At 70.5% G+C, this 55,400-nt stretch carries 37 protein-coding genes (1 of these 37 cut by a window edge); 18 read left to right on the top strand and 19 right to left on the bottom strand.

Annotated features, from left to right (window positions below; genetic code table 11):
* Positions 1-597: 597 nt before the first annotated feature.
* From tyrS to infC, 15 genes are all read right to left on the bottom strand, one after another.
* Positions 598-1,911 (bottom strand): tyrosine--tRNA ligase, encoded by a 1,314-nt coding sequence (tyrS, locus tag DEJ02_RS06655; RefSeq protein ID WP_111032412.1) that lies wholly within the window; start codon positions 1,909-1,911, stop codon positions 598-600.
* A 63-nt stretch (positions 1,912-1,974) separates the two neighbouring features.
* Positions 1,975-2,673: a DNA-3-methyladenine glycosylase gene (locus DEJ02_RS06650; RefSeq protein WP_111032411.1), complete on the bottom strand. Its 699-nt coding sequence runs from the start codon at positions 2,671-2,673 to the stop codon at positions 1,975-1,977.
* Positions 2,670-4,106, bottom strand: a complete 1,437-nt coding sequence (gene argH / locus DEJ02_RS06645) for an argininosuccinate lyase (RefSeq protein WP_017887965.1) — start codon at positions 4,104-4,106, stop codon at positions 2,670-2,672. The genes DEJ02_RS06650 and argH overlap by 4 nt, the downstream gene beginning before the upstream one ends.
* A gap of 38 nt (positions 4,107-4,144) precedes the next feature.
* Positions 4,145-5,341, bottom strand: a complete 1,197-nt coding sequence (locus DEJ02_RS06640; protein WP_111032410.1) for an argininosuccinate synthase — start codon at positions 5,339-5,341, stop codon at positions 4,145-4,147.
* 18 nt (positions 5,342-5,359) lie between these two features.
* On the bottom strand, positions 5,360-6,283 hold the full coding sequence (gene argF / locus DEJ02_RS06635) for an ornithine carbamoyltransferase (protein WP_071405139.1): 924 nt from the start codon (positions 6,281-6,283) through the stop codon (positions 5,360-5,362).
* Positions 6,280-7,503 (bottom strand): acetylornithine transaminase, encoded by a 1,224-nt coding sequence (locus DEJ02_RS06630; RefSeq protein WP_111032409.1) that lies wholly within the window; start codon positions 7,501-7,503, stop codon positions 6,280-6,282. Before DEJ02_RS06630 ends, argF begins: the two co-directional genes overlap by 4 nt.
* Complete coding sequence (gene argB, locus DEJ02_RS06625; protein WP_110865442.1) at positions 7,500-8,552, bottom strand: acetylglutamate kinase; 1,053 nt, start codon at positions 8,550-8,552, stop codon at positions 7,500-7,502. The genes DEJ02_RS06630 and argB overlap by 4 nt, the downstream gene beginning before the upstream one ends.
* On the bottom strand, positions 8,552-9,751 hold the full coding sequence (gene argJ / locus DEJ02_RS06620; RefSeq protein ID WP_111032408.1) for a bifunctional glutamate N-acetyltransferase/amino-acid acetyltransferase ArgJ: 1,200 nt from the start codon (positions 9,749-9,751) through the stop codon (positions 8,552-8,554). The genes argB and argJ overlap by 1 nt, the downstream gene beginning before the upstream one ends.
* Positions 9,748-10,845 carry an N-acetyl-gamma-glutamyl-phosphate reductase gene (locus DEJ02_RS06615; protein ID WP_111032407.1) on the bottom strand — a complete coding sequence of 366 codons (1,098 nt, stop codon included), beginning with the start codon at positions 10,843-10,845 and terminating at the stop codon, positions 9,748-9,750. Before DEJ02_RS06615 ends, argJ begins: the two co-directional genes overlap by 4 nt.
* Positions 10,846-10,922: 77 nt before the next feature.
* A complete protein-coding gene (pheT, locus tag DEJ02_RS06610) occupies positions 10,923-13,415 on the bottom strand; it encodes a phenylalanine--tRNA ligase subunit beta (RefSeq protein WP_111032406.1) in 2,493 nt (830 codons plus the stop codon).
* Positions 13,415-14,455 (bottom strand): phenylalanine--tRNA ligase subunit alpha, encoded by a 1,041-nt coding sequence (gene pheS / locus DEJ02_RS06605; protein ID WP_071405145.1) that lies wholly within the window; start codon positions 14,453-14,455, stop codon positions 13,415-13,417. The genes pheT and pheS overlap by 1 nt, the downstream gene beginning before the upstream one ends.
* A gap of 96 nt (positions 14,456-14,551) precedes the next feature.
* Positions 14,552-15,403 (bottom strand): RNA methyltransferase, encoded by an 852-nt coding sequence (locus tag DEJ02_RS06600; RefSeq protein ID WP_111032405.1) that lies wholly within the window; start codon positions 15,401-15,403, stop codon positions 14,552-14,554.
* Positions 15,404-15,468: 65 nt separating this feature from the next.
* Positions 15,469-15,852 carry a 50S ribosomal protein L20 gene (gene rplT / locus DEJ02_RS06595; protein WP_017887975.1) on the bottom strand — a complete coding sequence of 128 codons (384 nt, stop codon included), beginning with the start codon at positions 15,850-15,852 and terminating at the stop codon, positions 15,469-15,471.
* A gap of 27 nt (positions 15,853-15,879) precedes the next feature.
* Positions 15,880-16,074: a 50S ribosomal protein L35 gene (gene rpmI / locus DEJ02_RS06590; protein ID WP_017887976.1), complete on the bottom strand. Its 195-nt coding sequence runs from the start codon at positions 16,072-16,074 to the stop codon at positions 15,880-15,882.
* A 60-nt stretch (positions 16,075-16,134) separates the two neighbouring features.
* Positions 16,135-16,809 carry a translation initiation factor IF-3 gene (infC, locus tag DEJ02_RS06585; RefSeq protein WP_081827403.1) on the bottom strand — a complete coding sequence of 225 codons (675 nt, stop codon included), beginning with the start codon at positions 16,807-16,809 and terminating at the stop codon, positions 16,135-16,137.
* A 314-nt stretch (positions 16,810-17,123) separates the two neighbouring features.
* Here infC and DEJ02_RS06580 point away from each other — a divergent pair, with 314 nt between their 5' ends.
* Entirely contained in the window at positions 17,124-17,474 is a 351-nt protein-coding gene (locus DEJ02_RS06580; protein WP_027466553.1) for a DUF1844 domain-containing protein, read from the top strand.
* Positions 17,475-17,549: 75 nt separating this feature from the next.
* On the opposite strand, the gene DEJ02_RS06575 is transcribed toward DEJ02_RS06580, so the two are convergent.
* Entirely contained in the window at positions 17,550-18,875 is a 1,326-nt protein-coding gene (locus tag DEJ02_RS06575; RefSeq protein WP_220038365.1) for a phosphotransferase, read from the bottom strand.
* Positions 18,876-19,003: 128 nt separating this feature from the next.
* On the opposite strand from DEJ02_RS06575, the gene DEJ02_RS06570 reads away from it, so the two are divergent.
* The 4 genes from DEJ02_RS06570 (at position 19,004) to DEJ02_RS06555 (ending at position 24,308) form a co-directional block, all read left to right on the top strand.
* Positions 19,004-20,476 carry a CHAD domain-containing protein gene (locus DEJ02_RS06570; protein WP_111032404.1) on the top strand — a complete coding sequence of 491 codons (1,473 nt, stop codon included), beginning with the start codon at positions 19,004-19,006 and terminating at the stop codon, positions 20,474-20,476.
* A 20-nt stretch (positions 20,477-20,496) separates the two neighbouring features.
* Entirely contained in the window at positions 20,497-20,952 is a 456-nt protein-coding gene (locus DEJ02_RS06565; protein ID WP_111024335.1) for a MaoC/PaaZ C-terminal domain-containing protein, read from the top strand.
* 90 nt (positions 20,953-21,042) lie between these two features.
* Positions 21,043-22,929, top strand: a complete 1,887-nt coding sequence (locus tag DEJ02_RS06560; RefSeq protein WP_181440286.1) for a glycoside hydrolase family 2 protein — start codon at positions 21,043-21,045, stop codon at positions 22,927-22,929.
* 149 nt (positions 22,930-23,078) lie between these two features.
* On the top strand, positions 23,079-24,308 hold the full coding sequence (locus tag DEJ02_RS06555) for a hypothetical protein (protein WP_181440285.1): 1,230 nt from the start codon (positions 23,079-23,081) through the stop codon (positions 24,306-24,308).
* 105 nt (positions 24,309-24,413) lie between these two features.
* Here the strand turns inward: DEJ02_RS06555 and DEJ02_RS06550 are convergent, their stop codons facing one another.
* Entirely contained in the window at positions 24,414-25,472 is a 1,059-nt protein-coding gene (locus DEJ02_RS06550) for an amidase domain-containing protein (protein WP_258378675.1), read from the bottom strand.
* A 105-nt stretch (positions 25,473-25,577) separates the two neighbouring features.
* Here DEJ02_RS06550 and DEJ02_RS06545 point away from each other — a divergent pair, with 105 nt between their 5' ends.
* Positions 25,578-25,961 (top strand): hypothetical protein, encoded by a 384-nt coding sequence (locus tag DEJ02_RS06545; RefSeq protein WP_071405149.1) that lies wholly within the window; start codon positions 25,578-25,580, stop codon positions 25,959-25,961.
* A 121-nt stretch (positions 25,962-26,082) separates the two neighbouring features.
* On the opposite strand, the gene DEJ02_RS06540 is transcribed toward DEJ02_RS06545, so the two are convergent.
* Positions 26,083-26,910 (bottom strand): hypothetical protein, encoded by an 828-nt coding sequence (locus tag DEJ02_RS06540; RefSeq protein ID WP_111032403.1) that lies wholly within the window; start codon positions 26,908-26,910, stop codon positions 26,083-26,085.
* 241 nt (positions 26,911-27,151) lie between these two features.
* Between DEJ02_RS06540 and DEJ02_RS06535 the strand changes: the two genes are divergently transcribed.
* Positions 27,152-27,484: a PadR family transcriptional regulator gene (locus DEJ02_RS06535; protein ID WP_111032402.1), complete on the top strand. Its 333-nt coding sequence runs from the start codon at positions 27,152-27,154 to the stop codon at positions 27,482-27,484.
* Positions 27,481-28,326, top strand: coding sequence for a permease prefix domain 1-containing protein (locus tag DEJ02_RS06530; RefSeq protein WP_111032401.1), 846 nt, complete (start codon positions 27,481-27,483; stop codon positions 28,324-28,326). The genes DEJ02_RS06535 and DEJ02_RS06530 overlap by 4 nt, the downstream gene beginning before the upstream one ends.
* On the opposite strand, the gene DEJ02_RS06525 is transcribed toward DEJ02_RS06530, so the two are convergent.
* Positions 28,327-36,762: a non-ribosomal peptide synthetase gene (locus DEJ02_RS06525; protein ID WP_181440284.1), complete on the bottom strand. Its 8,436-nt coding sequence runs from the start codon at positions 36,760-36,762 to the stop codon at positions 28,327-28,329.
* A 257-nt stretch (positions 36,763-37,019) separates the two neighbouring features.
* Here DEJ02_RS06525 and fabD point away from each other — a divergent pair, with 257 nt between their 5' ends.
* The 10 genes from fabD to DEJ02_RS06480 form a co-directional block, all read left to right on the top strand.
* Positions 37,020-38,300: an ACP S-malonyltransferase gene (fabD, locus tag DEJ02_RS06520; protein ID WP_111032399.1), complete on the top strand. Its 1,281-nt coding sequence runs from the start codon at positions 37,020-37,022 to the stop codon at positions 38,298-38,300.
* Between the two features lie 13 nt (positions 38,301-38,313).
* On the top strand, positions 38,314-42,951 hold the full coding sequence (locus tag DEJ02_RS06515) for an SDR family NAD(P)-dependent oxidoreductase (protein WP_111032398.1): 4,638 nt from the start codon (positions 38,314-38,316) through the stop codon (positions 42,949-42,951).
* Positions 42,952-43,021: 70 nt separating this feature from the next.
* Positions 43,022-47,938, top strand: coding sequence for an SDR family NAD(P)-dependent oxidoreductase (locus DEJ02_RS06510; protein WP_111032397.1), 4,917 nt, complete (start codon positions 43,022-43,024; stop codon positions 47,936-47,938).
* 2 nt (positions 47,939-47,940) lie between these two features.
* Positions 47,941-48,960, top strand: a complete 1,020-nt coding sequence (locus DEJ02_RS18425; RefSeq protein WP_181440282.1) for a hypothetical protein — start codon at positions 47,941-47,943, stop codon at positions 48,958-48,960.
* Complete coding sequence (locus DEJ02_RS06505) at positions 48,950-50,869, top strand: polyketide synthase (protein WP_181440281.1); 1,920 nt, start codon at positions 48,950-48,952, stop codon at positions 50,867-50,869. Before DEJ02_RS18425 ends, DEJ02_RS06505 begins: the two co-directional genes overlap by 11 nt.
* Positions 50,866-51,636: a thioesterase II family protein gene (locus DEJ02_RS06500; RefSeq protein ID WP_181440280.1), complete on the top strand. Its 771-nt coding sequence runs from the start codon at positions 50,866-50,868 to the stop codon at positions 51,634-51,636. The genes DEJ02_RS06505 and DEJ02_RS06500 overlap by 4 nt, the downstream gene beginning before the upstream one ends.
* A complete protein-coding gene (locus DEJ02_RS06495) occupies positions 51,636-52,577 on the top strand; it encodes an ABC transporter ATP-binding protein (protein ID WP_111032394.1) in 942 nt (313 codons plus the stop codon). The genes DEJ02_RS06500 and DEJ02_RS06495 overlap by 1 nt, the downstream gene beginning before the upstream one ends.
* 7 nt (positions 52,578-52,584) lie before the next feature.
* Positions 52,585-53,721, top strand: coding sequence for an ABC transporter permease (locus DEJ02_RS06490; RefSeq protein WP_111032393.1), 1,137 nt, complete (start codon positions 52,585-52,587; stop codon positions 53,719-53,721).
* Positions 53,718-54,839: an ABC transporter permease gene (locus tag DEJ02_RS06485; RefSeq protein WP_111032392.1), complete on the top strand. Its 1,122-nt coding sequence runs from the start codon at positions 53,718-53,720 to the stop codon at positions 54,837-54,839. The genes DEJ02_RS06490 and DEJ02_RS06485 overlap by 4 nt, the downstream gene beginning before the upstream one ends.
* A gap of 2 nt (positions 54,840-54,841) precedes the next feature.
* Positions 54,842-55,400: the 5' portion of a CPBP family intramembrane glutamic endopeptidase gene (locus DEJ02_RS06480; protein ID WP_111032391.1), read on the top strand. Its footprint extends 338 nt past the window's final position; only the first 559 of its 897 coding nucleotides appear in the window; its start codon is at positions 54,842-54,844; the stop codon falls past the right edge of the window.

Here is a 55,400-nt window from a genome sequence, read left to right as displayed (position 1 = left end):
TCAAACTCTCCGTAAAAAAATACAGACCCAACACCCGAAGGCATCAGACCGAGTTGATTCTGACTGTTGACTGTCTACTGACAATCTTCAATCCAAAAGGAATTGCTTCATGACCCAGTCAGCAAGCCGACCAGGCACGAGGTCAATCAATAAATTGGCATTGACAATGTGCACGCTGTTGAGTTCTCAAGGACCAGACGCACTTGCTCCTCGGCTCGAGTTCGAGCTTCAGCCACAAGGCTTGTGTTCTTGGCTTGCCACCGGTTGTTCGTCGGACCCGGAGGTCCAGTGGCTCATCCCGAGGGGAGAGAACCGGTGGGCTTGTCATCCTAGGCGTCGAAGCGATCCGGCGCAAGGCCCGATCTGAACTTCAGTGGAGGATGGTCCCGCTTGAGGGCCGACGTGCTCTGGGCTTTCGCTCCAGCCGCTCCGCCGCACCTTTGGGGTGACGAGTAAGAACTATACGCAGCCCTGAGCGAGTGCGCCAAGCCAGCCCCCATCCCGGGCGTGTCGCGTTGTGCAACACACGTCGCCCGGACGCAGTGATGCCCGGTTCCACAGGGGAACCGGGCATCACAGACGGTGGAGCAACCGGGATCAGGCGAGCGTCACTCCGGCGAGGGTCTTCTTGCCACGACGGAGGACGAGCACTCCCCCGGGCAGGGCGAGGTCGGACAGCGGGGCGGCCGGGTCTTCGGCCCGGACGTTGTTCACGGAGACGCCGCCCTGGTCGATCGCGCGGCGGGCCTCGCCGAGGGACTTCACGAGTCCGGTCTCCACGAGTGCCCGTGCGACGTCCGCTCCGGAGTCGAGCGTCACCGACCCCGGCAGCGCGGCGATCGCCGACCGCAGGGTCTCCGGGTCGAGCGCACCGAGGTCACCGTTGCCGAACAGCGCGGCCGCGGCATCGATCGCCGCCTGGGTCGCCGCCACTCCGTGCACGATCGAAGTGACCTCGAAGGCCAGGGTCCGCTGGGCCTCTCGTCGGAAGGGCTCGTCGGCGACGGCCTGCTCGAGTCGTTCGATCTCGGCGCGCGTCAGGAACGTGAACTGCCGCAGTCGGGCGATCACGTCGGCGTCCGTCGTGTTGAGCCAGAACTGGTACATGGCGTAGGGCGAGGTCATCTCGGCGTCGAGCCAGATCGCGTTGCCCTCGCTCTTGCCGAACTTCGTACCGTCGGAGTTCGTGATGAGCGGGGTCCCGAGGGCGTGCACCGTGGCACCTTCGGCACGACGGACGAGCTCCGTGCCCGAGGTCAGGTTGCCCCACTGGTCCGAGCCACCGGTCTGCAGCGTGCACCCGTACTGCCGGAAGAGTTCGCGGTAGTCGAGCCCCTGCAGGATCTGGTAGCTGAACTCGGTGTAGCTGATCCCCGCATCGGAGTTCAGGCGCGCGGCCACCGCGTCCTTCTTGAGCATCGAGTTGACGCGGAAGTACTTGCCGACGTCGCGCAGGAAGTCGATCGCGGACAACGGGGCGGTCCAGTCGAGGTTGTTCACCAGCCGGACGCCGTTGTCGCCGTCCGGACTGAGGAACCGGGACACCTGGGTCTGCAGCCGGGACACCCACTCCGCCACGGTCTCCGGCGTGTTCAGCGTGCGCTCGGCCGTGGGACGCGGATCGCCGATGAGACCGGTCGAACCACCCACCAACGCGAGCGGCTTGTGCCCGGCGAGCTGCAGCCGTCGCATGGTCAGGAGCTGCAGGAGGTTGCCGCAGTGCAGTGACGGCGCGGTCGGGTCGAACCCGCAGTAGTACGTGATCGGCTCACCGTCGAGGGCCTCTTGCAGCGCGGTCTCGTCGGTCGAGACCTGCACCAGACCGCGCCACTGCAGTTCGTCCCACACCGAGTCGAAGGCGGGGTCGTTCTGCTGGCGCGTCAGGACGTCTTGAGCGGTATCACTGGACACCCCGCCATCGTAGCGGCGACGGACGTCCGGCAGGCGCGGCGGCCGGGAGGCCCGTGGCCGGGTTCACGAGTCGAGGGCGCCCTTGTGCCGCCGGTACGTCGAGACCGTGGGGTCACCCGTCAGCCAGAAGCGCCAGGGGTACCGCGCCCCGCCGGCGATGCCGCCGACGCCGGTGCGCGGCCCGCGGGAGATCCGCGGGACCGCAGCGCCCGCGGGCGGACCGGCCAGGGTCTCGGACAGGAGCTCGTCGATCACGTGGGCCGGTCCGGCGGAGGCGAGCCGGGCCTCCAGGCCGGGTGCCAGGGTGAGCACGAACGGGCCGGACCCGTCGAGGAGCGACGTGCCGTCGTCCTGCCCGAGGACCGCTCCGAGCGCACCACCGAGGTTGCCGGGCCCGCGTGCCAGGGCGACGTCCGCGACCTTCGACCCGCGACGCGCTCGCGCGACGTCGAGTCCCTCGACGACCTGCGCACCGCGCAGCAGCGAGCCCGACGAGGAGCCGGCCGGCCCGCTCACGACGTTGACGCAGGTGTGGATGCCGTACGAGCGGTAGGCGTACAGCGTGCCGGGCGGACCGAAGAGGTGGCGGTTGCGCTCCGTCATCCCCCGGTGTCCGTGTGAGCCGGGGTCGGTGGGGCCGGAGTAGGCCTCGACCTCGGTGATGCGGAGCGCCACGCCGCGCCCCGCGATCGTCGCACCGAGCAGGGCCGGCGCGGCGATCGGGGCGGGCTCGGCGAGCAGCGCGGCGATCCCCTCGGTCATCGCGAGAAGGGTGCACCCTCGGCCAGGTCGCGGACGCGGCGGGTGACGGACGCGAGCTGCTCGGCGACCCGGTCGGGTGCGGTGCCCCCGACGCCGGAGCGCGATGCGACGCTGCCCTCGATGGTCAGGACGGAACGGACGTCGGGCGTGAGGTGCTCGGACACCGACCGGTACTCGTCGTCGGTCGGCTCGTCGAGCTCGATGCCGCGCTCCTCGCAGTACCGGACGAGCGCGCCGGAGACCTCGTGCGCATCCCGGAACGGGACGCCCTGGCGGACCAGCCACTCGGCGACGTCCGTCGCGAGCGAGAACCCCTGCGGCGCGAGCTCGGCCATCCGGTCGGTGTCGAAGGTCAGGGTCGCGATCATGCCGGTGAACGCGGGCAGCAGGACCTCGAGCGTGGCGACGGAGTCGAAGACCGGCTCCTTGTCCTCCTGCAGGTCGCGGTTGTAGGCCAGCGGCAGCCCCTTGAGGGTCGCGAGGAGCCCGGTCAGGTTGCCGATCAGTCGCCCGGACTTGCCCCGGGCGAGCTCGGCGATGTCCGGGTTCTTCTTCTGCGGCATGATGCTCGAGCCGGTCGAGAAGGCGTCGTGGAGCCGGACGAAGCCGAACTCCTTCGTGTTCCAGAGGATGACCTCTTCCGACAGACGCGAGACGTCGATGCCGATCTGCGCGAGGACGAACGCGAACTCGGCGACGACGTCGCGGGCGGCCGTGGCGTCGATCGAGTTGTCCGCCGGGCGGTCGAAGCCGAGCTCCGCGGCGATCGCGGCGGGGTCGAGGCCGAGCGAACTCCCTGCCAGCGCACCGGCACCGTACGGGCTGACGCTCGCGCGGCCGGCCCAGTCGCGGAGGCGCTCGAGGTCGCGGACGAGCGGCCAGGCGTGCGCGAGCAGGTGGTGGGCCAGGAGCACGGGCTGCGCGTGCTGCAGGTGCGTGCGGCCCGGCATGATCGCGGCCGGGTGCTCGGTCGCCTGCTGGGTGATCGCGTCGACGAGGTCGATCACGAGCCGGCCGATGCGCCGCCCGTGGTCGAGCATGTGCATGCGACCGAGGGTGGCGATCTGGTCGTTGCGGCTCCGACCGGCACGGAGCTTGCCGCCGAGCTCGGGACCGAGGTCGGCGATGAGCAGGCGTTCGAGGGCGCCGTGGACGTCCTCGTCGGAGTCGTCGGGCTGCAGCGTGCCGTCGGCGTGCGCCGCTTCGAGCCGGTCGAGGCCGGCGAGCATGCGTTCGAGCTCGTCGGCGGTCAAGTAGCCCGCGGTGTGCAGCGCTCGGGCGTGGGCTCGGGACCCCGCGATGTCGTACGGCGCGAGCTGCCAGTCGAAGTGCGTCGACTTCGAGAGCGCGGCGAGGGCCGCACTCGGGCCGTCGGCGAAGCGGCCGCCCCAGAGGGCACCGGTGTTGGTGGCGTCGGTCTTCTCGTCGGTCATGTCGTCCTGCGTCGTTTCGTCTGTGGTGCGGCTGTTGGTCAGTTCGCCGCGTCGCGGCGGGCGGAGATCTTGCTGGGCAGTGACCAGAGCTCGATGAACCCCCTGGACACGGACTGGTCGAACGCGTCGCCGGTGTCGGACGTCGCCAGGTCGAAGTCGTAGAGGCTCTGCTCCGACCGACGGCCCGTCACGGTGGCACGCCCGCCCTGCAGCCGCAACCGGACGTCGCCGGACACGTGCTGCTGGGTGTGCTCGACGAAGGCGTCGAGGCTGCGCTTGAGTCCGCCGAACCACAGGCCGTCGTAGACCAGGTCGGCCCACTCGGACTCGACGCCGCGTTTGAACCGGGCGACGTCGCGCTCGAGGGTGAGGCTCTCGAGCTCCTCGTGCGCGGCGATGAGCGCGATCGCGGCCGGCGCTTCGTAGACCTCGCGCGACTTGATGCCGACCACCCGGTCCTCGACGACGTCGATCCGCCCGACGCCGTGCTTGCCGGCGACCGCGTTGAGCTCCTGCACCATGCGCAGCACGCTGAACCGCTGCCCGTCGAGGGCGACCGGGACACCGCGGTCGAAGGTGATCGTGACCTCGTCGGGCTGCTGCGGGAGCGCCGGGTCCTGCGTGGTCGCGTAGAGGTCGGCGGCGGGGGCGGTCCACGGGTCCTCGAGGAGCCCGGTCTCGACCGCTCGGCCCCACACGTTCTGGTCGACCGACCACGGCTCCCGTTCCGAGTGCTGGATCGGCAGCCGGTGCTCCTGCGCGTAGGCGATGGCGCGGTCGCGGGTGAGGGCGAGGTCCCGCACCGGTGCGACGGTCCGCAGGTCCGGGGCGATCGCCGCGACGGCTGCCTCGAAGCGGACCTGGTCGTTGCCCTTGCCGGTGGAGCCGTGCGCGACGCTGTCGGCACCGAGTTGCTTCGCCGTCAGCGCGAGGTGCTTCGCGATGAGTGGGCGGCTCAGTGCCGAGACGAGCGGGTACCGCTTCTGGTAGAGCGCGTTGGCCCGGAGCGCCGGCACGATGTACTCGTCGGCGAACTCGTCCTTGGCGTCGACGACGAGTGACTCGACGGCGCCGCAGTCGAGCGCACGCTGCCGGACCGCCTCGAGGTCCTCGCCGCCCTGGCCGACGTCGACCACGAGTGCGACGACGTCCTTGCCGGTGGCGTCGCGCAGCCAGCCGATCCCGACGGAGGTGTCGAGACCGCCGGAGTACGCGAGGACGACGCGGTCAGCCACTGGTGTCCGATCCGTCGGCTAGTCGTTGGCGAGCAGCCAGGCCAGCAGCGCCTTCTGGGCGTGCAGACGGTTCTCCGCCTCGTCCCAGATGATGCTGCGGGGGCCGTCGATGACGTCGGCGGTCACTTCGAACCCACGGTCGGCCGGCAGGCAGTGCATGAAGACGGCGTCGTCGGCGGCGTGCGCCATGAGCGCGTCGTCGACGCGGTACCCCGCGAAGGTGTCGAGGCGCGACTGCTTCTCGGACTCCTTGCCCATCGACACCCAGGTGTCGGTGACGACCACGTCGGCACCAGCGACCGCGGCAACCGGGTCGGTCACCACGAGGACGGAGCCGCCCGTCACGGCGGCGCGTTCCTCGGCGTCGGTGACGACCTGCGCCGACGGGGAGAACTCGGCGGGGGCGGCGACGCGGACGTGCATGCCCGCCGTCGCCCCGGCGAGCAGGTACGACTGCGCCATGTTGCTCGCACCGTCGCCGATGAACGCCACGGTCTGCCCGGCGAGGGCGCCGCGGTGCTCACGGATGGTGAGCAGGTCGGCGAGGAGCTGGCAGGGGTGGAAGTCGTCGGACAGCGCGTTGACGACGGGGACCGTCGTGCCGGCGGCCATCTCCTCGAGCCCGGCCTGACCGTAGGTGCGCCACACGATCGCCGAGACCATGCGCTCGAGCACGCGGGCGGTGTCCGACGGGGTCTCCTTGCCGCCGAGCTGGCTGTTCGCCGTCGAGATGATCAGCGGGCTGCCGCCGAGGTCGGAGATGCCGACGTGGAAGGACACCCGGGTGCGGGTCGACGACTTGTCGAAGATCACCGCGACGCTCTGCGGACCGGCCAGCGGCTTCTCCGCCCAGCGGTCGGCCTTCATGCGGTCGGCGATGTCGAGGATCGCGGACTGCTCGGCCTGGCTCAGGTCGTCGTCGCGGAGGAAGTGGCGGGTCATGCGGTGGGCTCCTGCGCTGCGGCGACGGCCGCGAGGCTCTGGGCGAGGATCGACAGGAACTCGTCGATCTCGGCGTCGGACACGATGAGCGGCGGCGCGATGCGCAGGCTCGACTCGTTGGGTGCGTTGATGATGAGGCCGCGCTCGAGGGCGGCTGCGTTGACGGCCGGACCGATCGGACCGGTCAGACCGACGCCGATGAGCAGGCCGGTGCCACGGACCTCTTCCACCAGCGGGGAACCGATGGCGCGGATGCCGTCACGGATCCGCTCGCCCTTGACCACTGCGCCAGCGACGAGTTCCGCACGCTCGATCTCCTCGAGCACCGCGTTGGCGACGCGGGTGCCGAGCGGGTTGCCGCCGAAGGTCGACCCGTGCTGGCCGGCCGAGAACAGGTCGGACGCCCACCCGAACGTGACCAGGGCGCCGATGGGGAAGCCGCCGGCGATGCCCTTCGCGACGGTGATGGCGTCCGGCGTCACCCCGTGGCCCTGGAACGCGAACCAGTTGCCGGTCCGGCCGACACCCGTCTGGATCTCGTCGAGGATCAGCAGTGCGCCGTGCTCCGCGGTCAGTCGGCGTGCCGCCAGCAGGAAGCCCTCGGGCAGGTCGACCACGCCGGCCTCGCCCTTGATGGGTTCGAGGATCAGGGCTGCGACGGAGTCGTCGATCGACGCTTCGAGCGCCTCGATCGAGGTGTCGATGTGCTCGACGCCCGGGATCATCGGCAGGAAGTCCTGCTGCAGCGCAGGCTTGCCGGTGAGCGCGAGGGCACCCATCGTGCGCCCGTGGAAGCCCTGCTTGAGCGCGAGGATCCGGGTCTTCGTGCCGTCCGCACCCTTGTTGAGGCGGGCCAGCTTGAACGCGGCCTCGTTCGCCTCGGCGCCGGAGTTGCCGAAGTAGACACGGCCAGCGTCGCCCGCACCGGTGATGCGCTTCAGCCGCTCGGCGAGTTCGAGCTGCGGCGGGGTGGCGAAGTAGTTCGACACGTGCACGAGCTTCGCGGCCTGGTCGGCGATCGCCTCCACCAGGGCGGGATGCGCGTGGCCGAGCGAGTTCACCGCGATGCCGGCGAGGAAGTCGAGGTACTGGTTGCCGTCGACGTCCCACACGCGGCAGCCCTGGCCACGCTCGAGCATGATCTTGGGCGGGGTCAGGGATCGCATGAGCGACGCCCCGAACCGGTCGTTCCAGGTCTCGGTCTGCGTCTCGGTGCTCACTGCTGGTGTCCCTTCTCGTCCGTACCCGCCACGTGCTGGCCGGTACTGCTGTCGATCGACGGCGACGCCACGCGACGGCCGATCTCGGCGTGGGTCATCTGGTTCTCGGTTCGTCGGCTCGGGTCCGGGATCACCTCGGTGCCCGCACCCCGCAGGGTGAAGACCTCGAGCAGGATCGAGTGCGGGATCCGGCCGTCGATGATCGTCGCACCGCCGACCCCGCCGACCACGGCGTCGAGGCACGCGGTCATCTTGGGGATCATCCCCGACTCGAGGCTCGGCAAGAGTTCGCGGAGCTCGTCGACCGCGATGAGGTCGACGATCGAGTCCCGGTCGGGCCAGTTGCGGTACAGCCCGGGGACGTCGGTGAGCATCATGAGCTTCGAGGCGCGGAGCGCGATCGCCAGGGCACCCGCCGCAGCGTCCGCGTTCACGTTGAGTGCCTGGTCGGGGTGCGCGTCGTCGATCGCGATGCTCGAGACCACCGGGATCCGGCCGGCCTCGATCGCGGCGAGCACACCGGACGGGTCGACGTGGGTGATGTCCCCGACGTGGCCGAGGTCGTACTCCTGCCCGTCGACGACGACGCCCTTCTTCTCGCCGGTGAACAGCGAGCCGCCGTCGCCGAACACGCCGACGGCCAGGCCCTCACCGTGTTCGTTCATCAAGTCGACGATCTCGCGGTTGACCTCGCCTGCCAGGACGTCGCGGACGACCGTGATCGCCTCGGTCGTCGTGACGCGGTAGCCGCCGCGGAACTCGGACTCGATGCCCTGTTCCTTGAGGGCCGCGGAGATCTGCGGGCCGCCGCCGTGCACGACGACGGGGTGCAGACCGGCGTAGCGCAGGTAGACCATGTCCTCGGCGAAGGCGCGCTTCAGGTCCTCGTTCACCATGGCGTTGCCGCCGAACTTGACCACGACGACCTTGCCCGAGAAGCGCTTCAGCCAGGGCAGCGACTCGATGAGCGTCGCGGCCTTGACCGCGGCGAACTCGTGTTCTTCTTCCTTCGTGAGGGGCGTGCCGGCCCCGTTCGTGTCCGCCGCCATCAGCTGGAGTACGCGCTGTTCTCGTGCACGTAGTCGTGCGTGAGGTCGTTGGTCAGGATCGTGGCCGAGTGCGTGCCGACACCGAGGTCGATGCGCACGTGGGTGTCACGCGGGGTCAGGTCGACGGTGTCGCTCGGCTCATCGGGTGCGCCCGCGTGGCAGACCCGGACGCCGTTCATGCTGACGTCCACCGCGTACGGGTCGAACTCGGCATCGGTGGTGCCGATCGCCGCGAGCACCCGGCCCCAGTTCGGGTCGTTGCCGAAGACGGCCGCCTTGAACAGGTTGTTCCGGGCGACGCTCCGACCGACGGTCACGGCGTCGTCCTCCGTCGCGGCGTGCACGACCTCGATCGCGATGTCGTGGCTCGCACCCTCGGCGTCCTGCTGCAGCTGGCGGGCCAGATCGGCGCAGACCGCGGTCAGGGCCTCCTGGAAGTCACCGACCTCGGGCGTCACGCCGCTCGCACCCGACGACAGCAGCACGACGGTGTCGTTCGTGGACATGCAGCCGTCGGAGTCGACCCGGTCGAACGTGATGCGGGTGGCGGCACGGAGCGCCTGGTCGAGCTGGTCCGGCGTCTGCACGGCGTCGGTCGTGATGACGACGAGCATCGTCGCGAGGCCCGGGGCGAGCATCCCGGCACCCTTGGCCATGCCGCCGACGGTCCAGCCGTCCTCGGTCACGACGGACTGCTTGGCCTTCGTGTCCGTCGTCATGATCGCGGTCGCCGCATCGGGACCGCCGTCGCTGCTGAGTGCAGTGCTCGCCAGGTCGACGCCACGGAGCACGTTGTCGCGGAAGGTCTGGTCGCCCACACCGATCAGCCCGGTGGAGCAGACCACGACGTCGCCGGCCCCGATCCCGAGGGCGTCGCCCACGGCTTCGGCCGTCAGGTGCGTGGTCTGGAAGCCGAACGGGCCGGTGAAGCAGTTCGCGCCGCCGGAGTTCAGGACGACGGCACGCGCGACGCCGTCCCCGACGACCTGGCGGGACCAGATGACGGGGTGCGCCTGGGCTCGGTTGCTGGTGAAGACGGCGGCCACGGCCGCGTCGGGGCCGTCGTTGACGACGAGGGCCACGTCCGGCTTGCCGCTCGTCTTGAGGCCTGCGGTGACACCGGCGGCGCGGAAGCCCGCTGCCGCGGTGACGCCCTGGAGGCCCGGCTCGGTCTGGGTGGTCGTGCCTGCGTCGGTCACGGTGCGACTCCGTCCACGCTGAGGCCCGTGGTCTCGGGGAGACCGAGGGCGATGTTCGCCGACTGGACGGCGGCGCCGGCCGTGCCCTTGGCGAGGTTGTCGAGCGCGGTCACCGCGACGACGCGGCCTGCGGACTCGTCGACGGCGATGCCGACGAGCGCGGTGTTCGCACCGATCGTGTCCGCGACCCGGGGGAACTCCCCCTCGGGCAGCAGGTGGACGAAGGGCTCGTCGGCGTACGCCTGCTCCCAGGCGAGCCGGACGTCGCGTGCGCTGACGCCGGGCGAGAGCTTCGCGGTGGTGGTCGCCAGGATCCCCCGCGACATCGGGACCAGGACCGGCGTGAACGAGATCGTCACGTCGGCGGCCCCCGCGACCTGCAGGTTCTGCTGGATCTCGGGGACGTGCCGGTGCGAGCCACCGACGGCGTAGGCGCTGGCGGACCCCATGATCTCGGAGGCCAGGTAGGTGGTGCTGAGCTTCTTGCCGGCACCGCTCGGGCCGACGCTGAGCACCGCGACGAGGTCGTCGGACTCGACGAGACCGGCCTGGATGCCCGGCTGGATGCCGAGCGTCACCGCGGTGACGTTGCAGCCGGGGACCGCGATGCGCTTCGTGCCGACCAGGGCGGAACGCTGCTTGCCCTGCGACGCGATGTCGTCGACCTCGCGCCATTCATCGGCCGAACCCGGGGTGGGCGCCGCGAGCAGGAGCTCGGGCAGACCGTACGTCCACGCGCCGAAGTAGTCACCGCCGTAGAACCGCTCCCACGCCGCCGGGTCCGTCAGCCGGTGGTCCGCGCCGCAGTCGATGACGAGCGCGTCGTCGCCGAGTTCCGCGGTGATCGATCCCGACTGCCCGTGCGGCAGCGCCAGGAACACCACGTCGTGCCCGCGCAGCGTCTCGGCCGTCGTCTCCGCCAGCGTCAGGTGCGACAGTGAACGGAGGTGCGGCTGCGTCGCGATCAGGGGCTGTCCGGCGTTCGAGAACGCCGTCACCGTCCTGACCTCGAACTCGGGGTGGGCGGAGAGCACACGCAGGAGCTCACCACCCGCGTAGCCGGAGGCTCCCGCCACGGCGACGGATACGGACATGGGATTCCACCTTTGGTCGGACTGGTCGTCGAGAGAGTCGGAGGCGGCGACCCCGGGCGGTGCTGATCCCGTGTGGGTCAGTCGCGCAGGGTCGCCCCGAATCGCTCGCCGGCACGTCGGACAGCGCCGTCACGGGCCTCGGTGGCCTCGGCAGCGGTCAGCGTGCGGTCCGTGGCACGGAAGCGCAGCGCGAACGTCAGGGACTTCTGTCCCTCGTCCACGCCGGAGCCCCGGTAGTCATCCACGAGCCGAGCATACTCCAACAGGTCTCCGGCGCCAGAGCGCACCGCATCCAGCACGTCACCGGCCGGCACGCTGGCATCGACGACGAGCGAGAGGTCCTGCGTGGCCGCCGGGTAGGAGACGATCGGCGCGACCGCGACGAGTTCCGGGGCCGCGGCGACCAGCGCGTCGAGGTCGAGCTCGACGACCGCCACCACCCGGGGCAGGACGGCGGCCTCGGCCAGTTCGGGCAGGAGCTCACCGGCGACGCCCACGACCGTGCCGTCGACGAGCAGCGACGCGGCCCGGCCCGGGTGGAGGGACGGGTGGGTCGTCTGCGCGACGGTCAGTTCGACACCGACGGCCCAGGCGACCTGGCGGGCCGCATCGATCGCGTCGGCGATGCCGAACGGCTCTGCCGTGGTGCCGGGCTGCTTGACGACCCGGTGGCCGGTGAGCAGTGCGGCGACGTGGAAGGGCTGGGCGGGCAGCGAGGCGTCCAGCGCCTCGAGCGTCGCACGGTCGGGCCGGGCGGCGCCCGCCGGGACCTCGTCGGTGCCGAGCGTCACGCCCGTCACCGGCAGGAACACCCGGGACGTCTCGTAGAGCGCGACGTCCACGAGCCCGCGCGACACGTTGCGACGGGCGGCGTCGACCAGGGCCGGAACGCCGCTGCGGCGCAGGAGGTTCTGCTCGCTGTCCAGGGCGTTCGCGAGCACGACGCTCGGTCCGCCCTGCGGGTCGATCCCCGGGTAGGCGTCCTGCGTGGCCGCCGACACGAACGGTGCCGTGACGACCTCGGTCAGGCCCGCCGCGGCCAGCGCCGAGGCGACCCGACGACGAGCCTGCTGGTGCCGGGTCAGGCCCCGGCCGGGCGGCGCGACCGGCAGCACGCTTGGGATCCGGTCGTAGCCGACGATGCGCGCGACCTCTTCGACGAGGGTGGTGTCGTCGGTCAGGTCGGGACGCCAGGTGGGCGGAGTGACCGCGAGCTGCTCACCGTCGGCCTCGACCGTGGCGCCGATCGCACGGAGCGTGTCGATGACCTCGGCGTCGGTGTAGTCGACGCCGACGAGCTCGGACGGACGCGAGAGCCGCATCGTCACGGTCGCCCGCGGCTCGGTGTCGACGAGCGTGGACCCGAGGGCGTCAGCGGTGCCGCCGGCGAGCTCGACGAGGAGCTCGACGGCACGGTTCGCCGCGGCCTCGGCCACCTGCGGGTCGACCCCGCGCTCGAAGCGACGGGATGCCTCGCTGGGGAGCTTGTGGCGACGAGCGGTGCGGGCGATGGAGACCTGGTCGAACCCGGCGGCCTCGATCAGGACGTCGGTGGTGCTCGCCGAGATCTCGGTGCGGGCTCCGCCCATGACGCCGGCGAGGCCGACGGGACCGTCGTCGTCGGTGATGACGAGGTCTTCGGGGTCGAGCTTCCGGACCGTGCCGTCGAGGGTCTCGAGCGTCTCGCCAGCGGTCGCCCGGCGCACGCCGAGGCCGCCCGCGATGGTCTGCAGGTCGTAGCCGTGCAGCGGCTGGCCGAGCTCGAACATGACGTAGTTCGTGATGTCGACGGGCAGGGAGATCGAGCGCACCCCCGCCAGCGAGAGGCGCGACACCATCCAGGACGGTGTCTTGGCGGCCGGGTCGATCCCGCGGACGACGCGGGTGACGAACGTCGACGCTCCGACCCGACCCCGCACCGGAGCCTGGTCGTCGATCGTGACCCGGAACCCCTCGGCCGCACGCGGCGCGACGCGGTCGACGGGGTCGTGGAAGCTGGCTCCGGTGGCGTGCGCGTACTCACGGGCGACCCCGCGCATGCTGAGGACGTACCCACGGTCGGGCGTGACGTTGATCTCGACCGCGGCGTCATCGAGGCCGAGGAGCGCGATGGCGTCGGCACCGACGGTGGGGTCCATGCCGAGGTCGGCGAAGCGCAGGATGCCGTCGTGCTCGTCGCCCAGCCCGAGCTCGCGGGCCGAGGCGATCATGCCGTCGGACACGTGCCCGTAGGTCTTGCGGGCGGCGATCGGGAACGGCCCCGGCAGGACTGCGCCGGGCAGCGTGACGACGACGAGGTCGCCGACGTCGAAGTTGTGCGCGCCGCAGACGATGCCGCGAGGCTCGGCTTCGCCGACGTCCACCTGGCACCAGTTGATGGTCTTGCCGTTCTTCTGCGGCTCGGGGACGCGCTCGAGGACCCGACCGACCACGATGGGGCCGGTCAGGTCGAAGGTGTGGACGTCCTCTTCCTCGAAGCCGACCGACACGAGCGCCGCGTGGACGTGCTCGAGCGTGACGTCCTCGGGGAGGTCGACGGACTCACCGAGCCAACGGAGTGGGACGCGCATCAGACCACCGTTCCGAACTGCTGCGAGAAGCGGATGTCGCCCTCGAGGAAGTCACGCATGTCGTTCAGGCCGTTGCGGAACTGCAGAGTCCGCTCGATGCCCATGCCGAACGCGAAGCCCTGGTACTCGTCCGGGTCGATGCCGGCGGCACGCAGGACGTTGGGGTTCACCATGCCGCAGCCACCCCACTCGACCCACCGCGCGCCACCCTTGGCGTTCGGCTGCCAGACGTCCATCTCGGCGCTGGGCTCGGTGAACGGGAAGTAGTTCGGGCGGAGCCGGATCTGCGCCTCGGCGCCGAACATCTGCCGGGCGAAGTGCTCGAGCGTGCCGCGCAGGTGCGCCATCGTCAGGCCCTTGTCGATCGCGATGCCCTCGACCTGGGTGAAGACCGGCAGGTGCGTGGCGTCGAGCTCGTCGGCACGGTAGACGCGACCCGGCGCGATGACGTACAGCGGGAGGTCACGCGACAGCAGCGACCGCACCTGCACCGGCGAGGTGTGGGTGCGCATGACCAGGTGCCGGTCGACGGGCTCGACGAAGATCGTGTCCGCCATGGCCCGGGCCGGGTGGTCCTGGTCGAAGTTCAGGGCGTCGAAGTTGAACCACTCGTGCTCGAGCTCGGGGCCTTCTGCCACTTCCCACCCCATGCCGACGAAGATGTCGGCGACGGCTTCGTTCAGCAGCGAGAGCGGGTGGCGGGAGCCGGTGGCGCGGTGGACCGGCAACGCGGTGACGTCGACGCGCTCAGCTTCGAGCCGTGCGTGTTCCTCGGCCACCGCGAGGACGGATTCCTGCTCGGCGATCGCCGCGTTCACCCGCCCACGGGCCTGCCCGACGAGCTTGCCCGCCGCGGCCTTCTGCTCCGGCGGCACACTGCGCATCGATGCGTTCATCCGCGCCAACGGTGACTGCTCACCGGTGTGCTCGGCCCTGGCCTGCTTCAGTTCGGCGACCGTCGTCGTGGCACGGACGGCGGCGAGGGCCGCGTCCACCGCGTCGGCGACGGCCGATTCGCTGATCTCGAGAGGTTCTGACACGAGACCCAAGCCTACCGGCCGTCGGGATACCACCCACCTGCACCGAGCGGACGGTGGATGACCGATGCCGACGACCGGCCTGGGGAGGGAGGAGCGTCAGCTCCGGAGCGCGAAGGCCGACTCGTAGAGGCACACCGACGCGGCCGTGGCGAGGTTCATCGACTCCGCCTGCCCGTAGATCGGCACCTTGACGGCCCGGTCGACGAGCGCCAGGTCGTCGGCGGTGAGTCCGCGGGCCTCGTTGCCGAAGACCCACGCGGTCGGACCGTCGAGCATCCCCTCAGCGCGGACCACCGGCAGGTCGTCGCCGGAGACGTCCGCCGCGAGCACCGTGTAGCCGAGGGCCTTCGTCCGCTCAATCGTGTCGGCCAGGGTCACGCCGACGGACACCGGGACGTGGAACAGGGACCCGGTCGTCGACCGGACGACCTTCGGGTTGTACGGGTCGACCGAGCGTCCGGTCAGCACCACCGCGTCGGCGCCGGCCGCGTCGGCGGCCCGGATGATCGTGCCGGCGTTCCCCGGGTCCCGGACCTCTTCGAGGATGGCGACCAGTCCGGGCAACGCGGCCTGCTCGTCGGACGCCTCACGGGCCTCCCGGTCGGCGGCTGCCGCAGCGCGGTCCGGGAAGACGTCCTTCACCGACGTCGGGAACTGCTGGCACACCGCCACCACGCCCTGCGGGGTGACCGTGTCGGCCATTGCGTCGAGCACCTGCTCGGTCACGAACCAGGTGTCCACCGGCGCGTCGTCCAGCCCGTAGCGGGCTGCGGCGGTCGGGGTCACGTAGAGCTCGCGCAGGAGCTCCGGGGCGTATTCCAGGGCTTCGCGGACCGCTTGGGGCCCTTCCAGCAGGAACAGGCCGGTCTCGGCCCGGACGTCCTTCTTGGCCAGGGCCGCAACGGCCTTCACGCGTCCGGCACGGGGGTTCTCGAGGAGATCGCTCACGACCCAAGTCTAGGAACGACGAAACCCCCGCCGTGCGGCGGGGGTTTCGCGAGCAGAAGAACTGACTACGCAGCCTTCGGGGCCGAGGTGTCGGCCGGGAGGGCCTTCTTCGCGGTCTCGACGAGCGCGGTGAAGGTCTCGGGGTTGTTCACCGCGAGGTCGGCGAGGATGCGACGGTCGACCTCGACGCCGGCCAGGTTGAGACCCTGGATGAGGCGGTTGTAGGTCAGGCCGTTCGCACGGGACGCAGCGTTGATGCGCTGGATCCAGAGGCGACGGAACTCGCCCTTCTTCGCGTGACGGTCGCGGTACGCGTAGACGAGGGAGTGGGTGACCTGCTCCTTGGCCTTGCGGTACAGGCGCGAACGCTGGCCGCGGTAGCCCTCGGCGCGTTCGAGGATGACGCGGCGCTTCTTGGCGGCGTTGACCGCTCTCTTTACTCGTGCCATTGCACTATTCCTTTACGATCCGGGGGCTCAGTGGCCGAGGAGCTTCTTGACGTTCTTCGCGTCACCCTTGGAGAGGACCTGGTCCTCGTTCAGGCGGGCCTTGCGCTTGGAGCTCTTGACCTCGAGGTTGTGACGCATACCGGCCTGCTGCTTCATGATCTTGCCGGTACCGGTGACCTTGAAGCGCTTCTTCGACCCGGAGTGGGTCTTCTGCTTGGGCATGGTGGTGCCTTTCCGTGGGATGGATGGGGGGCCGCGTCGTTGCGGGTTCGGTCCGGGGACCTATTCGGCCGCGGCGTCCGTGGATTCCGCAGCTGCCTCGGACGTGGAACCGGCCTCGGCCTCGTCCTTGCCCTTCGCGGCGTGCTCGGTGGCACGCCGCTCGGCCTTCTGTGCAGCACGCTTGGCGTTCTGCTCGCCCTTGACGTCGGACTTGTTCTTGAGCGGGGCGATGATCATCGTCATGTTGCGACCGTCCTGGGTCGGACGCGACTCGACGACACCGAACTCGGCGATCTCTTCCGCGAACTTCTGGAGGAGACGGACACCCTGCTCCGGACGCGACTGCTCGCGGCCACGGAAGAGGATCATCGCCTTCACCTTGTCGCCGCCGAGGAGGAACCCCTCGGCGCGCTTGCGCTTCGTCTCGTAGTCGTGCACGTCGATCTTCAGGCGGAAACGGACCTCTTTCAGGTCCGTGTTCACCTGGTTGCGACGGGCTTCCTTGGCCTTCTGAGCGGCTTCGTACTTGAACTTGCCGTAGTCCATGATCTTGGCCACGGGCGGCTTCGAGTTCGGCGCGACCTCGACCAGATCCAGTTCGGCTTCCTGCGCGAGACGCAGTGCCATGGCGATCGGGACAACGCCGACCTGCTCACCCTGCGGACCGACGAGTCGGACTTCGGGAACGCGGATTCGGTCGTTGGTACGGGGATCGGTGATGCGGAGCTCCTTCAATCAGGTGGTGGCCGTCCGGGGCGTTTGCCCTGGACGACAGCACGAGAGAGGAGATCTGACGCACGGGATGTCGACCCGTTCGGCAGCCGCCCTGCATCGGATCCGTGGGATCCGACCGACGGGTGCAACACGTGCACTCGCGGAGCGGTGGTGACCCGGTAGCCTGGTGGAACGCGGCCGCGGGTGGGAGAGATTCCTCTTTCGTGACACCGTCCGGGTGTTGTCGAGGATCTTGATCTCAGGAGAACTGATGTCAAGGGAACTGACGGCACACGGACAGCATCTGCCGCGAGCAAGCCTAGCAGAGGAGCACCGTGAGCGACACCCCGATCGACGACACCGGCATCGACGCCGCCAGGGACATCGCGGAGGTGCCGGCGGTCGAACTCATCAACACCGTTGCGGTGCACCTGCTCAGTGCCGCGGCCGTGAAGGTGGGCCTGGCAGACGACCCGCAGGAGCAGACCGACCTGGACGAGGCGCGGAAGCTCATCACCGCGCTGGCCGGCCTGGTCACCGCAGCCGCGACCGAGATCGGCGACCACCACGCCCGTCCGCTCCGCGACGGGCTGCGTTCGCTGCAGCTCGCCTTCCGCGAGGCGTCGGCGATCCCGGACCCGATCGGTGCCGGACCGGGCGAGAAGTACACGGGTCCCGTCAACTAGACGACGTCACCCGGTGACGGACGGGAGGCCCGTGGCGGTGTCGCCACGGGCTTCCCGTCCGTTCGTGGGTCGCGGTCAGGACCCGCTGTCGCCGACCAGGCGCGCGACGGCCGCGAGCGGGATGCCGACCCAGTCGGGTCGGTTGCGGGTCTCGTAGACGACCTCGTAGACCGCCTTGTCGAGCTCGAAGGCGTCGAGCAGTGCGCTGTGGGCGGCGAGGTCCGCGCCGGTGCCCCGCTGGTAGCCCTCGAGGAAGCGTGCCCGCGCCTCGGCCGCCCAGGCGGCCGCGTCGACCGGTTCGGCATCGTGCGCCAGCGCACCCGCGACGTAGTCGAACGAGCGGAGCATGCCCGCGACGTCGCGCAGGGTGACGTCCGGCAGCGAGCGTTCATCGAGGGGGCGGAGCGGCTCGCCCTCGAAGTCCAGGAAGACCCACCCGCGGGGGTCCGGTGCCGACAGGACCTGTCCGAGGTGCAGGTCACCGTGGATGCGCTGCAGGTCCGGCCACGTCGCGTCGGCGGCACGGGCGTAGACCGCGCGGACGGCGTCGGCGTGGTCGGCGACGGCCGGGGCCTCGCGGGCGGCGGTGTCGAGTCGGGCGTGCATCGTCGCGACGGCGGCGTCCCGTCGGGGAGCGTCTGCCGGTTCCGTCGGCAGCGCTCCGGCGAGGGTGCGGTGCACGTCGGCGAGCGCGGTGCCGAGCTGCTCGGCGCGGTCACCGAACGGCGTGCCGGCCTGCGCCTCCTGCAGGGCGACGCGCCAGGCGTCGTCGAGCCCGGGCAGGAACTCCTGGGCGAAGGCGAGGTGCCCCGTCGCCGTGCCGTCCGGGCGTCCGACGTCGGGCCAGTCGGCGCGGAGGGCGCCGTAGACCCGCGGCACGCGCGTGCTGCCCGCCGCCGTGAGCGCGAGCTGCGTGGTCACGTCGGGGTTGTCGCCGTGGTGCAGCACGCGGAAGACCTTGATGATGACGCGGTCGCCGGACTCGGTGTCGCAGATGACCGACGTGTTGGACTGCTCACCCGTCAGGACGCGGGCGGCGGTGACCCGACCGATCGGGCTGAGGCTGTCCGGTGCCGCGTCGATGCGTGCGGCGAGTGCCGACACCCACGCGAGATCGGTGGTGGCGTCGACGACCGTGCCGTCGGGGCCGCTGGTGATCGGCGACTGGTAGAGGACGGGGGCCGCGGGGGCCTCGTCGAGCACCAGCCGGGTCCCGTCGTCGGTCGAGATCGTCCGGAGGCGTGGCACGGACCCCTTCGAGGCGTACCAGCGGCGGTCGGCGATCCAGGACTCGAGGTCGCGGTCGCTCGGCGTGCTGGTGTCGGGGGCGCTGGTGTCTGCGCTGGTGTCCGCGCTCGTGTCTGCGCGGGTGTCGGGGGCGCTGGGTGCTCCGTCGCTCATGCAGCGGAACCTACGCGCCGGGGCCTGGCGAGGTGCCGAGTCCCCCACAGGACGGGCCGCGGAGCACTCCGTCCACAGAACCCCGTTGCCCCCGGTCTGACACGGGTGCGCCGGACGACACTTGCGGCATGCCCCGATCCGCTGCTGCTCCTCCCCCCGCCGCTGACGCTGCACGTGCGCTCCCCGACCCCCGCCGGACCTGGCGGATCCTCGACGACCGCAGGCTCCCCGCACTCGAGCCGTTCGCCGCCGACGTCCGCCGCCACGGAGCGGTGACGGTGCGCGAGACGGTGTGGGACTCCGACGACCGGGTGCTCGCCGCCGAGGGCGTCGTGCTCACACGCTTGCCGGACGACACCTGGACGATCGACCGGGGTGCCCACGGGGTCGGCCCGGAACCGCTCGACGGCGCGTCCGACGATCCCCCACGGGACGCGGTCGAGGTGTTCCTGCGTGGTCGCCCGCTGCGGACCGTCCGGGTCCGTGACACCACCACGACGCTCGTGACCCTCCGCGGCAGGGACGGCCGGGTGCGGGCCGAGGTCGCCGACGTGCGCGTGGACGACGGTGACCCGGACACCAGCGTGCTGCGGTCGTCGCGGTGGTGGGCCCTGACCGACGACGGACGCGACGGTGCCACGGCACGAGCGGCCGAACGAGCGCTGCACGACGCGGCGACGGACCCGGTGGACGTTTCGTCGGTACCGCTCCCCCGGGGCCCGGAGCCGGCGCCGGAACGCCGACGCGGCCGAGCGAAGCGCCCCCGGCCGGACACCGCCGCCGGGCTCGTCCTCCGGGTGCTCGATGCCCTGCGGCGCGACCTCGTCGCGGCGGACCCCCGGGTACGAGCCGACGAGCCCGAGGCCGTGCACGACCTGCGGAAGGTGCTGCGCCGCCTGCGGAGTGTGCTCGCGGCGTTCCGCGGCGCGCTCGACCGCCAGGCGACCGAGGACCTCCGTGCCGCCCTGGCCGAGACCGGACGGATCGCCGGAACCGCTCGCGACGCCGAGGTGCTGCACGCCGGCCTTTCCCGGTCGGCCACACACGCCCCCGACGGGTACGTGGACGCCGAGACCCTCGACCGCATCGCTTCGGAGACCGCGGAACGTCGCAGCGTCGCCGCTGCTGAACTCCGGCGAGCGCTGCGCTCCGACGCCTGGTTCCGGACACTCGACGCCCTCGACGACCTGCTGCTCCGGGCACCGGCAGGCCCGCACGCGGACGACGACGCGGCCACGTTCACCGCCCGGCGCATCCGGCACGAGCGGGTACGCGTCGGTCGGCTGCTGGGTGAACCCAGCGATGACCTCGACACCCTGCACGAGGTCCGGAAGGCCGCGCGCCGGTTGCGCTACGCACTGCAGGCGGCCGGTGACGTGCCCGACGTCGGGAAGCGCCGGCTCGGTCGACTGCGACGGGTGCAGGAGACCCTCGGCGAGACGCTCGACGCCGCACACGCAGCCGATGCGTACCGACGGCTGGCCGCCGTGGCAGCGCAGCACGGCGAGGACACGTTCGTGTACGGCGTCCTGGCAACGACCGAGCAGGTGGCCAGCACGCAGGGCCTGCGCCGATCGCGGAAGCTGCTCGCGCGGCTCTGACCGGGTGCGAGAATCGGGCCGTGCCGCACTACTTCGAGGACCTCGCTGCCGGACAGACCTTCACGACGCCGGGGCGCACCATCACCGAGGCGGACGTGGTGTCGTTCGCCTCGTGGACGAACGACAACAACCAGGTGCACACGGACGTCGAGTTCGCGGGGAAGACCCGGTACGGCCAGCGGATCGTGCACGGGTTGCTCGGCACCTCGCTGTGCCTCGGGCTCATCGCGCGCACCGGCGTCTTCGAGGGGTCCGCGGTGGCACTGCTCGGGATCGACCAGTGGCGGTTCACCGAGCCCGTGTTCATCGGCGACACCGTCACCTGCACCGTCGAGGTCCTGGGCACCCGGCTGACGAGTTCGGGCACGACCGGGATCGTCGAACGAGCGGTGGCCCTGCGGAACCAGCACGGCGTGGTCGTCCAGCAGGGACGGATGGACGTCATGGTGCTCACGCGCGACGCTGCGATCGGCTGAGCAACCGTTCGACGAGCGCCCCGCGGCACCTGCTCCGCGCAATCCCGACTCCCTCTTTACAACGATGTACCAGCACGGGAGCATGGACGCATGAGCACGCTCGACGGCATCGTGGCCGCACCTGACTCCGCTTCCGCCCCCGGCCTCCCCCTCGCTTCGCGGCAGGACGGCACGTACCCCCGGCCGCAGATGCTCCGCACCGCGTGGGCCGACCTGGACGGCACGTGGTCGTTCCGGAACGACGGCGACGACGACGCCTGGCGCACCGGCTTCACCGACGCCCGGGACATCGTCGTCCCGTTCCCGCCCGAGTCCCCGGCGTCGGGCATCGACGAGCCCGGCTTCCACCCCGTGGTCTGGTACTCCCGCGCGATCACCCGCTCGGAGCTCGACGCCGCCGGGTTCGGCACCGGCGCGCCCCGGCTCGTGCTGCACTTCGGCGCCGTCGACCACCGTGCCCGCGTCTGGATCGACGGGCAGTTCATCGGCGGGCACGAGGGCGGCCACACCCCGTTCTCCTTCGACGTCACCGAGGCGCTGACCACGGACCCCGACGCCGTGCACACCCTGGTGGTCCGCGCCGAGGACGACCCGCACGACCTGACCCAGCCGCGCGGCAAGCAGGACTGGCACGAGGACCCGCACGCGATCTGGTACCGCCGGACCACCGGGATCTGGCAGACGGTCTGGCTCGAGGCCGTGCCGACCGCCTCGATCGCGTCCCTGCGCTGGACGAACGTCGACCACGCGACCATGCGGCTGACGGTTCGGCTCGACGGTCACCGCACCGGCGGCGAGCGCCTGCGCGTCGAGGCCCGCTGGGACGACCGCGACGAGCACCTCGCCACGATCGAGACCGCCATCGGCGAGACCGGGGACGAGTTCGACGTGGTCGTGCCGATCGCGCGGCAGACGAACGGGCAGGCCGAGGACGAGCTGCACTGGACGCCGGACACGCCCCGGCTGATCGACGCCACGGTCACGCTGCTACCGAGCGCCGGCAACGGCAACGGCACGACGGTGGGCACGGGCGCGCTCGACGCCGTCGCCAGCTACTTCGGGATCCGGACGGTCGGGGTCGACGGGGGCGCGTTCCTGCTCAACGGCCGACGCCACGACGTCCGCAGTGTCCTGAACCAGGGCTACTGGCCCGAGTCGCACATCGCCGCCCCGTCCCGCCGGGCACTCCGCCGCGAGGTCGAACTCATCAAGGAGCTCGGCTTCAACGCGGCCCGCAACCACCAGAAGATCGAGGACCCCCGGTTCCTGTACTGGGCCGACCGGCTCGGACTCATGGTGTGGGGCGAGGCCCCCGGCGCCTACGCGTTCTCCCCCCGCGCCGTGCAGCGTCTGATGCGCGAGTGGATGGACGCCGTCGAGCGTGACGCCTCGCACCCGTCGATCGTCACGTGGGTGCCCGTCAACGAGAGCTGGGGTGTGCAGCACATCGCCACCGACCCGGCCCAGCAGGCCTACGCACGGGCCCTCGCCGACGTCACGCGGGCGTTGGACCCGACGCGTCCGGTGATCTCCAACGACGGGTGGGAGCACACGAACTCCGACATCGTCTCGATCCACGACTACGAGGGCGACGGACCCCGGCTCGCTGCCACCTACGCGGACGAGACCGCACGGGCCCGACTCCTCGGTGGCATCGGCCCGGCGGACCGCCGCATCCTGGTCGGCGGCGCCGAGGACCTCGGCCAGCCGGTGATGCTCACCGAGTTCGGCGGCGTGAACTACCAGCCGGGCGTCCAGCGCGAGGACGGCTGGGGGTACACGTCGGCCACTGACGGCGACGACTGGGTCGCCCGCATCACCGCGCTGTACGACGCGATCCGCGCGAGCTCGTTCCTCGCCGGGTCGTGCTACACGCAGCTCACCGACACCATGCAGGAGACGAACGGCCTGCTCAACGCAGACCGCTCCCCGAAGGTCCCGATCGAGCAGATCCGTCGCGCGGTCACGGGGCGCTAGCCGGGAGGCCCGCACTTCGTGAGCAGGAATGGTCGGGTCCGGCAGACGGACCCGACCAGTACTGCTCACGATGCACACGGGTTGGCTCGCGCCGGGCGGTGGCTGCCCTCGATGCGGGGCGCGGCCTGCGATCTGGGAGGATCGGGCGGGTGACGAGCGTGGCGGAAGCGAGCCGGGCCTCCAGGCGAGGGTTCCGCAGCCTGCTGACCGGACGGCGCAGCGCCTGGACCGCGCCGCTGCTGATCTGGGCGGGCTCGCGGGTGGTCAGCACCGTGCTGCTGGCGACCGTGTACCTGCTGGCGACCGCGAACGGCTGGCCGTTCGCCTCGTACCGACAGGACCCCTCGTTCTTCACGTTCTCGGGCTCGTGGGACGCCTCGTTCTACCGGACCATCGCCGAGCACGGGTACCCGGCAACGCTGCCGGTCGATGACTCCGGGCACGTCCTGCCGAACGCGTGGGCGTTCCTGCCCGTCTTCCCCGCGGTCGTGCGGATCCTGATGACGCTGACCGGCGCCTCGTTCTGGGTCGCCGGGGTCGTGGTGGCGTCGATCGCCGGAGCGGGCGCCTGCGTGCTGCTGTACCGGCTGGTGCTCGCCGTCGGCTGCTCGCACCGGGCCCGCTGGGCGACGGCCCTGTTCGCGTTCGCGCCGACGGGGTTCCTGCTGCAGGTCGCCTACGCGGAGAGCCTGCTGCTCGTGCTGCTGTTCGGCGCGCTGCTGGCGCTGGTGCGGCGACGGTACTGGCTGATCGCGCCGCTCGGTGTCGTGGCGGCGTTCACGAAGCCCGGGGTCCTCGCGCTGGCGCTGGCACTGGCCGTGCACCTGGTCGTGCGGTGGGTCGGAGCGCACCGCTCGGGGCGCGCTGCCGAAGTGTTCCCGTGGGGTGACCGGATCGCGATCGTGGTGACCGGCCTGGTCGTCGCGGCTGCCGGACTGGCGTGGCCCGTCATCGCGACGGCCGTGACCGGGCGACCGAACGCGTACCTGGACACCGAGCTGTCGTGGTGGGTGGGGTTCGTCGGGCGGCAGCACTTCGCGCCGCTGACACCGTGGTTCACGATGGCGTCGACGTGGCTCGGGCCGCTCGGCATCGTGCTCGTCGTGGTGGTGCTCGCCGGCGCGGTGTGGTTCTTCTCACGCAGGAGCACCCGGGCCCTGGGGACCGACGTGCTCGCGTTCACGGCCTCCTACGGGCTGTACCTGGTTGCGGTGTTCCTGCCGCAACAGTCGTTGCCGCGGTTGCTCATGCCGATGGCGCCGTTGCTCGGGTCGGACGTCTTCGTGGGGACACGGCGGCGGGCGGTGACGTGGCTGGTCGTCGGGGTGTGCCTGCAGCCGCTCGCGATCGTGCTGCTGTGGTTCCTCGGGTACCCGTGAGCGGCGCTGTCCGTCGGCGCTGCAAGACACCGGTGTTCGCCGGTTGAACACGCGCAGACCGCGGTGCCACGCGCGAACACCGGTGTCTTGCGGGCCGCGACAGCGCTACGCGTCGAAGGTGTGGAACCAGGCCGATCCGCCGGGGTGCTGCACCGTGATCATCTCGTCGAGGTCGCGGTATGGGCCGTCCTGGTTGTGGCTCGCCGACTTGATGCGGATGGTGCCGTCGGACTCGGTGAAGACCTCGGACACGATGGTCGTGTGGTCCGGTGAGCCGTTGGCGTTCCAGTCGAAGAACACGATGTCGCCGACCTGCACCTTGTCGCGCTCGTCCGACGAACGCCGGGTGAGTCCGAACTCGGCCGCGTTGGTCTCGAGCCACGGGTCCATCGTCGGGCAGTAGGTCCACGTCGCACTGTGCTCGGCACCGGCCGCGCGGTTGTACCAGTCGGACCGCTGCTCCCACCCGCGGGCGATGAGCGTCTGGCTGACGTAGTTCGCGCAGTCGCCGCCGATCGGGTTCATCGTGCCGTACTCGGCGAGGTTGTAGTCCCTCCAGTACCGCATCGCGTAGGCGAGCTGCCGGTCGACGTCGGTCAGTGCGGCGTAGGCCAGGGTGGTCGAAGCGACCGCGCTGCCTGCAGCGGGCGTCGCGGCGGCGGTCGGGGTCGGCGTGGTCGTCGCGGTGTCCTGGGTGGCGCCGCTCTGCCCGTCGTTCGCGGCGCTGCCGTTGCCGTCAGAGGACTGGTTCGCCGACGCGGTGGGCTCGATCACCGAGGTGAAGAGCGCGACGTCGGCGTCACCGGCCGTGTACATCGCCTGGTGCGGGGCCATGAAGGTCACCTTCGACGCGGTCGCCGTGACGTCGCGCGCAGCAACACCGCCGACGGTGACGCCCTTGACGGCGGCGAGTCCGGTCCCCGTCACGGTGATCGTGACGCCACCGGCGAGCGGGACCTGCGCCGGAGTGACGGCCTTCGCGACGGGCTTCGCCGTCGGGGTGGACGATGCGTCCCCACCCCCGGAGCTCCCACGCCCGCCGCCCGAACCCTTGCCCGAGTCGCCGCCCTTGTCGCTGCCGGAAGAGCACGCCGCGACGGCGAGCCCGATCCCGGCGACGCCGGCGAGGGACAGGAGTGCGCGGCGGTTCATCGAGGCAGTCATGACACGACCAGCGTAAGCGACACATCCGTCGTTCCGACACGGCATGATCGTCTTCGGGGGCGAGCGTCCTCCGTGTCCCAGCGGACCCGTTCGGAAGGAACACACATGCCCGAGAGCCACGACTTCTTCGTCGCCACCGACCCCGAGACCGCCCGTGCCCAGGTGCGTGAGGCGCTGTCACGCGAGGGCTACACCGTCGACGACGCCGAGCAGGGGGCACTCCGTGCGACCCGCGGCAGCCTCGGCCTGACGCTGCTCATCGGCGGCATGGCGAACGACCGCACGTTCCACACCCGCCTGGACGTGCAGATCATGATCGCCCCGGACGGCCGCACGGTCGCCCGACTGCTGCGCGGCTCGGGCAAGTCCGCGATCAAGGGTGGAGCGCTCGGCATCTCCCGCGGCAACCGTGCCTTCGAGCAGGCCGCGAACGCGATCCACACCACCTTCGCGCAGTCCGGCGTGCTGACGGAGAGCATCGCCGGCTGACACGTCGACGGCGGGGACTGGTCCGACGCGACCCTCGGACGGACGGGAGGCCCGGTGCCAGCTGGCACCGGGCCTCCCGTCCGTCAGGGGGTCACGACGTCACGACGTCACGACCGTGCGATCACGTGCAGGAGACGTTGCGGTCGATGCTGCCGGACCCGTAGGGCACCACGACCTGGACCATCGCGATGGTGCCGCCAGGCAGCGGGGTGCCGGAGCAGGCCTTCCGCGCCTTGGTGACCGTGCTCTTGCCGAGCGCGATCCAGTTCGACCGGCCGTAGAGCGGGCTGTTCGACTTGACCGTGCCGGCGATGGTCTTCCACTGCGAAGTGGTCGAGTAGAGGCCGATCCGCTTCACGCCGGCCGTCTTGAGCCCGACGATCATGCCCTGCATCGCCGCGCGGTTCTGGGCGGTGTCGCGCTGGTAGGACAGACCCGTCTCGACGTCGATCCACCAGCGGTAGGCGGACGGGTTCGGGACGCCACGGCTCTGGACGTCGTCGTACCCACGGGCGTAGCCGTACATGAACGAGCACGCCAGGGTGACCTGCTTCTTGCCGCCCTTGGTCACGCACTTGCCGAACGGGTTGGTGGGCACCGTGCCCTGGTACCGGTTCGAGGTGGGCCAGACCGACGCCTTGAGGCCCGGGTTGGCGAACAGCGCGTACAGCTGCGTCTTCGGTTGGGCCGAACCCCCGACGGACTTCGCCGACCAGGCGAGCTGTTCGGCGAGGCACGGGTTCGTGGTGTTGCCGAGGGACTCGTTGACGCCCACGATGCCGAACGCCTGGTCGGTCGGCACCTGGCTGCCGCACTGCGGCCAGGAGATGTCGACACCCAGCGGCGTGACCACTGCGGATGCACCCGACGACGGGCCGGCAACGGCGATGCCGGCGGCCACCACCACCGTGGTCGCGATGGTCGCGACGAGACGACTGATACGGAACATGCTCTCCCCCTGATCTGGCCGGACGGGCCGACCGCGCCCCACCGGCGCACGGGGAGTCTAGGTGGAAGCTTCGGACGACACACCGGCTCTGTCCGTCGACTGTGTCGAACGACGCACTGCACTCGGTCTGTGGAGGACTTCGCGGAGCAGTCGACACCGCACACCCTGGAAGATCACCTTGCTCGGCGTACTACGTCCGGCGTACTATGTGCAGCACAGTGCGCAACGAGAGGGGGTCCCGGTGATCAGCGCCGATGCCATCCGCGGGTACGTCGACCTCATCGTGCTCTCGCTCGTCCGGTTCGAGCCGTCCTACGCGTACGAACTCGCGCAGCGGATCAGCACCGTGACCGGGGCCGACTACACGATCAAGCAGACGACCCTGTACTCCGCCGTCAAACGCCTCGAACTCGCCGGGCTCGTGACGTCGTTCCACGGCACCTCCGAGTCCGGCAAACTCCGCACCTACTACCAGATCACCGGATCGGGTCGCGCGCACCTCGACGACAAGACCGAGGAGTGGCGCGACACCAAGTCCGTCATCGACCGCTTCGTGGAAGGGACCAACGCATGAACGAGATCAGCGAGTACCTGGAGACGATGTTCCGCCCCTACCCGCAGACCCCCCGCCTGCGCGAGGCGAAGGCGGAGCTGCACGGGATGATGGAGGACGCGTACGCCGGACTCATCGCCGACGGTGCGACACCGAACGAAGCGATGGTCCAGATCGTCAGCGACTTCGGCAGCCTCGACGAGCTCGCGCTCACCCTCGGCATCACCGCGGACCTGGAGCCCCGGGCGGGCGGTCCGGTGCGCCCCTCCGACGAGCGGGTGCCCGTGCACGCGCCCATCTCGATGGACGAGGCGAAGGGCTTCACCGAGGCGCACCGTCGGACGGCGCCACGCCTCGGTGCCGGAGTCGCGCTCTACGTCCTCGCCGCGATCCCGCTCGTGCTGCTGCTCGGCGCGTCGGACCAGCCGGGTTTCCCCCTGGACGCCGGCGTCGCGATCGCGATCGGGCTCGTCCTCGCACTCGCCCTCGGAGCGATCGCGACGGTCACGATCGTACGGGTCTCGGGCGCGTTCGCTCCCTTCGCCCGGATCCAGGAGCGCCGTTTCAGCCCGGACGCGGACGTCATCCGCTGGGTCAACGAGGTCGCCAGGGCGAACGAACGACGTCAGACGAGGTCGCTGACCGTCGGGGTCCTGCTCTGGGTGCTGTCGCCCGCAGCCCTCATCATCGTGGTGCTCGCACCGCCCACCTCGCTCCAGAGCGTCTGGATCGGGGCGAGCACGGCGTTCCTCCTGCTGGTGGTCGCGATCGGCCTGTTCGTGTTCCTCCGTGAGACGTGGGCGAGCAGTGCCGCCGGCGCCATCAACCGCGGCGTCCCGAGGACCGCCACCGTGCCGGTCTGATCACCCCGTCCGGGCGAGGAGCCCTTCGAGGAGGGTCGCGTACCGTGCCGCGATGAGCGTCGCAGGTCGCAGGTCGACGCGCGTTCCCTGCGGCTCCACGGCCAGCGTCACCCTCGAGTCACCGGTGTCGAGCACCACGGTGACGTCGACCGTCTCGTGCGCCGTGGTCGGTGCGGACACGGAGCCGAGCCGGACGGCGACGACCTGCCCGCCGCCCTCGACCCGGACGGGCGTGTGCCGCGTGACCGGGGTCGCCGTGACGAGGTGCCGCTCGATCTGGTCGACGTTCGCGTGGTGGTCCGCCGACTCCGGGAACGGGACGCTCCGCAGCCCGTCGTCCTCGTGCACGAGGACCGCCTGCGGAACCCGCGTCGCCGTCAGCCGGAGGGCGAGCATGAACGCGTACACCGCCCGCGCCCGGTGGCGCTGGTCCCAGGACACGTCGACGACGATCCGACCGAGGAGTTCGTCGACGCCGTCGAGCTCCGGAACGGTGACCCGCTCGACGACGAGTCGACGGTTCCCGGACGCTCGGACGCGGTCCGCGAGAGCCCGCAGGTCCGGGCAGGAGAACAGGTCACCGATGGTCAACGCCCCGGGGAACGCGGCATCGAGCTGCCCCTTGACCTGCATGATCGTGAGCGAATCGCCACCGATCTCGAAGAAGCTGTCGGTGACCGCGACACCACGGATGCCGAGGACGTCCGACCACACCGCCGCGATGCGCTGCTCGACGTGGTCACCCTCCGCCGTGGACGTCGGCAGTGCATCCCCGTGCGGGCCCACGTCATCACCCGCCGGCCACGGCAGCGCACCCGTGTCGAGCTTGCCGTTGACGTTGAGCGGGAGGGCCGCGAGCGGCACGATGTGCCGCGGCACCATGTAGTCGGGGAGCAGCCGGCGCAGCCCCTCGCGCACCGTCGACGCGGTGACGTGTGCCGCGCCGACGACGAAGCCGGCGAGGACCGTCGGGGAGCCCACGACGCTCCGCGCCACGACGACGACGTCGCGCACCCCGTCGACCTGCGCGATGGCCGCTTCGACCTCGCCGAGCTCCACGCGGAACCCACGCACCTTCACCTGGGCGTGCTCGGTCACCCGGCCGAGGAAGACGAGCGTGCCGTCGGCCTGCCACTGGACGCGGTCGCCGGTGCGGTAGCCGACGACACCGTCGAGCACCGGGAAGCGCTCGGCGGTCCGGTCGGGCATCCCGAGGTAGCCGAGCGCGAGGCCGAGACCCGTCGCGACCAGCTCGCCCTGCTCGCCCGGTCCGCACAGCGATCCGTTGCGGTCGAGGACGACGACACCGCCACCCGCGATCGGCGCACCGATCGGCACGGTGCGCCCGACGGGGAGCACCCGAGGGATCCGGTACGCCGTCGTGAAGGTGGTGTTCTCGGTCGGGCCGTACACGTGGAACATCTGCAGCGCACCGCTCGCCCCGTACAGCTGCCGCATGCGCTCGGCGTCCGCTCGCTCGCCGCCGGTCATCACGACGCGCAGGGCCGCCAGGACGCCCGGGTCCTGACCCACGAGCGAGTTGAAGAGTGACGTCGTCACGAACATGACCGTCACACCGTGGCGAGCGAACAGCTCGGCGAGCGCCGACGCGTCGACCAACGTCGCACGGTCGGCGATCACCGCCCGGCCGCCGTGCAGCAGCGGCCCCCAGAGCTCCAGCGTCGCGGCGTCGAACGCGACGGAGCTCCCGGCGAGCACGACGTCGTCGCCCGTGATGGGGATGTCCGCGTTCTCCCAGGCGATCCGGAGCACCGCCCGCTGCGGCACCACGACCCCCTTCGGGCGTCCCGTCGTCCCCGAGGTGTACATCACGTACGCCTCGTCGTCGCCCCGTCGCTCGACCGGCACCATCGGCGGTGCCGTCCGCCCCTGCTCGACGCCGATCACCGGCAGCGGGAGCCCCGCCTCGTCGGTGAGCCGCCGACCGGCGGCATCGACCGCGAGGACCGCGGTGACGCCCGCGTCGTCGAGGACGAGCCGGGCGCGGGCCGACGGCGCGTTCACGTCCACCGGCACGTACGAGCCACCGACGAGCACGACCCCGACGAGCGCCACGGTGGTCGCGATCGATGCCTCCCCCGCGATGCCCACGCGGTCACCGGGGAGCACACCGCCTCGGCGGAGGTCCAGCGCAACGGCGGAGGCGCGGGCCCACAGCTCGCGGTACGTCAGCGACTCCAGATCGTCGGCGATCGCGACTCGGTGCGGCACCCTGGCGGCGACGGCGACGAACGCCGCGCCGAGCGCTCCCGGCAAGCGCGGAGCGACCGCGCCTGACGTGTCCTGTGGCAGGGCGGCGAGGACCCGTTCCGGAGTCGCGCCGGCCTGCGCCACCGACATCCCGTCGTCGTGGCAGAACGCCTCGAGCACGTCGATCACCCGGTCACCGAGCCGGTCGATGTCCGAGCCGCCGAAGTGGCCGGCGTCGTACAGCCAGACGAGCAGCAGCTCGTCGCCGGTCCGCTGCGCCGTCAGCGTGAGTGGAGTCTCGGTCTGCTCTCGGCCGCGCACGAAGGCGAGACCGGCGTCGTCGAGGGCGTCCGCGTCCAGGCCGTAGTTCTCGAAGGTGTAGAGACACGACACGAGTCGGTCGTGACCGACGAGGCTCTGCACCCGCGCGAGCGCCGTGTGGTCGTGCTGCATCGCGGCGACGGCCTGCTCCCGGACGTCGTCGAGCAGTGTCCGCACGGTCTGCGCCGGCTGCCAGCGGACGCGCGCCGGGATGGTGTTGATGAAGAGGCCGGTGGCGTTCTCCAGGCCGGCGGCCGTGCCGTCGCGGCCCGACACGACCTTGCCGATGACGACGTCGTCGACGTCGAGCGCTCGACCGAGTGTGAGGGCGAGTGCGGCCTGGACGAGGTGCGCCAGCGTCGTCCCCGTCGCCTGGAAGCGGGCGGTCAGCCGCGCTGCGAGCGCCGCATCCGAACTGCGGCGGGCACGGGCAGCCGTCGACGACGCCGCGAGCGACTCGGTGAAGGGCAGAGCGGTCTGCAGCTCCGGCGCTCCGTCGTACCCGTCGAGGACGTTGCGCCAGTACGTGTCCGACGCGTCGAGCGGTCGGCGAGCCGCTGCGGCGATGACGTCACCGAAGACCGTGCGCTCCGCCGGTCCGATCGCCTGGAGCTCCTCGCCCCGCAACAGTGCGACGAGTTCGTCGAGGATCCTGGCGAGACTCCACCCGTCGAGGATGATGTGGTGGTAGGTGAGCACGAGCGTCTCGACGTCGTCGGCACGGGAGGTGTCGGTGACAACGGTGACCCGCATCAGCGGTTCTGCGGCGAGCACGAAGCCGCGCTCGACGTCCTCGTGCAGGAGGGCATCGAACGCGTCCCCGCCGTCGACCGACGCGGAACGGACGGACGGCCCGGAGTGCTCACCCGCTGCGAGCACCACCTGCCGGGGCCGGCGCAGACCGTCCGCCGCGAAGCGGGTCCGCAGGACCGGGTGTCGTGCCGCGAGCTCGGCGACGGCCGCTCCGACCCGGGCGGAGAGGCCGCCACCGGAACCGCGCCACGGTGTCGCGGAGGTGCGCCGGAGCGGCTCTCCGACCTCGAAGACCTGCTGCACGACGGAGGCGCGACTGCCCGGCTCCCGGAGGTGGTGGAGGAGCATCCCGTGCTGCAGGGGACTCAGGTCGATCACGTCGTCGACGTCGCCGTACGCGCGTTCGATCGCCTCCTGCTCGTCCAGGTGCAGGTCGGAGGCCCGCACGAGGTCACTGGGCGTGCGTACGCGAGCCGACCCGCGCCTCCCGGCCGTGGCGAGTGCCGCGAGGCGGGGGCCGAGCTGCTCGACGGCGGTCACGATCACCGGGTCCGCACCCGGGCCCACGGACGTGAGCACCCGCAGGCGTCCGTCGGCGACGAAGGCGTCGACCTGGACGCCGACGGGGACGCGGTTCCCCGGAGCCGATGCGGTGCCTGCGGCATGCAGACGGTAGGCGCCCGAACCGGCGCCCCGGGCGGCGGCACCCTGGTCGCCGATGTAGTTCACGGAGATCGACGGCCGGGCACGGCGATCCTGGTCGTCGTCGACGCGGTACCCGACGCCGCCGAGCGGGACGCGACGGACCGCCTCCTTGGCGAGCACGATCGAGCGGTGCGGTGATGCTGCGTCGCACTCCACGAGGACCGGGTGGATCGCGGTGAACCAGCCCACCGTCCGCGACACGTCGGGCAGGAGCGGGTGTTCTGGTCGTCCGTGCGCCTCACGCTGGACGACGATCGACGACCGTCCGTCGACGGCCGCGACCGCCGCGCCGACAGCGGCGAGCAGCAGGTCCTCGATCGTCGCTCCGTAGGCGACGGCCACCCGCTTCAAGCGGGCGGTCTGCTCGGCGTCGAGCACGATCGGCGCCGGTTCGGCCTGTTCGGCCGGTTCGGCCGGTTCGGCCGGTCCTGCCGGTGCGGTCGATCCGGCCGGTGCCGTCGGCAGGTGGTCGACGGGCGGGTCCTCCGGACGCTGCTCCGCCACGAGGGCGCGATCGATGTCGCTCCACACCGTGCGGTCCGACGCCGACTGTGCGCGGACCGCCGACACGATCGCCTCGGACCACTCCCGGAGCGAGGCCGTCGAGGGCGGCAGGGTGACCTCACGGTGTGCACGCGCCGCGTGGACAGCGCTGACGAGGTCCTCGACGAGGACGTGCCAGGAGACCACGTCGACGACCAGGTGGTGCGCGCAGAGCAGCAGCGTCGCACCGCTCGGGGCCTGCACGAGACCGGCTGCGAGGAGCGGGCCGGTCCCGAGGTCGAAGCCTGGCTGCAGCTGCCGCGCCAGGTCGGCCACCGCGCCGTCCACCTCGGCATCCGCCGCGACGTGCACCTCGGCGAAGACGTACCGCGCGTCGTCCGGACGTCGGACGGTGAGCTGCTGCCCGTCGAGGACCGCCCGCAACGCGTCGTGGTGGACCCAGACGGCGTCGAGCGCCACGCGCACGTGCGCCGTCGACACCCTGCCGAGGTCGACCACGGCGTCCTGGTTGAAGTGCGCGGGCTCGGCGAGACCCCAGGCGAGGAACTCGTCGACCATCGGGAGACGCCCCACCGGCCCGTGCAGGTGCCGGACCGGGGCGGCCGCCGGTGCCGCCACGTCGATGTGCCGAGCGATCTCGTCCACTGTCATCGACTGCATCACCCGGCTCACCGAGCAGTGGTAACCCGCTTTGCGGAGCAGCGAGACCGTCCGGATGGCCGTGATGGAGTCACCGCCGAGCTCGAAGAACGAGTCGTTCCGCCCCACACCCGCCAGCGACAGGACGGTGGCGAAGGCGTCCGCGACGGCCTGCTCCGCGCGGGTCCGCGGAGCAGCGTCGGCCGCGGCCACGGCCGGGTGCTCCGCATCGAGGGCCTGCAGCGCTGCGACGTCACGCTTGCCGTTCCCGGTGAGCGGGATCGACGGGGTCCGGAAGGCACGGGCGGGAACCATGTACGAGGGCAGGACCCGCGCCGCACGTTCGCGGAGGTCGGCGGCATCGGTGTCGGCGACGAAGTAGGCGTGGAGGCGGGTCGTCCCCGAGTCGTCGCGCCGCGCCGCGACGACCACGTCGTCGACGCCGTCGAGGGCCAGCAGGGCAGCCTCGACCTCGGCGAGTTCGACCCGGTGCCCCCGGACCTTCACCTGTCGGTCGTCACCGATCCGGCCCAGGTACTCGACGGTACCGTCCGCCAACCAGCGACCACGGTCACCGGTGTGGTACTCGAGACCGTCGGACGTGCGCAAGAAGGACTGCGCCGTCAGCTCCGGCGAACCCAGGTACCCGTCAGCGACGCCGTCCCCACCCGCGACGACCTCGCCGACCTCGCCGATGCCGCAGGCACGGTCGCCGTCCCGGACGATGCGCACACGGGTGTTCCCGATCGGCTTACCGATCACCACCCGCGTGAATCCGCGCTGGAAGGGGTGCACCGTCGTGAAGGTCGTGTTCTCGGTCGGCCCGTAGCCGTTGAACACCTGGATCGCAGGGTTCTCCCGGTGCAGCCGGTGCACGTGTTCCGCGGCGACGGTCTCTCCCCCGATGACGAGCCGCTCGACCCCGTCGAGCGCCCACGGGTCCGTGGTCACGACGTGGTTGAACAGCGAGACGGTCAACCACATGACCGTCACGTGGTGCTGGTCGACGAGCGCGCCGAGCGACGCGGGGTCGACGACGGCGTCACGGTCGTCGAGCACGAGCGTTCCGCCGTTGAGGAGCATGCCGAACACCTCGAAGGTCGACGCGTCGAACGCGAGCGACCCCGTGAGCAGCAACGTGTCGGAGGCGTGCAACGGGAGTGCTTCGTTGTCGAGGACGAGCCGGAGCACGGCGCGGTGCGGGACCACGACACCCTTCGGTCGCCCTGTCGTCCCCGAGGTGTACATCACCGAGGCGGCGCTGTCGGGCGTCGGGGCGCCCGGCCCACTGCCCGTGTCCGCCGTTCCGCCGGCGGCGCGCCGGTCGGCGTCGGGCAGGGCTGACGCGTCGAGCACGAGGACCGGGTCACGGGGGTCCAGCAGCCCCCAGGCGTCGACGAGTCGGGCCGCCGACGCGTCCGCGCAGACGACGACCCTGGTACCCGCGTCCGCGGCGATGGCGCCGAGCCGCTCCGGCGGAGCTGCCGGGTCGAGCGGAACGAAGGCGGCACCTGCCAGCGAGATGCCGAGGATCCCGGCGAGGAGCGGTGCGGTCGGAGTGCCGAGGACACCGACGCGGGCGCCAGGACCGACCCCTGCCTCCGTGAGGACCGACCGCATCCGGTCGGCCATCGCGGCGAGCTCCGCGTACGACAGGGGAACCCCTCGATCCACGACTGCGGTGCGGTCGGCGTTGCGGGTCGCCGCGGCCGTGAACGCCGCACCGATCGACGACACTCCGAGTGTGCTGTGCGAGGTGGTCGCGAAGCCGTCCACCGTCACGCGCTCCTCGGCACCGACGCTGTCGACCGCACCGACGAGGGCGTCGTCCTGACCCGCGAACGCCCCGAGCACCCGGACGAGTCGATCGACGACCGTCTTCGCATCGGCGACCGCCAACCGCGCCGGATCGACCATGATCACGAAGCGCAGGGCGTCGTCGACCGGCTGCACGGTGACCGTGAGGGGGTAGTCGGTCTCCTCGCGCGCCGACTCGAACCGCAGCCCCGCATCGACGAGGTCCTCGTCCGCGAGGGCGAAGTTCTCGACGGCGAGCAAGCACTCGAACAGATCGCGGTGCTCGGCGAGGGACTGGATGCGCGCGAGCGACCCGTGCGAGTGCGCGGCTGTGGCGAGCGCCTGTGCGCGAACGACGTCCAGCAGACGGTCGACCGTCCCGCTCGGGTCGACGGTGACCCGGACCGGGACGGTGTTGACGAACAGCCCCACGACCTCGTCGAGACCGTCGACGTCCACGTCGCGACCGGACACCACCTTGCCGAACACGACGTCCGTCGTGCCGGTGGCGCGCGCGAGCACGACGGCCAGCGCAGCCTCGACCAGGTGCGCGAGCGTGATCCCCCGCCCCGCGTACCGCGTGGCGAGGACGCCGGGGAGGCCAGCGGCCGTCGTCACGGCGTACCGCGCGCGGTCGGCCGGGGCTCCGTCGACGGCGTCCGCGCCCGTCCCGTCTGCGTCGGTGGCGCCGCCCGTCCCGTCTGCGTCGGCGGCTGCGCCGCGCGTCCCGTCTGCCCCGCCTGCCCTGTCTGCCCTGTCTGCTCCGTCTGCTCCGTCTGCTCCGGCGGCTCCGCCTGCTCCGTCTGCTCCGGCGGCGGCGGCGTGCTCGGGTTCGCGCTCCACGCTGGCGAGCCGTGCCGGCGGCTCGACACCGCGCATCAGGTCCGACCAGTAGCGGTCGAACGCCGCGCGGTCCCGCGACGCCGACCAACCGACGTAGTCGGCGTACTGCTTCGCACCGACGGCGTCCCGGTCCGCCCGACCGAGCACCTCGTCACGACTCCCCGTCCGGGCCAGGTCGCTGTACTCGCGGAAGTCCGCGAACAGGCGCGCCAGGCTCCACCCGTCCATGACGACGTGGTGGTAGGTCCACACGAGCCGGAGCCGATCGACGCCCTCGCGGCCCGTCAGGACCGCGGTGACGCGCAGCAGTGGATCGAGGTCGAGCCGGAAGCCCCGGGCGACGTCGTCAGCGAGGAGCCGATCGAGCCGGAGCTCGGCGTCGGTGTGCGAGTGCGCCCGGAGGTCGACCACGGTGAACTCGGGCTCGCGGTCGGTGAGGACCACCTGACGGGGCCGCGCCACGCCGCTCGTGACGATGCTCGTCCGGAGCACGGCGTGCCGACGTGCGAGCGCCGCGACCGCGACCCCGATCGCCTCGACCTCGTCCGCCGGGTCGCCGAGAGCATCCACCCTGAAGATCTGCTGAACGACGTACGGGCTCGTGTCGCTGTCGGTCAACGAGTGGAAGACGAGGCCTTCCTGCTGCGGTGCGAGATCGAGCACGTTCTCGATCCTGGAGCTGACGATCCGCTGATCCATTGGGTCCCCTCACCATCTGGTGCGTTCCGGAGTCGCTCGTCGAACACGTCCCCGAGGTCCATCTTGGTGTGTCGGAGCGATGGATCATGCAGTCGCCGGAGAAAAAAGTCGGCATGTGATCACGCAGACCCTTCTCAAACTCACAGCTTGCGCTAGAGTCTCGGACGGGGGACGAACGGCTGGATCGCGATGACGCGATCCAGCAGACCCCGTCGAGCTCGATGACGACGACGGATCAAGGTGGGGGCAGGGCGATGACGAAGGCCGCTTTTCTGTGTTCGGGGCAGGGCTCGCAGTACGTGGGCATGGGGCGCGAGCTCGTCCGCGACTCGACCGCTGCCGCGGCGGCGTTCGACGAGGCATCGGAAGCCATCGGGATCGACCTGCGCGCCCTCTGCTTCGAGTCCACCGCAGCAGAACTCGCCCGTACCGTCAACACCCAACCGGCGATCCTCACCCTTAGCGTCGCGCAGGCCCGCGCGAGTGCCGAGCGTGAAGCACTGGACCCGGCCGTCATCGCCGGCCACAGCCTCGGCGAGATCACCGCACTCACCCTGGCCGGGTCGATCGGGTTCGCTGACGCCGTCCGGCTCGCCCGTCGGCGTGGCGAGCTCATGCAGCAGGCCGTACCGGAAGGCCACGGGCTCATGCTCGCCGTGATGACGCGAGAGCACGAAGCCGTGATCGACCTGTGCGCCCAGGTCTCCGAGCAGATGTTCGACGTCGTGCAGGTCTCCAACCTGAACTCGAACACCCAGGTCGTCGTCGCCGGAAGCGCGTCAGCGGTCCTCGCCGTCCACGGTCGACTCGAGGACGACGGGATCCGCTCGACGCCGCTCAACGTGAGCGTTCCGTTCCACTCGCCGCTGATGGAACCGGTCGTCGCCCCGTTGCGCGAGCAGCTGGCGTCCATCGAGATCACCGCCCCGCAGGTGACCGTGCTCTCGAACGCGACCGGACGCCCGTACCGTGACGAGGACGAGATCGTCGAGCTGTTGCTGCGTCAGGTCGTCGAGCCGGTCCGCTGGGTGGAGAACCAGCGGTGGATGCGCATGCACGGCATCGACTACGCAGTCGAGTTCGGTCCCGGACAGACGCTGTCCGGACTCATGCGGCACACGCACCGCGAAGTCCCGGTCTTCAGCTACGACTCAGCCGACGCCCGCGCATCGCTGCAGGTCATGATCGAGCGGACGACCGTGCCGTTCCTCGCCCGCGCACTCGGCATCGCCGTCGCCGTGCGCAACACGAACTTCGACGCCGACGACTACCGCGAGAAGATCGTCACGCCCTACCGGTCGCTCGAGAAGCTCAGTCGCCTCGTCGACCGTGAACGGCGTGACGCCACCGACCAGGAGCGGCGTGAGGGTGCTGAGCTGCTCATCGGGATCCTCCGGGCGAAGGGCAGCACGCCTGCGGAGATCCAGAGCCGGCTCGACACCCTGTCAGCGGACTCCCGCACGGAGCCGCTGTCCGTCGACGACCTGCTCGCCCACGTCTGAGCGCCGCACGTCGATGCTGGGCAACGAGGACCTCGACGCGCTGCTGCGGGCCGCAGCGGGCACACGACCGGACGGTCTCACGATCGAGTCCCCCGCTGTGTCCGCCGACGCGACCGCCAGGGCAGACGGAGCCATCGCGATCATCGGGATCTCGGCCCGGGTCGGTGCCGCCGGGTCCGCCCGGGCGCTCTGGGATGCGGTGAACAGCGGTACGGACCTGATCAGGCCGTTCCCGGCGGATCGGTTCGCCGATGCTGACGAGCTCGCGCTCAGTGCTCTGGGCTCCGCCCTGGCGGACCCGGTCCCGTACGCGTACCTCGACGACGTCGACCGTTTCGATCCGTCTCGGTACGGGATCTCCCGCACCGAGGCAGAGCTCATGGATCCCCACCAGCGACTGTTCCTCGCCGCCTGCGTCGACGCGATCGAGGACGCCGGGTACGGTGGCGTCGCGTTGCGCGGCTCGAAGACCGGCGTCTACGCGGCATCGGGACTCGTGCCGGGGCTCTACCTCAGCGGTCACGAAGCGCGCGACGCCGCGGAGGCTGGGCTCGGTACGTCCGGTGGCATCGCTTCGGTCGTGGCCAGCCGCATCAGTCACATGCTCGACCTCACCGGTCCCGCGATGATCATCGACACGGCGTGCTCGTCGTCCATGACGGCCCTCATCACGGCGTGCCAGGACCTCCGCGCCGGTCGCGTGACGACGGCGATCGCCGGTGCCGTCCGTCTCACGCTCGTCCCGCCGACGCACAAGGAGCGTTCCTTCGGCATCGAGGCGGCCTCGCACCGGACGCGGACCTTCTCGTCCGACGCCGAGGGCACCGGCGGCGGGGAGGGCACCATCGCCTTCCTGCTGAAGCCGCTCGCCCGGGCGCAGCGCGACCGCGACCACGTCTACGGCGTCGTCAAGGGCTTCGCTGCGAACCAGGACGGTGCGACGACCGGCATCACGGCGCCCAGCGCCAGCGCTCAGGCGGCCGTCGTGCGAGCGGCGTGGCGGGATGCCGGCATCGATCCGGGCACCGTGGGCTACGTCGAGGCCCACGGGACCGCGACGAAGCTCGGGGACCCCGTCGAGATCGACGGCCTCGTCGAGGCGTTCTCGTCGTGGACGGACGCCCGGCAGACGTGCGCCGTCGGTTCGGCCAAGTCGAACGTCGGCCACCTCGACTCCGCCGCCGGGGTGACCGGGGTGCTGAAGGTGCTCGGGATGTTCGCCGACCAGGTCATCCCGCCGACGCTGCACTTCGTCGCCCCGAACACGGAGATCGACTTCATCGATTCCCCGGTGTTCGTCGCCGACACCCTGCGCCCCTGGGCGAGCAGCGGACCGCGCAGGGCCGGCGTGAGCTCGTTCGGGATGAGCGGCACCAACACGCACGTCCTCCTCGAGGAGCCACCGGTCCTGCCCGAGCGTGCAGTGGACGCCGGACCGACCTGCGTCACCGTGTCGGCGCAGTCGTCGCCCGCACTCCGCCGAGCACTCACGGACCTGCTCGGCGCCCTCGACGACCAACCGGACCTCGCCCTGGTCGACGTCGCACGGACGCTCAACACGGGACGCGCCGTGCTGCACCACCGCGCAGCGCTCGTCGTGCGGTCCGTCGACCAACTCCGCGCCCACATCCGCCTCCTCCTCGCAGGCACCGTGCCGACCGGGGCGTTCCTCGGCGAGCGGGGCACCAGGCCCGTGCAGGACACCACACCGTCCGATGCCGAGGGACCGCTCGACGAGCAGGCTGCCCGAGCGATGCGGAGTGTCGCCGGCGGTGACCGCGACGACGGACTCGTCCAGCTCGCCGCACTCTTCGTCGCCGGCGCCGACGTCGACCTCGCCCCCCTCGACACCGCCGGCACCGCGCGGCTCGTGCCGCTCCCCGGCGTCGTCGGCCAGCCGACCCGCGTGTGGCGGCCAACGACGGGCAGTGGACCCGGTGCGTCCCGGCACGGGGCCGGCGCGTTCCGGCACGGTGCCGGCTCCGGCCCGCACCCCCTCGTCCACCGGCACCAGTTCAACGGGCCCGGGGTCGACGTCTTCGAGTCGGACTTCTCCGCATCGCGCACCTTCGAGCTCGGCGAACACGTCGTCGACGGCAGCCACGTGATGGTGGGCACCGGGTTCCTCGAGATGGCCTACTCGACCGCACGTCGATTCCTCGGCGACGCGGTACGGATCGACAACATGCACTACCTCGACCCGCTGGTCACGCACGGAGACGAGGTCCGTCGTGTCCAGCTGGTGATGAACCACCGCCCCGACGAGGCGTCGATCGACTTCCTCGTGCGGTCGTTCGACGTCGCGACCGACGTCTGGGCCGAACACGCCCGTGGCGTGTTGACCGCGCTCGACACGAGCCGACGGCCGGAACGCGTGGACGTCTCGGGGCTGCTCGCCGACTACCGCCGGGCCGACGGACCGATCGTCTACCGCCGCGACCTCGTGCAGACGGCGGGTCGGTACTGGAACGCCGCCCAGAGCACGCACTTCTCGGACGATGCGCGCATCCTGCTGCACTTCGAAGCCGACGCCCCGACCCGAGCCGCCAAGCGGGACTACGCGTTGTTCCCGCCGATCATGGACTCGTCCCTGAACCTCGCGCTCCTGAACGAGGTGGACGCGTTCCTGCCCCTCGCACTCGGCCACGGCGAGATCTACGGCCCGCAGCCGGACGCCGGCTACAGCTGGATGGTGCCCGAGGTCCGTGACGAACTCGCCGACACGTCCGTCCGGACCTCGCGGGTCGTCATGTGCGACGAAGCGGGCAACGTCTTCGCGAGGTTCGAGAACTACACCGTGGGACGCCTGACCGACCGGTCCAGGTTCCAGCGTCCCGACGACGGTGCCTCCCCGTTCCACACGATCACGTGGCGCGAGACGGTCGCGCGCCACGAGACCCCGGCGGCCCGGCACGGGATCACGGTCATCGGTGGTCCGGAGGACCAGGACCTGCTGCGCGAGGCCGCCGGCGCGATCGGAGCTGCCCACGCCGTCGTCCCCGCTGATGCGTCGGACGCCGATGTCGAAGCGGTCGCGGACGAGATCGAGGCCGTCGGGACCACCGACGTGGTGCACCTGCTCGCCGGCCCGGGACACCCGGCCGAGGCTCGCCTGCACGGGCTGTTCCGCCTGCTGCGCGCCCTGCACCGACGGCCGTGGACCGCAGGGCTGCGGTACCGTCTGCTCACCCGCGGAGCCCACTCGGTCGTCGACGGTGAGACGGTGGACCCGGCCGCCCACGCTGCCGACGCCATGGTCGTCGCGCTCGTCGGCGAGCACACCCGCCTCACCCTCGGAGTCCTGGACATCGCGGCCGACGGAAGGGCGGACGTCGTGCACTCCGGTGTCGAGCGGGCACTCGCCGACCTCCCGCGCGCACGGTCAGCCCTGCGTGACGGACGTCTGTTCGAGAGCACGATCGCCGCGGCGCAGCGGGACGACGTCCCCGTCCCTGCCGGTGCGGTCCTCGTCACGGGCGGGACGGGCGGCATGGGCACCGCCATCGCCCGTCGCCTGGTGCGGGACGACCCGGACCGGACCGTCGTGCTGGTCGGACGCCGGTCTCCGGCAGAGGTCGCCGACCGGTTCGCCGAGCTGCCGGCGGAGGAGCGGGATCGCATCCTGGTGCTCCGCGCCGACGTGCTGGATCCGGCGCAGACAGCGGCGGCGGTCGCCGTCGCACGCTCGCAGCGAGGGGGACTCGCCGGCGTCGTCCACGCGGCTGGACTCCCGGGTGACGGCTTCATCATGTCGAAGGACGACGCGACCTTCGCCGCCGTCCTCGAGCCGAAGGTGCGCGGTACCGACGTCCTCCTCGCTGCGCTGGCGGACGACCCGCCCGCGTTCGTCCTCCTCTGTTCCTCGATGACCGCCGTCTTCGGCGCGGTCGGCCAGTCCGACTACGCCGCGGCGAACGCCTACCTCGACGGCACGGCGCTCCGAGGCGGTGCCACACGGATCGTCGCGCTCGACTGGACGGGTTGGGCCGAATCCGGGATGGCCCACGAACGCGGCATCGAGGGCGGCGGGTTCCGGACGGCCTTCGTGGACGACGAGACCGGAGCCGGCCTCGCCGTCGCCGCGATCGGGTCCCGATCGGCGCGTCTGCTCGTCGGCTCCTTCGACCCGGAGGTCGTCGCGCGGGAACACGACGAACTGGAACGCGTCGTGGACGTCGCCCTCGTGTCCGCACGTGCTCCGCGGGGTGTCACGCCCGCCGCGCGAATCGTGTCGGGCAGGGCCGGGCTGCGCTCCCTCGAGGAGATCGTGGTGCGCGGGGTCGACGAGAACGCGATCAGCGACGTGGAGCGCGTCGTGATCGAAGCGTGGGCGACGGCACTCGGCGTCGACGAACTCGACGTCGACCAGGCCTTCTTCGACGCCGGCGGCAACTCGCTCCTGGCATCCCGGCTGCAGGTCATCCTCGACGAACGGTTCCCCGGCGTCCTCAGCATCGTCGAGCTGTTCGTGTACGACACGGTCGCCAAGCTCGCGGCGTACATCACGGAACAGACCGTCCCCGCGGCGGACCGACGCGACGGCGTGCACCGGTCGTCGGCGCCGAGCCGAACACCGGCGGCGCCCCTCGCCCAGCTGCTCGACGAGTTCCTCGAGGGGAAACGGAGCATCGAGGACGTCCTGAGCGAATGAACCACATCGACTCCCGCTGCGGCGGACACAACGACATCCCCGGACTGCCGGGGCGGGAAAGGCCAGTCCGATGAGCGGTGTCAAGCGCGTCATCCTCGAGAACCTCTCGAGCGGGAACCTCACCAAGCAAGAAGCCCTGGAAGCGCTCGAGGCGCTCGATGCCGGCGCACGAACCGGCCCGACACCGAGCGCCCCGCTCGAGGAGATCGCGATCATCGGCATGGCGGGGACCGTCACGATGGCGGAGGACCTGGACCAGTTCTGGGACAACATCGTCAACAACCGCAACTGCTTCGTCTCCAAACCGGCCGAGCGGCTCGTGGAGGACCGTGTCTGGGCCAACCCGCACTACGCCGAGCTCTTCGAACGCCGTCCCCACGAGGACAAGGACGAAGACCTGGAGCGCTTCGTCGGGCCGTACCTGCCCAGCACGACGGGGTTCGACGAGAAGTTCTTCGGCATCAGCCCCGAGGACGCCGACACGATGGACCCCCAGCACCGCGTGTTCCTGCAGCAGGCATGGCGGGCTTTGGAGGACGCCGGCTACAGCGAGCGGACGGTCCGCGGCTCACGGACCGGGGTGTTCGCCGGTCGCGACGGGACGAGTTCCAACATCTACCGACGGGTCATCGAGACCGACAACGTCGGCGGGATCTGGGAGGGGATCCTCTCGAGCCGGATCAACTACGAGTACGACCTCAGGGGTCCCGCGTACGTCATCGACACGGCGTGCTCCTCCAGCCTCGTGGCGATCCACATGGCCGCGCAGGCACTGCGGAACGACGAGTGCACGATGGCGATCGCCGGCGGGGTCTGCTTGACGGCCGGCGGCCTCGACCACGACGAGGTCGACCTGGCGTCCATCCGCCAGCGCACGCCCGCCCCCGGCAACGTGGTGTCCAAGCACTTCACGATCTCCACGTTCGACGCCAAGGCCGACGGCACCGTCTTCGGTGAGGGGGCTGCTGCGATCATCCTCAAGAAGCTCTCCGACGCCGAGCGCGACGGCGACCACGTCTACGGCGTGATCGCCGCGACCGCCACCAACAGCGACGGGGCGTCGAACGGCCTGACCGCACCGAACCCCCGCGCGCAGTCGCTCCTGTTGGCCGATGTGTGGGAACGGGCGGGCATCAACCCGGAGCACATCGACTACATCGAGGCGCACGGCACGGGAACGACCCTCGGGGACCCGATCGAGATCCTCGGCATCTCCAACGCGTTCAAACGGGTCACCGACCGCCGGCAGTTCTGTGGGATCGGCTCCCTCAAGACGAACATCGGTCACACGGCCGGCGCTGCCGGCGTCATGAGCATCATCAAGTTGCTGCTCTCCATGCGGGAGGAGCTGATCCCGGCCACCAGGAACTTCGAGGAGCCGAACGGCCAGATCGACTTCGTCGACTCCCCCGTGTACGTCGTCGACCGGAACACGCCGTGGCCCAAGCGGGACACCCCGAGGTACGCCGGCGCGTCGGCCTTCGGGTTCTCCGGAACCAACGCGCACGTCATCCTGCGCGAGTACCAGGGACCCGCCGGCGCACCGGTCGAGATCGAGCCGGTGCGTCCGCGGCTGTTCACGGTGTCGGCGAAGACCGAGACGGCCTTCGAGAACTACCTCGCGCGGTACGAGGAGTACTTCGACTCGGCGCCGGTGGTGTCGCTGCGCGACCTCTGCTTCACTGCGTCGACGGGTCGGGACCACTTCGAGTACCGCCTTGCCATCGTCGCGACGAGTGTCACCGAGCTCGCGACGAAGTTCGCGCTCCTCCGGGAGTCCGGCAACCGAGCGAACCCGGCGAAGGGCATCGTCATCGGTCGTCACCGGGTGGTCTCCGAACGCACGTCGACGCTCGAACAGGGCGACATCAGGACGTCCGAGTGGAACACGCTCAGCACCGACGTCGTCGGACGCGTTGCCGACCGCGCTCGGGTGGAGACCGCCACGGGGCTGGCCGAGATCGCGCGTGACTACATCCGTGGCGCCGACGTCGACTTCGCGTCGCTCTTCGCGCCCGGTTCTCGACGCGTCCCGCTGCCGACCTACCCCTTCGACCGGAACGTGCACTGGGGCCAGTCCCGCGTCACGCGGATCGAGCCGGAGCGCACGGCGACCGGCGACCCCGTCTCCATGCCGTTGCTGCACCGGCGTCTGGTCAGCACCGAAGAGGTCACCGTGTACGAGACGAAGCTGGACCACTCGCAGTGGGCGATCACGGACCACAAGATCCTCGGTCAGTACTTCGTCGCGGGCACGGTGCTCCTCGAACTGGCAGCGGAAGCACTGTCGGACCACTTCGGGACCGACGCCCTGCAGCTCGACGAGGTCCTGTTCCTCGCGCCGGTGCTCGCCGAGGAGACCGTCCCGATGGCGGTGCAGGTCGTCCTGCAGCAGGACCGGGCCGGCGCCGTGCGTATCCGGATCGCTTCCCGCCCGGCAGGGTCCGACCAGGACTGGACGTCCAACGTCACAGGCCTCGGACGCTCCCACGCCGAACAGCCGCCGGTACCGGTGCGCGCGGGCAAGGACCTCGACGGCGACCCGGACCTCACGGCCTACCCGCCGGTCTTCCGGAACGTGGAGTTCGGACCACGATGGAAGAACCTCGTCACACTCTGGCGCTCCGCGGACGACCCCGACGTCGCCTACGGCTTCGCCGAGCTCCCCGCTGCGTACCGCGGGACCGCGGACCACGAGGGCTACGTCCTGCACCCAGGACTCATCGACTGCACGGTGTCGATGGTTCCCTTCGTCACGTGGCTGCGGCCACGCGTGTTCCTCCCGATGACGTACCGCAACATGACGGTCTACCGTTCCGTCCCGGACTCGTACTACGTCAAGAGCGAGCGCCTGCCGAGCAAGAGCGAAGAACTGATGAGCTTCCGCACCGTGCTCTTCACGGAGACGGGCGAGGTCATCGCCGAGATCGAGCAGTTCGCGATGAAGCGGGTCACGGAGCTGAACGACTTCGTGTCGGGGTCCCTCAGTCGACTCTCGTGGACCGAGACGCCACGGTCCGGGCCCGCTGCGCAGCGTACGGGAGCCATCCTCGCCATCGGGGCCCCGGAGGCGGTGCTGACCGAACTGGCCACCCAGGCCCCCGGGCGGACCATCGCCGCTCTCGACCTGTCCGTGCTCGGCGCCGACGCTCCGCTCACGCAGGAGACCGTCGGCGCGGCGCTCCGCGACGTCGACCTCGCTGGCGTCTCGGACGTGCTCGACTTCTCTTCGTACGCCCCGGCGCGGGGACGCGTGTCCGAAGCAGACCTCGACCGCGGCGTGACCGAAGGCCTCGACGGGCACGTCACGTTCCTGCAGGCACTGTTCGCCAGCGCCAAGACCGGGCTCGACCTCGTCGTCGTCGTCGACAACGCCCACTCCGTCACCGGCACTGAGCGCTACGTCGACGCTGTGCACACGGCGAAGGCCGCTGTCGTCCAGTCTGTGCGGCACGAGGTGCCGAACATCGGCTTCGGCGTCCTCGACGTCGACGACGCCACACCGGTTGAGACAGTTGTGGCCGAAGCGCTCAGCGGGTCGGTCGGCCCGCTCACGGCCTTGCGCGGAGGGGACCGCTACACCGCGCGGCTCGTCGAGATCCCCCTCGAGGACGCCCCTACTCGTCCGGTCACGATCAAGCCGCACACCGAGGGGTTCTACCTCGTCACGGGCGGGCTCGGTTCGCTCGGCTCGGCGACCGCCTTGATCCTCAGCCACCAGTCCGATCAGCCGATCGCGTTCGCGCTGTCGAGCCGGCGCGACCACCTCCCACCGCGGGACGAGTGGGCGAGCGTCCGGGACGCGGATCCGTCGTCGAGGACGGGCCAGATCCTCACGAGCCTGCTCGAGCTCGTCGCGGGCGGACACATCGTACGGATCGTCGAGATGGACGTGAGCGACGCCGACGCGGTCGCCGGCGCACTCGATCCGCTCCGCGCCGAGTTCGGGCCACTGCTCGGCATCGTGCACGCTGCCGGTGTCGCGGGGGACGGCTACCTCTTCACCAAGTCGACCGCGGAGTTCCAACGGGTGCTCGCTCCCAAGGTCAGCGGCCTGCGCAACCTCGTCGCGTGGACGGGTGACGCCCGGCCCGACTTCATCGTGTCGTACTCGTCGATGACCGCCGTCATCGGCGGTGCCGGCCAGTCCGACTACGCGGCGGCCAACGCGTTCCTCGACGGGTACACGCAGCAGCTCCGTCGCGACGGCTACAACGCGTCCTCGATCAACTGGCCGGGGTGGTCGGAGCGAGGCATGGCGGTCGATGCCGGGCTCGGCGCGAACGAGACCTTCTTCGAGCACCTCACGACCGGGTCGGGTGTGACCGCCTTCATCGAACTCCTCACCCGAGACGTCACCGGCACGATCCCGTCGCGGCCCAACATCGCGATGCTCGCGCGGGTCGGTGAAGACTACTTCGCGTTCGACTTCTCCGATCCGCTCCGACGGTCCGTACGCCGACACGTCGCCAGGCTCTCGTCTGCGTCACCGTCGGGCGACGTCGCCGTCGCCCCCGGTGCACCCGAGCTCGGCGGACGATCGGAGATCGACGTCAGCTCGATCTCGATCATGGGCAAGGCGGACGAGCATCTCGACGACGTCGAGCGAGCCGTCGCGTACACGTTCGCATCGGTGCTCTCGATCGAGGAGATCCACGTCAACGACTCCTTCACCGCGATGGGCGGGAACTCGATCGCCGCGACCGAGCTCATGCGTGCGCTCAACGCACAGTTCGACGACCTGTTGAACATCTCCGACATCTTCAGCTACAACTCGCCCGCAGAGCTGTCCGGCCGGATCATCGAGCTCGGTGGCGCTGCTCAGGCACCCGCCTCTGCGCTCTCGGCCCCCGCTGACCCGCAACCGACGACGCGCACCCCGACGCCTGCCCCCGAAGCCCCGGACTACGACGACATGGTCGACGCGCTGGAACGCGGCGACATCGACGCCGCGTCGTTGCGCGAGTTTCTCGCGAAGGAGCTGTGACGGTGGCCGCGCACGCCACGAGCGGCTCTTCCGATCCGGGGGACCGGACGGTGCCGTCCGTCGCACTCGTCTTCGGCGGTGTCGATGCGTACCGGGTCGAGATGGGCGTCGAACTGCACGAGCACTCCCCGCCCTTCGCGGAGAGCGTCGAGGCGCACGACGCCGTGATGCCCATGCCCCTGGCGGATCTCCTGTGGTACCCGGCAGCGTCAGCGGCCCCTCCCTCCGGGCTGCAGCGCGCTGCGGCCGTCCTCACGATCGGGGTCGGCGCAGCCCGGGTGTTCCGGAGCGAGTACGAGGTCGAGGTCTCCCGGTACTCGGGACGAGGCGTCGGTACCGTCGCAGCTGCCGTCGCCGCGGACCTGGTGTCCCTCCCGGAGGCGCTGCACTGGCTCGGCACAGAAGGGGTGCCCGCGGGGGAGATCCGCCGGCGCATCGAGGAGCGCCGTGCCGGATCGCCGATCCTGACCGCGTACGGAGAGCCGGAGGAACTGCTCGGGGCCGCGACCGACGTCGACGCGGTCGTGGACGTCGGCCCGGGGGACGCGGAGGCACTCCTCCTGCGGCGAGCCCCAGGACGAGACGTCCCCGTCGGCTCGTGGGACTCGGCCACCGACCGACTCCGGGTGCGTGACCACCTCAACCGGCACCCCTTCTACAACCCTCGATACCTCGTCGAGCGCACACTCGGAGAGCTCGCGAGCACGCGGAGGACACCCCGGACGGCCGACGACCATGCTCGCGTCACCGAACTGGCGCGCTCACTGCGGACGGTCCTGCGCCGGACCGACCTGCCGACGAGTGTCGTCCGTGCGGACACGGAGCAGGTCTCCGCACTCATCGGCGACGCGGTGTCGACCTGGATCGAGAACGGTCGGTCGAAGGGACACTCCCCCGCCGAGATCGTCGCGAGCATCGCCGCGCTCGAGGACGAGACGCTCTTGCCACTCCGCCGATCCCTCGGCCTGGACACCGACCGACTCGAGATCACCGAGAGGAACCGGCCCCGCCATGCGTCATGACATCAGTGCGCTCGTCCTGCGCGAACTCGAGGCCGGCACCATCGAGCGCGGCGCCGCGGTGCGCCTCCTCAAGCAGTTGTCGCAGAAGACCCCGATCGCCATCGTCGGGATGGGTGCGATCGCCCGGGACACGGACGACTACCGCGCCGTGTGGCGCCGGTACCGCGCGGGCGAGTCGTTCATCGGGCGTGCATCGCAGCAGCGTGGCGACCTCATCCGTTCCGCCCTGCCGGCTCCCCTGGTCGGAGCACCCGAGCAGATGGCCAAGGGCAACTTCCTGGACGACATCGACACGTTCGACCACGACCTCTTCGGGTACTCCGCCGACGAGGCCAGGAACCTGTCCCCACACGCTCGCCTCGCACTCATGGCAGCGTTCCGTGCCGTGGAGGACGCCGGTCTCGGCGCGGAAGGCGACGCCGCGCACACGACCGGTGTCTTCGTCGGGAACAACTTCGTCCGTGACCAGATCTTCTCCTACATCAACATGGCGCTGCGTCAGGGGGGCGACCCCGAGGAGCTGCTGTTCGGGAACTGGACCTCGGGGATCGCGACACGGATCTCCCGCGCCTTCGACTTCCGCGGTCCGTCCCAGGTGATCGACGGCGCGTGTGCCTCGTCGACTATCGCGATCGTCAACGCCTGCAACCAGCTGCACGAGGGCTCGATCGACGCTGCGATCACCGGCGGCCTGTACCTGGACATGACGCCCATCACGACGTTCAACCAGCCGGGTGTCTTCGCCACGGCGACGGAGGACGCCGTACCGAAGCTCTACGGACGCGACAACGTCGGTGGGTTCGGCGGCGAGTACCTGGGGTTCGTCGCGCTCAAGACGCTGGAGCGTGCGACTGCCGACGGCGACCGCATCCACGGAGTGGTCCACGGCTGGTCGGAGAGCAACGCCGGCGCAAGCGGCGGTTTCGACCAGACGTCGCCGGACTCCGCCGCGGCCGCTGTGCGTGACGCGCTGAAGGCATCGAGGACGGACGTGCACGACCTGGGACTCGTCTTCGCCGAGGGCTTCGCCCAGCCGATCGAGGAAGCACTCGAGACCGACGGGATCGCGAAGGGGATCGCATCACTCACCGATCGTCGGCAGTTCGCCGCGATCACCACCGCCTCTCCTGCGATGGGGTACATGCAGTCGGCCATCGGTGTCGCACAGCTCCAACTGATGGTCCAGGCCCTCGGCGACGAGGTCATCCCGCCCACCCTGTACTTCGACAGCCCGACGGAACTCGTCGACCTGGTCGACTCGCCGTTCTACGTCCCCGCGCAACCGCAGGACTGGCCGCCACCGGAGAGCGGCGAACGCCGAGGGTTGCTCTACTCGAACGCCTACGGCGGGTTCTACCTCACCCTGGTTGTCGGCCCGGCCCCAACGGCCGCGGTGCCGTCGACCGCCGAGTCGGCCGACGCGACCCTGCTCATGGTCGTGACGGGATCGAGCGTGGAGGGGCTCAGGACGAAGCTCGCCGCCGACCTCGAGATCGTCCGTGATGCCGACCCCCGACGAGTCGCGGAGCTCTGCTACTCGAGCGCTGTGCGGCGTCCGGCGCAGGTCGAGCACCGGGTCGTGGTCGTCGCCGACGACGTTGCCGCGCTCGTCGACGGGCTCGTCACCGCGCTCGAGACGGCGGACCACGACGGGTCGCGATCCGGGGCAGGGTGGCGCCTCTGGTCTGGTCATGGTCGCTCCACGATGACCACCAGGACCTCTCCCACCGGCGACCTGGGCACGCACGAAGCCGCAGAACGGTTCTGCCGTGGCGAGCACGTGCGGTTCGGACACCTGTTCGCCCCCGTCCAGCGACGCTTCGCCCCGCTCTCCCCGCACCCGTTCCAGCGCACACGGGCGTGGGCGATGCCCGAGTTGCGCCTCGATCAGATCGGAGAAGACCAGTGAGCCTCCCGTTCCTCTTCTGCATCCCCTACGCGGGCGGATCGGCGTCGGTCTTCCTGAAGTGGAAGCGCCCGCTCCAGGACCTCGTCGAGGTCGTGCCGATCGAGCTCGCCGGGCGTGGTGCACGCATGGCCGAGCCGACCGTGTCCAGCGCACGCGAGCACGGCGAGGACGTCGCCGGCGCCATCGCGGCGCGCCTCGCCGACGAGCCGGATCGGGCGTACGTGATCTGGGCCCACTCGATGGGGACGCTGGTGGCCTACGAGGCGTACCACGCGCTCCGCCGTCGGCGCGAGCGGGAGCGGACGCTCGAGCTCCCGGCACACATGGTGCTCTCCGGGCGGACGCCGCCGCACGTCCCGGTGACGAAGACCGAGTACCACCGGTTCGACGACGAACGATTCATCGACGCCGTCGACTCCTACGGTGGCGGGACAGCCTCGGTCCTCCGCTCGTCCCCCGAGCTCCGCGAGCTGTTCCTCCCCATCCTCCGAGCTGACTTCCGTGTCTCCGAGACCTACGAGTGGACGGACCCGGGGGTGCGCATCGCGAGCGCCCTCACGGTGCTCAACGGAGGCGCCGACCGCAGCATCGACCATGCCCTGCTCGACCGGTGGCAGGAGCTCGCCGAGCGGCCGGTCACCCACCGCACCGTCGGCGGCGGTCACTTCTTCCCGTTCGACCAGGACGACATCGTCCGCGAAACCGTGCACGCCGTGGTGTCCTCCATGCCCACGCGTGCGTCCACCTCTGCACGAAAGGCGCTGTGATGACCATCGAGGCGAAGGACCTCCGCAAGACGTTCGGGAAGCACGAGGTCGTCCGGGGCGCGAGCTTCGTGATCCCGGAGGGGCAGACCGTCGGACTCCTCGGTCCGAACGGTGCCGGGAAGACGACCACGATCAACATGATGCTCGGGCTGCTCAGACCGACCTCCGGATCCGTGACGGTCTTCGGACGTCCGGCAGTCGGACTGCCCGCGGAACTCAAGAGCAGGATCGGGTACGTCCCGCAGGACATGGCGTTCTTCCCCGAGCTGTCGGGGCTGGCCAACGTCACCTACTGGGGTCGGCTCTACGGTCTGCGCGGAGCAGCGCTGAAGGCCGCCGTGCAGGAGTCGCTCGAGTTCACCCAGCTCTGGGACCGACGCAAGGACGCGGCGAAGAGCTACTCGGGCGGCATGCAGCGACGACTCAACATCTCCTGCGGCATCGTGCACAAGCCGAAGGTCCTCTTCATGGACGAGCCCACCGTGGGCGTCGACCCGCAGTCGCGCAACCACATCCTGGAGTCGGCTCGGCGCCTCGCTGAACTCGGTTCGAGCATCGTCTACACGTCGCACTACATGGAGGAGATCCAGACCCTCTGCGACAGCGTCATCATCATCGACGAGGGAACGGTCGTCGCCGACGGGCCCCTCGATGCCGTCATCGCCGAGAACGCGCCGGAGCCGTCCGTCGTCCTCGACTTCGGCGACGTCGCCACCGCAGGTGCCGGGGAACAGGTGCTCCTGGCGGACGGACTGCTCACCGAGGGTCGCTACGTCACCCGCGGCGACACGATCCAGCTGCACCGACCCGCCGACGTGAGCTTCACCGCCTACGCGCAGCGCGTGCTCGCCTCCGGGCTCGACCTCACCAGCGTCCGCGAGGACCGGCCGACGTTGGAGAACGTCTTCCTGAACCTCACCGGGAAGAAGCTGAGGGACTGATCGCCGTATGAACAACTTGATCACCCACTTCACGTTCGCCCTGCGCAAGGCGTGGGTCGAGAAGCGTGTGAACGTCCTGCGTCTCGGCCAGTTCGTCCTCGCGACCGTCATCCTGTCGTTCGCCTTCGGGTCCGCCTTCCAGACGAGCGACTTCGAGAAGGTCGACATCGCCTACTCACTGGAGGACGCAACACCAGCGGTGGAGGCGTACTTCGACCAGCTGACCGAGAACGAGGACCTCGGCGCCCTCGTCGAGTTCCACGAGGTCGGTGACTTCGACGACGGACGAGCGAAGGTCCAGGACGACGACTTCGGCGCCTTCGTCTACGCGACGACCGAGTTCGCCGAGGCACTCGACAGCGACGACGAGCAGGCGACGCTCGAGGTCTACTCCCAGCAGTACTCGGGCATCAACTACATCGTCGTCTCGTCCGTCGTCGATGCGTACAACAGCGGCGCCAACGCGACCTGGGCGGCGCAGCAGATCGGCACGCAGATCGACCCGGCGAGCTTCTCGACGCCCGCGATCGAGGGAACGAGCGTCGAGCAGGACCGTGCGATGACGTCGCTCATCTACTACTCCGTCGGCATGCTGCTCTTCCTCCTGCTCTTCGCGACGGAGTTCGGCTCCTTTGGCATCTCCGACGAGTACCTGGGCACGATGCAGTCCCGCAGCATGCTCGCGCCGCAGAAGCAGTGGCAGATGATCCTCGGCAAGCTCAGCGCCTACTCGGTGTTCGTCCTGGCGATGGCCGCGCTCTACATGCTGGCGACCTGGTTGCTCCTGAAGATGGACTGGGGGCCGAACCTCGGGCTCGTCCTACTCGTGGTCTACACCTTCGCAGTGCTGTCGATCGCGCTCGGCATGGTCTTCATGGTCCTCACTCGGGACATGCAGCGGACCACCGTGCTCATCCAGGTCGTGGTGATCGGGTTCACGCTCCTCGCCGGCGGCTTCATCGCCACCGGCTTCGGCGGGCTCGAGCGGATCTCGCCGAACCTCTACGCACGAGACGCGCTCTTCGCAGCGATCTTCGACGACCGCATCGACGAGGTCTGGTCGAACCTCGGCGTGCTGTGGGTCATCACCGCGGTCCTCATCGCCGTCTGCACCATCGCGTCTTCCAGGAGGGCGAAAGCATGACCATCTTCACGAACAACCTGCGGCGGCTGCTCCGCAAGCCGTCGAGCTGGGTGTACCTCATCCTGATCCCCGTCGTCATCAACGTGTTCGTCGTCGGCCTCAGCATCCAGCAGGCGCAGTGGGTCATCGGGGTGCACGACTCCGACGACACCCGGGTCACGCAGCAGTTCGTCGATTCGTTCGGGGCAGACGGCAAGATCGTCGTGATCGAGGACCCGGCGACCGTGACCGCCGACCTCGACGACGCTCGGTACGACATCGCGATCGACTTCCCCGCCGGGTACACGCAGGACGTCATCGACGGGAACAGTCCCGTGCTCGAGGTCGTCGACCGCGGGGACAACAACCAGACCGACTCGCTGAAGGTCGAGTTCTCCTCCCACTTCGCCAGCGTCAACGCCCTCGGCGTCGCCGCCGACGGCGACCAGGACGCGTTCTTCGAGGCGTTCGGGGACTACGTCGACGAGAAGTTCACGGCGGACTACCTCAACTTCGACGGCGGTTCCACGGAGGAAGCGTCGCGCACCATCGTCACCCTGGGGTACCTGTCGTTCGGCATCACACTGATGATGTCGTCGGTCGGCCTCCTGCTCCTCACCGACCGACTCAGGGGCGTGTTCGACCGTGCACAGTTGACTCCGCTCACCAAACCGAGCTACTTCGGGCAGTACTTCCTCAGCATGCTGGTGATCGCGGTCGCCCAGCTGGCGCTCGTCATGGTCGTCCTGCCGATCATGGCGCCGGTGAGCTACGGAACCACGCTGGCCCAGACGGGTGGCGTGGTGCTCGCCGCACTGAGCTTCACCCTGTTCATCGTGGCGAAGAGCTTCCTGATCCACCGCCTCGCGAAGAACCAGCTCGTCGCGGCCACCGTGAGCTCGGTGATCGACCTGCCGATGCTGATGCTCGGTGGTGCCCTGTGGCCCCGCGACGTCGTCCCGGAGCTGCTCCAGCAGATCGGTCAGTTCTCGCCGGTGTGGTGGTTCCTCGATGCTGCGGAGCACGCCCTGCGCGGGGCGGACGCGGGGGCGTACGCGGTGCCGGTGCTCGGTCTGCTCGGACTCGCGGTCCTGCTCATCGTCATCACGTTCTCGGTCCGCACGGAGCGCGTGCGTTGAGCATGCGTGACGAGGCCGAGCTGCCGACGAAGGGGCACATCATGAACGGCAAGGTCGTCGCGCTCGCCGTGAGCGCGCTCGAGGTCGCCGTCTACCTCGTCTCCGTCGTCGTGACCGGGATCGTCGCCGGGGCGGTGACCAGGGCCGTCGAGGAACTGGACACGACAGGCGGCATCACCGGCGCGGGGGTGGCCGCCGACATCCTCCAGGTCATGCCGGCCGACGCGCTGCTCGGCTGGATCCTCGTCGACGCCGTCATCGTGCTCATCCACCTGGACGACCTGCGCGGCACCGGCGCGCCTCCGCCCAGGAACGGACGGGCAGGGTTCGGCGGACTGATCCTCCTCGTGCTCGCCGTCCAGGTCGGTGCCCTCGCGCTCGTCAGGTGGACCGGGCTCGACGCGGGTTGGCTCGTCATCACCGAGACCGGTGAGCAGGACTTCCTCGCGGGATCCGACATCCCCACGGCGCTCATCATCCTCGCTGTCCTGCTCCACCCGATCGCGGTCGAGGTCTTCTTCCGCGGAGAGTTGATGCACCGGCTCCGAGCCGCTGGATTCG

Origin of the sequence: Curtobacterium sp. MCLR17_042 (genome assembly GCF_003234695.1) — a bacterium.
Taxonomy (GTDB): Bacteria; Actinomycetota; Actinomycetes; order Actinomycetales; family Microbacteriaceae; genus Curtobacterium; species Curtobacterium flaccumfaciens.
Note: the sequence above shows the minus strand (reverse complement) of the source record. Positions and strands in the feature narration are given on the sequence as shown.

Coding starts and splice junctions, on each gene's coding strand:
- DEJ02_RS06650 (WP_111032411.1), bottom strand. CDS start 2,673: ATGACCGAGGGGATCGCCGCGCTGCTCGCCGAGCCCGCCCCGATCGCC.
- argH (WP_017887965.1), bottom strand. CDS start 4,106: ATGACCGACGAGAAGACCGACGCCACCAACACCGGTGCCCTCTGGGGC.
- argF (WP_071405139.1), bottom strand. CDS start 6,283: ATGACCCGCCACTTCCTCCGCGACGACGACCTGAGCCAGGCCGAGCAG.
- argB (WP_110865442.1), bottom strand. CDS start 8,552: ATGGCGGCGGACACGAACGGGGCCGGCACGCCCCTCACGAAGGAAGAA.
- DEJ02_RS06615 (WP_111032407.1), bottom strand. CDS start 10,845: ATGTCCGTATCCGTCGCCGTGGCGGGAGCCTCCGGCTACGCGGGTGGT.
- pheT (WP_111032406.1), bottom strand. CDS start 13,415: ATGCGCGTCCCACTCCGTTGGCTCGGTGAGTCCGTCGACCTCCCCGAG.
- rplT (WP_017887975.1), bottom strand. CDS start 15,852: ATGGCACGAGTAAAGAGAGCGGTCAACGCCGCCAAGAAGCGCCGCGTC.
- rpmI (WP_017887976.1), bottom strand. CDS start 16,074: ATGCCCAAGCAGAAGACCCACTCCGGGTCGAAGAAGCGCTTCAAGGTC.
- DEJ02_RS06575 (WP_220038365.1), bottom strand. CDS start 18,875: ATGAGCGACGGAGCACCCAGCGCCCCCGACACCCGCGCAGACACGAGC.
- DEJ02_RS06570 (WP_111032404.1), top strand. CDS start 19,004: ATGCCCCGATCCGCTGCTGCTCCTCCCCCCGCCGCTGACGCTGCACGT.
- DEJ02_RS06560 (WP_181440286.1), top strand. CDS start 21,043: ATGAGCACGCTCGACGGCATCGTGGCCGCACCTGACTCCGCTTCCGCC.
- DEJ02_RS06550 (WP_258378675.1), bottom strand. CDS start 25,472: ATGACTGCCTCGATGAACCGCCGCGCACTCCTGTCCCTCGCCGGCGTC.
- DEJ02_RS06545 (WP_071405149.1), top strand. CDS start 25,578: ATGCCCGAGAGCCACGACTTCTTCGTCGCCACCGACCCCGAGACCGCC.
- DEJ02_RS06540 (WP_111032403.1), bottom strand. CDS start 26,910: ATGTTCCGTATCAGTCGTCTCGTCGCGACCATCGCGACCACGGTGGTG.
- DEJ02_RS06530 (WP_111032401.1), top strand. CDS start 27,481: ATGAACGAGATCAGCGAGTACCTGGAGACGATGTTCCGCCCCTACCCG.
- fabD (WP_111032399.1), top strand. CDS start 37,020: ATGACGACGACGGATCAAGGTGGGGGCAGGGCGATGACGAAGGCCGCT.
- DEJ02_RS06515 (WP_111032398.1), top strand. CDS start 38,314: ATGCTGGGCAACGAGGACCTCGACGCGCTGCTGCGGGCCGCAGCGGGC.
- DEJ02_RS06510 (WP_111032397.1), top strand. CDS start 43,022: ATGAGCGGTGTCAAGCGCGTCATCCTCGAGAACCTCTCGAGCGGGAAC.
- DEJ02_RS06505 (WP_181440281.1), top strand. CDS start 48,950: ATGCGTCATGACATCAGTGCGCTCGTCCTGCGCGAACTCGAGGCCGGC.
- DEJ02_RS06495 (WP_111032394.1), top strand. CDS start 51,636: ATGACCATCGAGGCGAAGGACCTCCGCAAGACGTTCGGGAAGCACGAG.
- DEJ02_RS06490 (WP_111032393.1), top strand. CDS start 52,585: ATGAACAACTTGATCACCCACTTCACGTTCGCCCTGCGCAAGGCGTGG.
- DEJ02_RS06485 (WP_111032392.1), top strand. CDS start 53,718: ATGACCATCTTCACGAACAACCTGCGGCGGCTGCTCCGCAAGCCGTCG.